A 57,671-nucleotide genomic window follows, 5' to 3' on the forward strand; every position below is an offset into this window, starting at 1 on the left:
ATAAAATGTTTTCCATTACAGGATGGAACACTATATCAGGAGAGAACAATATAGTTCCTGAAAAAGTATATGTAACATTAACGAAAGAAAATGATGATCCTCTTTATTTTGAGGCATTACAAATTAATCGTGCGGATGTTAATAACCATTTTGGACAACCAAACACAACAGATTCAGGATTTTCAAGGATTATAAATACTAAATCTCTTAAAGGTGAATATGTTGTTGGTGTCGCTCGGTTAAATAAAGGGCGTCTTGAAAAATGTCAGATACAAAAAAGAGTGCAGATAAATGATTGAAAAATCAATCAATCAAAAAATCATTCTTCCAGGTGGTGCAGGTCTTGTGGGCCAGAATCTTGTGGCACGCTTGAAATCAAAAGGGTACAACAACATTGTTGTTCTTGACAAACATCGTGCTAATCTTTCGATCCTCAAACAGGTTCAGCCAGATATTATAGCCGAATATGCAGATTTGGCTGAAGCTGGTTCATGGGAACGACATTTTCAGGATGCTGACGTTGTGGTAATGCTGCAAGCGCAGATAGGTGGTAATGAATATCAAGAATTTGTGCGCAATAATGTGGATTCCACACGATTGATCTTACATGCTATAAAATCTAACAATATTAAAAAACTGGTTCACATAAGCTCTTCTGTTGTTGAATCTTCGGCTGATGATTTCTATACAAATACAAAAAAAGACCAAGAAAAAATTGTGTTATCTAGCGGTATTTCATGTCCTATATTACGTCCTACTTTGATGTTTGGTTGGTTCGATCGGAAACATCTTGGATGGCTTTCTCGATTTATGAAAAAAACGCCAATTTTCCCCATACCTGGCCATGGTCGTTACATGCGTCAGCCACTTTATGCAGGTGATTTTTGTAATATCATCATTAGTTGCATTCAAAATGATATTTCTGATGGTATTTATAATATCTCTGGTCATGAAAAAATTGATTACATTGATATGATTCGTGAGATAAAAAAAGCCACAAATGCAAAAGCAATGGTCGCAAAAGTTCCCTATAGTATGTTTTATGCGCTTCTTCGGATCTGGGCGCTCTTTGACAAAAATCCTCCATTTACGACACAGCAATTGGCGGCATTGTCAGCAAAAGATGAATTTGAAGTTATTGATTGGCCACAAATTTTTGGTGTGCCTTATACATCTTTTACAAAAGCGATTTATGAAACTTTTAATGACCAAACCTATAGCAAAATAGTGTTGGAGTTTTAAATATGAAACAAAAAATCGCTGTCTTAGGAGCAGGTCCAATGGGATTGGCTGTAGCCTATCAATTAGCACGTGATGGCCATCACCCCATCGTTTTTGAAGCAGATGACAGAATAGGCGGCATGACAGCTGCGTTTGATTTCTCCGGTCTATCCATTGAACGTTATTATCATTTTCATTGTATTTCTGATTATGGATTTCTGCAGATGCTTAGCGAACTAAATATTGCTAACAAGATGCATTGGGTTGAAACAAAAATGGGATACTGGTATCAGGGGAAATTGCAGCCTTGGGGTAATCCTATAGCTCTTTTGAAATTTAAGGGATTGGGTATAATTGCTAAATTTCGCTACGGTCTCCATGCTTTTTTAAGTACAAAGCGTAATGGTTGGAAACCGTTAGACAATGTTAATGCCATTGACTGGATAAAAGGATGGGTTGGACAAGAAGCCTATGAAACTTTGTGGCGCAGATTATTCGATTATAAATTCTATGATTATAGTAACAATCTATCGGCAGCTTGGATATGGAGCCGTATTCGTCGCATAGGAAGATCTAGATATAATTTATTTAAGGAAAAATTGGGCTATCTTGAAGGAGGTTCAGAAACCTTACTTAAAGCAATGCAAGAATACATTGAAGCAAATGGTGGTGAAATTCGTCTTAAAACACCCGTGAGCAAAGTTGTTATTAAAGACACCAAAGTGTATGGAATTGAAGTTAACGGAAATATGGTGCCTTTTGATAAAGTAATTAGCACAATTCCTTTACCTTATGTTCCTAGAATAATGCCAGATTTACCTGCTGACATTCTAACCCAATTTAAAACAAAAAAGAATATTGCGGTTGTATGCGTTATTGTTAAATTAAAAAAAGCTCTTACTGAAAATTTTTGGCTTAATACAAATGATCCAGATATGGATATACCAGGTTTGGTTGAATACACTAACTTGCGCCCCTTGGACCATCATATCGTTTACGTTCCATTTTATATGCCTGGTGAGCATTCGAAATTTGCTGAGCCAGATCAAGCCTTTCTTGACAAAGTGCGTACTTATTTTAAAAAGATAAATCCTACACTTGAGGATAAAGATTTTATTGATTTGCGTGCAAGTCGTTATCGTTATGCGCAGCCAATTTGTGAACCAGGTTATCTGAATACGTTACCGCCAGTTGCATTGCCTGTTGAAGGATTATGGGTGGCGGATACGTCTTATTATTATCCTGAAGATCGAGGAATTTCTGAAAGTATTGCCTTTGGAAGAAATATGGCCAAAGAGGCGACTAAATGATTCAACAATTTGTATCCCGCCAGTTTTTAATTTTTTTGGTAACGGGTGGAATAGCGGCGACTGCCAATTTTTCTTCTAGAATTTTGTATAACTTATGGATGAATTTTTCTTCAGCGGTGATTCTTGCTTATATCACAGGAATGATTACTGCCTTTATACTTGCTAAAATTTTTGTGTTCAAGGAAAGTAAACAATCAACGCATAGGTCTATCCTTCTGTTTATCTTAGTAAATATGTTTGCATTAGTGCAAACATGGGTTGTAAGTATGGTTTTAGCTTATTATGTTTTTCCAGCCATGAGTGTTACATTATTTGCAAATGAAATTTCCCATGCCGTTGGTGTGATTATACCGGTTTTTACAAGTTATGTAGGGCATAAGCGCTGGTCATTCCGTTAATAAGGCCCAGTAGTAAGATCTGTGCTATTTAGTGCCACTTGGGTAAAATATAACCTTAAATTGGGAATTTTTTGATAACACTCTCATATCCAGTTTGAGCATCTGTGATAGAGAGTTTTGAGTAAACCTCTAGGGATTGTCTGCTTTCGTGACCAGAATAAGGCTGAATAAGAGCGTCATCTATGCCTTGTTTTTTGAGCCACGTGAATAAAAAATGTCTTAGTTTATGTGGAGAGATTGCTTGAGGAAGACCTGCCTCTTTTGCATAGTTCGCAAGTATTTTTCTGATTCCTCTATCTGTATACAACTTTTTGTGACTGGATTCAAAAAGATAAATCGCCCCTTTTTGAGCCATAGAATAGGCATGAATGGCAAGTATTTGATATACAGCCAGTAAACATGTAAAAATAGCACATAAGGATTTTAAAACACCCCTTGAGACCATGCGTAGCAATGGTTTCCGACGATTTTTCGCTTCTCAATTTTCAATCAAAAATTTTTAGTTTTTTGATTCGCTCAACATCCATTGGCTTGGCATCTAAATCAAGCACAAAATCCTCAAAACGCTTTATGTGACGCGTTAAATATGGGCTAAGTCGAGTCATATCTTCCATGGTAATAATGATACCATCTTTTTGTAGTCTATGAATTGTATCAGTCCAGTAAACGTGTAAAACTAGGATATTGGGAATTAAAAACGCCTCATAAGACATTGATAAACAACGATTTTAAGATTATTCGCTTGTCATCGTTATGTGTTCTATGATTTTTACTTTTTTATACAGATGCTTCAGATATTGCCCTATAATAGACGGACCGTGAAATGTTTGCCATGGTGCAGATTTGGTTCACAGAGAATTCTCCTGATTTTTTAAGGGAGAGTATCGTTTCCAGCTTTGTTGGAGTCAGGGATTTAGGCCTTCCTCCCTTTCTTCCTTTTTGATGGGCGGCATCAAGACCAGCTTTTACGCGTTCGCGGATCAGTTCTCGTTCCATTTCTGAAAATGCAGCACACATGCTAAAAAGAATCATACCCAATGGTGTCGTTGTATCAATGTTATTCTCAAGCGATACAAATTCTACGCCTTTAGCTTTAAAGTCATTAATTAATTCGACCAGTTTTATCATTCTTCTACCTAATCGATCTAGGCGTACGACGTACACAATATCACCTGGACGCAGTTTTTCAATTAGGCGATTCAGTTCAGTTCTATTATCTTTTGCTCCAGAAATTTTCTCTTTAAAAACTTCATTGCATCCAATCTCATTCAGCTTTTGGATTTGAATGTCCAGACTTTGGTCATTTTTTGAAACCCTTGCATAACCAAATTTCATCAAATATCTCCTCATGTGTGGTTTGTATATAAATAACTGTTCCTAAAACATAAAAATTTTTATATTCTGGGGAAATAGTTTTGGAACTAGTATTGGCATATTCGTTTTACTGTTTTTTTATAAAATTTGCAACAATTTTTATTCGTTCCACAATCAGGTGTTTTTGGGATACAAAATCATGACTTCTATCGATCGCACAGCATATCCAAATTTAAAGGCCACCCAGATTATTTCTCAAAAAACATTGACGGATAATTATTCGCTAAATAAACACGAGCTTGATTATATACAAGGTTCTGTACGAACTAACAAATTGCGCTTGCATTTTTCCTTACAATTTAAAACGTTCCAAAATCTTGGACTCTTCATTGATTTGGAACAAGTTCTACAAATAATTGTCAATTACATAAGAAAACAATTGGCTGCCCCGCATAATTTTCAGCTGCCATCTATAAAATCAACAACTCTCTACAGGCACCGTCAATCTATCAGACAATACTTGGGATGGACACCATGGGGATTTAAAGGTCCAAAATCTGCCAGGCGTTTTGCAATTCAATCTGCCTATAAAGCTGCTCAAACACTCAATCTTCCCGCTGATATTATTAATGTGGTCATTGAAGAGCTCAAAATAAATCGCTTTGAAATACCGGCTTTTAGCACGTTATGTCGACTGGTTCGTCATGTGCGTTCAAAAGCCAATAGGGTTCTATTCCAACAAACTTTTAATCTTCTTACTCATGAAAAATTAATACCAACCTTGGATGAACTTATGGTCGTTCCTGACGGCAAAACATATTCTCTTTATCAGGCACTAAAAGAGCCCCCCAAAAGCCCACGAATAAAAGATTTCAAAGAGCAAATTTGCCATCATTCTTGGGTAGATACCCTTGGGAATATGAGTTCCTGTCTTAAGAATATATCAAAGCAAAAATATCTACAATTTGTACAAGAGGCAAAATCATTAGATGTAAGCAATCTAACGGATATATATGATTCAAGAAGGTACACCTTAATGGCTTGCCTGATTGATTATGCGCAAAAAAAGACAAAGGATAACCTGGCAGAGGTATTTTGCAAAACAATGGCTACGGTTCATAAACGTGCCCGAATTAACCTCACTAAATTAAGAGAAAAGGCAACCGATCAAACACAGGAGATAGCCTTGTTTGCCAATAGTATTTTGGGGATGTTTAAGGATGATTCATCAGATCAAGATATGTTTTTTAAAAATGTTAGTTCCACCATAAAAGAAAATGGTGGTGTTGATGAACTAATGAAAATATGTGATCATATCATCGCTTGCCACAGCAACCAACACTATCCCCTCCTCTGGAAGTATTTTAAATCAAAGCGCGTTGCCCTCTTTGACGTTGCTGAAACGATTCAATTTGGCTCCAGCACCCAAAGAATCAACCTCATAAATGCCCTTAATTTTTTAATATCCAATCGTCAAAAACGTTCAGAAACAATCAAAGCTCCTTCAGACTTATCCTTGGATTTTATTTCAGATATCTGGCGTAAATTGATTTACGAGGGAAAATCTGAAAACAATAAATTAAAGCGTCGCTACTTTGAAATGTGTGTCTTCACCTATTTGTCATATGAGCTTACATCTGGTGATATTTTTATTGAGGGCGCGGATTCATTCTCGGACTACCGAACGTCCTTGTTGAGCGTAGGAGAATGCCAAGAGATTTTGGCAAAAGAGCAGGAATCAGCGATTCTGCCCTTTAATGGAGACGATTTCATAGAGGATCTCAAAAAAGAGTTGATTGATAAGTCCAAAGCTTTTGATGATCTCTACCCCAGCCTTTCAGACTTTATTATTGATGATAATGGGGTTGGATCCCTAAAAAAAACACCAACAGTGAAGCCAATTCCTAAAACATTGGAGCTTGTGGCACAAATCAAAAAGAACATGCCTGAACGCACTTTGTTGGACATTTTGTGTTCCACTCAGCACATTACAGGCTGGTCTTTTGAATTTGGTCCCTTATCTGGATCAGAGGCTCGTTTTGAGGAACCAATAAACCGCTACATTATAAACACTTTTTGTTATGGAACTGGCATGGGGCCAACTCAAACAGCAAAACACGTGCGTAGTGATACAGAGGTCACGCCACATATGCTATCTTGGATTAATCAACGCCACGTCACTATAAATTCCCTAAATAAAGCCAAAGACCGCGTTGTTAATTTTACAAAAGATTTCCCCATAACCAAGGCATGGGGGGATGGGAGTCGGTGCGCAGCAGATGGAACATTGCGCGATATTTACGAGGACAATATCTTAGCAGAATCTCATTTCCGTTACATGTCCAAAGGTGGCATTTGTTATAATCATGTCGCCGACACCTACGTGGCCATGTTCTCTACTTTTATGCGGTGCGGCCTATGGGAAGCCGTGGCTATTCTGGATGGACTTTTACAAAATGACTCCACCATCAAGCCGACTACCATTCACGCTGACACACAAGGCCAATCTACTGTTGTGTTTGGTCTTGCCCATCTTCTTGGAATCAAGCTCATGCCACGTATACGGAACTGGAAAAATTTGATTTTTTACAAAGCTAACCCAGATATTCTTTACAAGAATGTCGACAAGCTCTTTTCAGAGAGCATTGATTGGAAACTCATTAAAACCCATTGGCCGGACCTAATTCAGGTAGTTCTCTCTATCAAATATGGAAAAATATCTTCAGCCCTATTGCTCAAGAAACTTGGGACATACAGCCGGAAAAACAAACTTTATCAAGCATTTCAAGAACTCGGCCGAGTTATAAGAACCATATTTCTTTTGGAATACCTTTCGAACCTAAAATTACGTGAAATTATTACTGCCACAACCAACAAAGTAGAAGCATACAATGAGCTAAGCTCTTGGGTTTTCTTCGCAGGCGATGTTATCGTTTCCAGCAATGATCCCGAAGAAATGGAGAAAGCTATAAAATACAATCTGCTCATTAGCAATTGTGTTATCTTACATAACATAATTGATCTGACTGATACAATTCATAGACTACAAAAAGATGGTATCGTCATTACCATGGAGGATATGGCTCGACTTAGCCCATATTTAACGCGTCACATAAAGCGTTTTGGGGATTTTGTGCTTGATTTAGATGCCAAGCCAATGGATGCTGAGCGAATCAAAAAACTAAAAATTTTTGATTGAAAATTGAGAAGCGAAAAATCGTCGGAAACCATTGCTACGCATGGTCTCAAGGGGTGTTTTAAAATCCTTATGTGCTATTTTTACATGTTTACTGGCTGTATACCTATTTCTTTAAAACTTGATGGAAACGGAACTATTCTATCTTTTTTACCTTTTCCTTGATTGATCCTAATTTGACAGGCCTCAAAATCCACATCTGTAATTTTTATTTTTATGAATTCACTCACACGAACCCCTGTATATAGGGGTTAGGGGAGTAGTGGAACCGTAAATGGGTTCTGTCGCATCTGTGTGAGTTAAGTAAAATTAGATAAACAATCCACCTCTTTTTGATACACTACGCCATTAGAGTGCAAAAATTCTGAAAAGCTGATAACGAAGAATCATGTCCTATGACCTGACCTTTTTGAATCATACGAATATTTTCAATACCAGAGATTGTTTCTTTAGCCGAATAAAAATTCTTAAATCCTAATGTTGGTTTGGTTCGTTTTTTAACAAATCGATGATCTTGCTCTATAAGATTATTAAGATATTTGATTTGTCTAATTTCTATTTTTTCTTCTTCAGGCGCTTCTTTGTTGAATGACTCTAAAGCGGCTTTGTTGCTGGCGCTTTTATCAATATTAATCTTCTTAGGTACCTTGTTTTCTTTAAATGCTTTTTTAAAAAATGCCTTAGCAGCTACTGCGTCTCGGCGTGCCCTAAGAAGAAAATCAATTGTATTTCCTTCACTATCGACAGCTCTATAAAAATAAACCCATTTACCATTTAATTTAATATAGGTTTCATCCATTCTCCAGCTTCCATTGACTGGCTTTTTACGCTTTCTAACGCGTTTATCAATCAGAAAAACAAAGCGTTTAACCCATCTTTGTAACGTTGAATGATCAATCTTAGCGCCTCTTATAGACATCATTTCCTCGAGTTCACGATAACTTAAGGAAAATCTGCATTTCATATACACAAATAACATGATTACAGAAGGCGAGGAGCAAAATCCCTTAAAATGATACAGCAGCTTTGATGATATATTCTGCATTTATATTGACCTTTCGTTTTAGACAATTTATTCCTTTTTTACTCCTCATTCAACAGATGCGACAGAACCAAAAGTTTGCTCTATGGGAATATCTGCATGAATCTTTTTGATAAAACAGAGGGACAAAAGAAAAATAATGGATAATTTTTTCATTGGAAACACAACATTCATTTGAAATTAATGATACCGAATCGTAGAATGATGTTGCAAAAAAGTCAAATTTTAATTTTATAATTAATAAGCACTGAAAAAATCTAAACCTTCAGTAATTCTTCGATTTTCTCAATCAATACATTGCCCAGATGCTCAACATCAACAATGGTTAATGCATGCGCATATGATCGTGTTACATCGTGACCAATGCCAATCGCCACAAGTTCAACATCCGATCTATTTTCGATCCATTTCGCGCAATCGGTTAAATGACGATCTAAATAATTACCGGGATTGACAGATAAAGTTGAATCATCCACGGGGGCACCATCTGATATAACAATCAAAATGCGTCTTTGTTCTGTGCGATGGCTAAGGCGTTGATAAGCCCAAAGAAGTGCTTCTCCATCAATGTTTTCTTTAAGTAAACCTTCGCGCAACATCAAACCCAAGGAACGTCGTGCACGTCGCCAAGGTGCATCCGCTGCTTTATAAATAATATGACGTAAATCATTCAAACGGCCCGGGTAATCTTGCTTTCCTTCACGAATCCATTTTTCACGTGATCTGCCACCCTTCCAATTCACAGTTGTATAGCCAAGAATTTCAACTTTAACTTCACAACGCTCAAGTGTGCGTGCAAGGATATCTGCACACATTGCAGCAATGGCAATGGGTTTACCACGCATTGATCCTGAATTATCAATGAGTAACGTTACAATTGTATCTTTAAAAGGCGCTTCTTTTTCTTTACGGTATGCTCGCGGTGACAATGGATTCGTAATCACACGATGTAATCGTTGACTGTCCAAAAATCCTTCTTCTAAATTACAATCCCAAGATCGTGCTTGTTTGGCCAATAATCGTCGCTGCAACCGATTGGCAAGACGTGTAATACGTAAAGACAATTGATCTAATTGTTGATCAAGCAAATGCCTAAGTCGTGTTAATTCTTCTGGATAACAAAGATCTTCAGCATGAATAATTTCATCAAATTCACTTGTAAAAATTTGATATTGAAGATCTTTGTGACCTTCAAAAAAGGGATAAAAAGGATTTTCGGCACTTTGAGCTTTATCATGATGGGAAAAAATGCTCGATCGTTCAAGAATTTTACTGGGACCTGCATCACCCGATTCTTGTTTGCGTTGTGCAAATCCTTGGGCAGGCGAATAACCTGAGGATGTTTTGTTTTTATCCTGTTCTTTTTGACCTGATTTTGATTTCTTGCCGCCTTTATCTTTTTCAGAATCCTCTTCTGGATCAGTATTTGAATGCGATGTAAAATCACCTTCTAAAGGCAAAATTTTAATAAAATCTTTAACGATTTCAGCAAATTTTACTTGATCTTTAATTTCAGCTGATAATTTTTGAAAATAATTTCCATAATGCTGACGTAATTCTGTTTCCCATAATTTTACAATAGGATAGGTCTTTGCTTCTGGTTTTAAGCCCGTTACTTTTTCCCACAATAAAAGCCTAAGCGATTCAATGAGTGTTTCAGGGTTTTTAATAGGCTCTATCTGACGAATGTCAACGCTATGCGTTAATGCTTCGTGTATATTATGGGCAATGCCTTTGTAATTTTGTGCACCAATGGCTGAAACACGTAAAACTTCTAAGGCATCAAAAAGCGAGGATGCGCGATCTTCTTTTGGTCTTAATTGAAGATGTTCATCCTTATTATGGTGCTTTAACCATAAAGCTGCAGCGTCAGCTTCACCACGACTTAGGGTGATTTCGTTTAAATTTTCAGAAGTGCTTGGCGCATAAACGCGGCCTTGAAGATGACCTTGCCTGCGCATCAAATGAAAATTGTCTTTGGTGAATTCAATTTTAGCAAGATGATCCCCAGAAACAGCCCTATAAGCTGCTGATATAATTTGCTTAAATTCTTGCTGAGGATCCTCTTTTTTCGTCATTTAGCAATTATACTTTCTTGGAGCTCTTGCCCAAAACAACGTTGAAAATATTCTGCAATGATAGATTTTTCGATATCATCACAACGATTTAAAAAGCTAACTCTGAATCCATAAGCGATATCCTTAAATATTTCAGTGTTTTCAGCCCAAGTAATTACCGTTCTTGGTGACATCACCGTTGAGATATCACCTGCAATAAAACCAGTTCGGGTTAATTGCGCAACCGATACCATGGATTTAATTTTTTCACGCCCTTTGTCAGTATCGTAACTAGGTACACGTGCTAAAACGATATCCATTTCCTCTTGATGACTTAAATAATTTAGTGACACAATAATGTTCCAACGATCAAGTTGTCCTTGATTCAATTGTTGCGTCCCATGATATAGACCTGTTGTATCTCCCAAACCAATTGTATTGGCTGTTGCAAAAAGCCTAAAAGCTGGATGCGGTTTCACAACCCGGTTTTGTTCTAAAATTGTCATCTTGCCTTCAGTTTCAAGCACGCGCTGAATCACAAGCATAACGTCTGGTCGTCCAGCATCATATTCGTCAAATACAAGGGCTACTGGATTTTGCAATGACCAAGGTAAAATACCTTCTTGAAATTCCGTTACTTGCTTGCCTTCATTCAAAACGATTGTATCGCGTCCCACAAGATCAAGTCTGCTGATATGACTATCCAAATTGATGCGTACACAAGGCCAATTAAGACGTGCCGCCACTTGTTCAATATGCGTGGACTTACCTGTACCGTGATAGCCTTGAATCAGAATGCGTCGATTGAACGCAAAACCTGCTAAAATTGCCAAGGTTGTTTCTGGATCGAAGCGATAGACAGGATCAATATCGGGTACAAATTCGCTTGTTTGACTAAAAGCAGGGACACTCCAATCACAATCAAAACCAAAGCTTTGACGAACCGAGATCCGAATATCGGGTTGATCTAAAGAATGCGCTAAAATAGGGTTCATGATTGCCGCGTCTTTCCTTGTTGAACGAGATAATCGCGTAATAATGCATAAGCATTATTCACTTGTTTCAATTTTTCGATATTTTCGTCTGTTGCCCCCATTAAATCGGGGTGATATTTCTTCACAAGATCTTTATATGTTTGACGTAATTTATCAAGCGCAAAAGGAAAATGAAGATTAAGAACAATCAACGATTGTTTGATATTTTCAGGGAGCTTAATCATAATTGGATCATGATTATAATCGGAAGGATTTAATTTTCCATGCGATCCAAAAGGCCAAGTTGGTTTTTGAAGGACAGCATCTTCTTTTAAATGAGCTTCAATTTGGTTCATGTTCATACCTGCATAATAATCCCATTTAGCATTATAATCACGAATATGCGGCATACAGAACCAATAATATTGTTGTAACGTTTGTTTTGATTGAGGTGCTTTAAATTTACCAATGCCATGACAGCCTGGAAAATCACATAATTTTTCAGAATCGTTAGATTTAGGGTCATTCAAAATAAAATATTTTAAATTGACTTCGATTTTTTTTGTTTGCGCCATGGCTCATTCTCCAACTTTTATATCTTAACGTTTGTTGAAAAAATCAGCAATACTTCTGGAGACGATAAAAATCAAAAAAGCATTCTTCTTATAAAAATGTATGTACGTATGTTATTCTTTAGTTTTTTTCGTTTCTAAATGTCGTCTTAAAGGTTCTCCAAACATTGCACCGTGGAAATTCAAGCGCATTGTAAGAATACGTGTGAAGAAACACCCAATAACTGAAATGACGACTAGGTAAAAAATGAAATTTGGATCAGCGCGTTCTTCCTGCCATATCAAGAATATCGCCATAATAAAGCCCCAAATGAGTGATACTTCAGCATAAAATGCACCTTTTAATGCATAAATATAATTATCGGATCGTAAAAGATCTCTTAATATACCGCCGCCTGCTCCTGTTAATGCACCGAAAGCTGGGCCCCATATCCATAATGGATCACTTTTAGTCACGACTGCAACAACAACACCTGAAACCGTAAAAGCTGCTTGCCCTAACGCATCGAAAATAACTAAAAATCGGTCTGCCGTCGAAATGCCAATCTTTTGTTTAGGCTGAGGGCTATTGTCAGTATGATTCATAAATTTTCGGACTACGTAAGGATATATAAAATGCGTAAATAAATACCCTATAATCACAACAGATAAAATAAGGATGGCATAAATAGGATTGCTTAAAATGCCAATCGGTTTTCGATCTACTATAATATCACGTAAAATACCACCTCCAACCGATGGAAGCGCTGCAAAGATTAAAGCGCCAAATAATGTTGTTCTTTCATGATAAGCGACGATTAATCCCGAGAGTGCAAAGGCAATTGTTCCGATAATATCAATGATAAGAAACCATGGACGATCAATTGTTTGAAGCAATAAAACAGGTAATAAATAACCTTTAATAATATGGCCATATTCACCAGATTTTTTTATTTCTGTAATAGCTTTATTGAATTCTTCGACAATTTTTGGTGTTGTTGATTTTTTGCTAAAAACAAGATGAATGTCAACGCCAACACCTAAATATTGTTCTTCTATTTTATCTCTACTGCCCATACGCCAAGCAATTGTTGAAGTGACTAATCGATCAGCAAAAAACGCATCAACATTACCATTAAGTAAGTTTTCAAGACTTTCCATATCATTGGCAGTTTTAGTAATATTCTTTTGATTTTCTGGATTTTTAATAAATTCATTAATACGTGGATCTGCATAAATAAAACCATCGACGACACTTACACGAAGATTTTTTTCTTTAATGCTGTCTAAGGATTTTTGGACGTCACCAAAATTGTATTTTGAAAGTTCTCCACGTCTTACGTAAAGTGAATTTTCTTCCCGTCTATAAGGTGTTGAATAATAAGCAAATTCAGCGCGTTCTTCTGTCCAAGTGGCGCCTGCTGCGAAATCTCTCTTTCCTGTTTTTATATCATCAAGATGTTGCTTCCAACTTACTTCTTCATAAAAGACATTATAGCCAGCTTTTTTGGCTATTGCTTTAACAAGCTGAACATCAAGTCCTGTAAGGGTTTTAAAGCCTTCGCCGCCTTCAACATATTGATAAGGATCCCATGGATACCATCCATTTTTTAGTTGTGTGTCTGTACGCTGCATCGCATTAGGTTGTTCAGGGAGTGCAACGGCAACATCAGTTGCAAAAGCATCGATAAAAAATAGGTTAAATAAAAAAAGTAAATAAAAAACAATTATTTTTTTATCTGACATAAAGTCAAAGCGTTTCATGGTGTTCCCTCAAGATAACAATATTTGCTATTATAAGCATATGTCTTTTTTTTGATGATACCAAATATCAAATTGATGTTCATGCAAAATTTGATAAGATGTGAAAAATAGTGATAGAGAAACACCACGGAGAAATACCTATGTATCTAACAGAACGCGTCAAAGCTATATTATCTCATTACGAAAGTGATAATCCCGGCACAAAAACAAATTTAGCGCGATTGCTTATGCATGGCAAATTGGCAGGCACTGGACATTTAGTCATTTTACCGGTAGATCAAGGTTTTGAGCATGGTCCAGCGCGAAGCTTTGCGGCTAATCCTTTTGCCTATGATCCCTATTATCACTATCAATTAGCAATCGATGCTGGTCTTTCAGCTTATGCAGCCCCTTTAGGCATGCTTGAAGTGGGTGCTGATCGTTTTGCAGGTGCTATCCCAACCATTTTAAAAATGAATAGTGCAAATTCCCTTCATCCTAGTGAAGAAGCACAAACACAAGCCATTACAGCAAGCGTTGAAGATGCTTTAAAGCTTGGTTGTTCAGCCATTGGATTTACGATTTATCCAGGATCGCCTGCGGCTTATGGGATGATGGAAGAAATAAAAGAACTTAGCAGAGAAGCAAAAGATTGTGGTCTTGCAGTGGTTATTTGGTCTTATGCACGCGGCGATGAAATTTCAAAAGCTGGTGAAACAGCCATTGATGTTATTGCTTATGCCGCCCATATGGCAGCATTACTTGGCGCTCATATCATTAAAGTAAAACCGCCTACCGAGCATTTAGAATTGAGTGCTGCCAAAAAAGTTTACGAAAAAGAACATATTCCTATTTCAACTTTGGCAGAGCGTATTCGTCATGTTGTTAAATGTTGTTTTAATGGGAAACGTCTTGTTGTTTTTTCAGGCGGTGATGCTAAAACCGATGAACAAATACTTGAAGAAATTAGTTCTATTAAATTGGGCGGTGGTACAGGATCTATTATTGGTCGCAACTCTTTCCAAAGACCACGTGATCAAGCGCTCGCACTTTTAGATAAAGTTATATCGATTTATTTAGAAAAAAATGAATCTTTAGTTGCAGTTGAACGCGGAAATTGGTAATCTTCCCAGTCAAACGATGTAGTTAAGAAGGACAAAACATGGAAAAAATCAGCGGCGGTGAATTACGTCCCGGCATTATTGTAAATTTTAAAAACCGGTTGCTGGTTGTTGTTAAAACACAACATGTGAAGCCTGGTAAAGGTCCAGCTTATATGCAAGCGGAACTTAAAGATATTCAATCAGCCACGAAATTAAACGAACGTTTCAGAACGGATGAAAGTTTAGAACGTGTGCGTTTAGATGAAACTGAATACCAATATCTTTTTGAAGACGGCGAACATTTAACCTTTATGGATCAAGAAACTTACGAACAAGTTACTTTATCCAAAGATCTTATTGGTGATCAGGTTGATTTTCTTACAGAAGGTATGGTTGTTTCTGTTTCTTCTTATCAAGGCGCGCCCGTTGGCGTTACTTTGCCAACAACAATCATCATGGAAATTGCAGAAGCTGACCCTGTTGTTAAGGGTCAAACAGCAACTTCGTCCTATAAGCCTGCTATTTTAACCAATGGCGTTCGTGTTATGGTACCGCCGCATATTGGTTCAGGTGTGCGCATTGTCGTCAATATTGCCGATCGTGAATATGTAGAGAGAGCAAAAGATTAATCCATGTCAGTTCGCTCTCCTTTAATTAACGTTATGGTCCAAGCGGCCTATAAGGCCGGTCGTAATCTTATTCACGATTTTGGTGAAGTTCAACATTTGCAAGTGTCTTTAAAAGGACCCGGTGATTTTGTCACCGCCGCTGATAAACGCACCGAAAAAATTCTACGCCAAGAATTGCATAAAGCAAGACCAAATTATGGTTTTTTATGTGAGGAATCAGGCGAAGAAATCGGTGAAAATCCAGACGTACGTTGGATCATAGATCCGCTTGATGGCACAACGAATTTTTTACATTCCATTCCGCATTTTGCGATTTCTATTGGCCTTGAAAAAGAAGGTTTCATGATTGCAGGTGTTATCTATGACCCTGTTAAAGATGAACTTTTTTGGGCTGAAAAAGGACGTGGTGCTTATGTCAATGACAGACGTATGCGTGTATCATCTCGTAAAAAACTGGATATTTCATTGATTGCAACGGGTATTCCTTTTGGGGCCCATGGTAATGCTGATGAATTTTCAGATCATGTTAAAAAAATTGCGCCTCAAGTTGCTGGTATCAGACGCATGGGGGCTGCATCACTTGATCTTGCTTATGTTGCTGCAGGTCGATATGAGGGCTTCTGGGAAACGCATTTATATCCTTGGGATGTTGCAGCCGGCATGTTGATGATTGTTGAAGCAGGTGGCAAAATTACGCAATGTGATGGTCAGCCTTATAAATTGGGCGATTATTCTATTTTAGCGTCAAATATGGGGATTCATGAACCATTGGTTGAGATGTTTGCGTAAAACACGTAGTAAATTACTGAACGTATATTAACGTTCAGTAAGCCCAATTTAAATTTATTATATTTTAATGATGGATATTTATAGAATGAATAAAAGATTTTTTACTTTTTCATTAATTACAATTTTTTTAATAAATACTCCTATTTTTGCAGAGACAAAATGTTTCGTTGCCAAAGAAAAAACCAAAATTTTAGAACAGGTTGGTGATTGCGCACAACCTCATTCTCCATGTTCAACATTTAAAATTCCTTTGGCACTTATGGCATATGATGCCGGGATTTTAATTGATGAGACAAATCCCAAATGGGATTATAACGTTAAGCATGAACCATTATTGCCTGTACTAGTTGATATTTGGAAACAAAAACATGATCCCCTATTGTGGATGAAAAATTCATCCATTCCTTATTCTATGGATATAACAACGCGATTGGGACTTGAGAAATTTAAGACCTATGTTGATGCACTTAATTATGGCAATAAAGACATCATAGGCGATAAAGATAAAAATAACGGTCTTACCAATGCGTGGCTTTCAAGTAGTTTACAAATTTCAGGACGCGAACAAATCACATTTTTAGAAAAATTAATTGATAATAAACTTCCAGTCAGTGATAAAGCGCATGAAATGACAAAAAAAATTCTTTTTGTTGAAGATCTTCCAAATAATTGGAAACTTTTTGGCAAAACAGGTTCTGGTCGACTTCAAAACAAGGATGGATCACGTATTGAAGACCGACCTGTTGGATGGTTTATTGGTTGGCTTGAAAAAGAAAATCGCAACATTGTTTTTGCACATTACATTGAAGATGATCAAAAATTCAGTACACCTGTTGGTGTACGCGCTAAAGATAGTGCGAAAGATAAAATATTGAAATTGATTGATACTGAAAAAAAATAAAAGCCAAGAAATAATCTTCTTGGCTTTTAACTATTTGATTTTAACCTTCAGTATCAACTAAAGATTGTATGTAACGTTCATTACGATAAAAAACACCTTTTTGGATTAATTGCATAATCTGCTGATGAATAGATTTATAGGCTTCAAAATCTTCTTTAATCTCTTTAATCAAAGATCTAGCTGCTATAAGCTGCTCATTTATTTTTTCAGTGTAAAAACAAAATCATTAAATTAATTGATGTAAATAATAATAAAAAATTATGAACATTTAACAAAAAATTAATTATGTTATAATTATAATAGAGAATATAAGCTTTTTAAAAATCAAGGGGGATCATCATGTCACGCAAAACTTATAAATTCGTATTTCTTGCCTCAATCATAGCGATTTCATCTGTTTCATTTTCTAGCTTTGCAGCAGAAACACCTTTAAGAGAAAGTTTAGCTGATAGTAAATCAGGATTAATAGCAGGTCCTGCCAATCCAAACGTACAAAATGCGGGTGAAAGCGAAGCCGCTTACAAAGCAATGATTCGTAATACAGACATTAAGATTGCTTCGATGGAAAAAGCTTTGGAAGAAGGGATGAAAACTAAAAAAGCTGAAATTGCCGATAAAACGAAAGAGATTGACTTACTTAACAAAATGCAAAAATCTTTAAAAGATCCAAAAACAAAAGAAGATTATAAAAGAAAACTCATGGCGGCTATGGCAGAAGAAAGAAGCCTTCAAAGTGCGTATGATAAATATGTAGCGATGGAACAGCAAAAAATTGCTTTATCGAAAGAAGTCAATGAAAGCGTCAAAGCAAAACATAGTGCTAAATAATTATCTAAAAATAAGCCTTGAAATAAGATTCATGTAATTTTATTTGGGGCTTATTATATCAAAAATGTAGGTTAGATTAGATGAATGTCAAGAAGTATAAATATTTTTTATATGCCTGTTTACACATAATTATTTTACGATTATATTCTGGATATTATAAAAATATTAGAAAGTATTAATATGAAAAAGACCATAGATTTTTTTATTACAACCATGGGATTGTATATTGCAATCTTAATAAAACCTTCATGTGCAGTGGAAGTAACATTTGGCTTTGAGGAGCCTGTTGCAAATTATATACAGAAAACAAAAAGTAAAACTTCTTGGTTTTACACTATTGAAACAGAATATCCTAATGGAGCAAAACAGGAGGTTGAAATTGAAAACAGTACGGCTTTAGGTAAGACAAGACAAAGATTACAAGAATATGATCTAACATTATCTGACAATTCTTTCAAAATAAAATTATTTTATGGGCAAGTACGCGCAAACATATTTTATGAACATGCTTTTAGTTTTTCAGTACCCAAAGATAAAGTTAAAAAAGGTATAACAAAAATTCGTATTTTCTTTAACTTAGATATGTCGGAAGAAAATAACCATCGTGCTGAAATTGCTAAGGTTGACTATGTTTGCGTATTGGATGTGTAAGATGTTAGTGTTAATCTGCTAAGTACAATTGCTGATAAGTAATAACGCTAAAAATTTTTTGGGCTCAGTCTAGGACATTTATCCGAAAATGGTAAATGTCCTTTTCGTATCCACCTTATATCCTGAACAATCTTTACAAATGCAATTTTGTGCTTATATGAATCTATACAGGAACAATAGAAACAAATAGAGATTAAAATGACAAAAGAAAATTTTCAGTTTCAAGCAGAAGTCAGCCGATTGCTCGACCTCGTAACACATTCCCTTTATAGCGAAAAAGATATTTTTTTAAGGGAATTAATTTCAAATTCCTCTGATGCTAGTGACAAAATGCGTTATATCGGTTTGACCGATGCGCAGAAACTTGAAAATGATACACAATTCAAAATTAAAATAATTCTTAATAAAGATGATAAAACGCTTACCATTTCTGATAATGGTATTGGGATGTCCAGGCAAGATCTTATCGATCATTTAGGGACAATTGCACAATCAGGTACGGCTAAATTTTTAGAAACACTCAATGAATCTAAAAATGCTGTCCAGCTTATTGGTCAATTCGGTGTTGGTTTTTACTCAGCTTTTATTGTTGCTAGTGAAGTTCACGTTCATTCAAGAAAAGCAGGTGTTGACAAAGCCTATGAATGGGTGTCAGATGGAAAAGGCGCTTACACGATTGAAGAAAAACAAAAAACAAATCGTGGGACAGATGTTGTATTAAAGCTTAAAGAAGGTGAAGAGGGTTATCTTGAGTTTCATTACCTTCAAGAAATCATTAAAAAATATTCAGATCATATTGCTATCCCTATCGTCCTTATGAGCGATAAAGGCGAAGAACAGCTTAATAAAGCGTCAGCGCTTTGGACAAGGTCGAAAGCTGACATTACGACAGAAGAATATAAAGAATTTTATCATCATATTTCACATCTTTATGACGAACCTTGGGATCGTTTACATTTCAAAGCTGAAGGTATGATCGAATATGCGGCGCTCCTTTATATTCCATCCGAACGTCCTATGGATTTATTCCATCCTGATCGTAAACATCGCGTTAAATTATTTGTGAAACGTGTTTTTATCACCGATGATTGCGATGAGCTTATCCCAAGTTATTTGCGCTTCTTAAAAGGTGTTATCGATTCAGACGATTTACCTTTGAATATTAGCCGTGAAATGCTTCAAAAAAATCCCGTTCTTGCTAAAATTCGTCAAAATGTAACTAAAAAAGTATTGGATGAACTTCAGAAAAAATCTGAAAATCTTGAAGATTATACAAAATTTTGGACAAGCTTTGGTGCAGTTTTAAAAGAAGGTCTTTATGAAGACTTTTCTCATCGTGAGCAACTTTTAAGATTAGCACGTTTTCATTCGTCAAATAGTACCGATCTTATTTCATTAGAGGATTATGTCGCGTCTATGAAAGAGGGTCAAAACGAGATTTATTATTTGATTGGTGATAATCTTGATAATCTTAAGAAAAGTCCGCATCTTGAAGGCTTTATGTCCCAAGGTATTAATGTGTTGTTGTTGATTGATCCAATCGATGATTTCTGGATTCCTTCTATTGGTTTCTTCAAGGATAAAAAGCTACAATCCATCACAAAAGCAAATTTAGAGAAAAATCTTTTTGATACACAAAAAGATGAAACAAAACCTGAAAATGAAAAAGGTTTAGAATCTCTTAAAATAAAATTGCAGCTTGCATTACAAGGTAAAGTGAAGGAAGTCCGCTTTAGTCACCGCCTTAAGGAAAGTATTTCGTGTCTTGTTGCCGACGATAATGACATGGATATAAGATTAGAACGTTTGTTGCGCCAACATAAGCAGCAAGTGAATGAAGCGCAAAAGATTCTAGAAGTCAATGCGCAACATCCTATTGTTCAAAACCTTATAACAATCGTCGATCAAGGCGATAAGCAAATTCTTATAGACGAATTAGCGCATATTTTTTATGCTCAAGCTGTTATAACGGATGGCGATCAATTGTCTGACCCTAAGGATTATGTTTCACGCGTTAATAAACTTTTAGAGCGTGCTATAGGTTGTTAATACTTTTTTAACGATTATTATTTACAATGGTCAGTATAGACCTCTAACAAAGGAGTACTGACCATGCGTGTTATCTTGTCATTGAGTTTCATTTTATTAGTAGTGCTGAGCGTTGTTAACGCCAAATTTCTTGTCGCTGCATCAAAAGATCCAATAGAAATCAAAAAAGAAGTTCTTTCTTTAGAAAAAGATAAGCAAGCATCAAAAAAAGATGATGCTGAAAAAGATGAAGATCAAAAAAAAGGACAAGATTTTGGGTCACCCGGAAATTTATCTGAACAAGCAGCAGCAAGTATGGCTTCTGTAACGGCGGGTACTTTTGTTATGTCGGATGGTGTTACGCAAACATATTCGTCAAAATAACGTATGATGTGAATTTAGCTATAATATATTTTTTATTGATCTTGAATGATATTGGCGGAGGAGGCGGGATTCGAACCCGCGAGACGCTCACACGTCCACACGATTTCCAATCGTGCGCCTTAAGCCACTCGGCCACCCCTCCGTATAAGATGGAATAGGCAAAGAATACCTAATTCTTATCATTAAGACAAGTCAGTTTTCATTTTTTATGATCCAATTGTAAAATAAACGATGTTGTCATAGTGATGTATGCAATTTGATAAAAGAGTTATATCCTAATTTTTCAGATTTTTTTTCAGAATGTGCTGAATACAAAACATATGATATAGATGCGTGGAAATTTTATGAGTTCTTTAGAAAAGAATTCCATAATTTAGACTTACGCCCACTCATTGATGCTAACAATTTTTACGCATTAAGATTGAGCGATATATTAGCTGATAAAGTTAATCCATAAGATTAAGGGCTGTTAACATTTCACTAAGAACCTATACCTTGCAATGTAACATGTTGAAAAACAAATGAATTCGTCATTGCGAAAATACCTGAGTGCTTGCACGAAGGTGTTTGTGGCAATCCACACTTGAATCTTATGATAAATATAAAGTATGGATTGCCACAAACAGCCTTGCGTAAACGCTCGGCTATTTTCGCAATGACGAAGTCGTTGAATTTTATCTCTCCACACTCACACTCAAGCCATCCTCTGCCACATCGACATTCACAATCGATTGATCGGGAATGTTGCCTTTTAAGATTTGCTCAGCCAATGGGTTTTGAAGATAGTTTTGGATAACGCGTTTTAAGGGTCGTGCGCCATAATGCGGATCATAGCCTCGGTTCGCCAGCCATGTATAGGCTTCATCACTCAAACTCAAATCAATATGTCGATCTTTAAGACGTTTGATCAATAAATCAATTTGAATTTTAACGATCTGCGTCATATTGTTCCGGGTTAAACGATGGAACATTAAAATTTCGTCGAGTCTATTGAGGAATTCTGGTCTAAAAGCTCCTCGGACCACTTCCATGACATTGTCACGTGTTTGAGCACCAATGCTCTCGCTTTCTTCTTGCACCAAAAAGTCACTGCCCAGATTTGACGTTAATATAATCAATGTGTTTCTAAAATCAACTTTACGCCCTTGGCTATCGGTGAGTTTTCCGTCATCGAGTACTTGCAGCAGAATATTGAACACATCCTTATGTGCCTTTTCGACCTCGTCAAAAAGAATGACTTGATAGGGTCTGCGACGTACAGCTTCCGTCAGTGTGCCGCCTTCTTCATAGCCAACATAACCGGGAGGCGCACCAATTAAGCGCGACACAGCATGTTTTTCCATATATTCGGACATATCAATCCGAATCATGGCGGCTTCATCATCAAATAGAAAGTGTGCAATGGCTTTTGATAATTCTGTCTTGCCGACACCCGTTGGTCCTAAAAACAAGAACGAACCCATCGGTCGATTGGGGTCCTGAAGACCTGCGCGCGCGCGACGAATTGCATTGCTGACTGAAGTGACTGCTTCTTCTTGGCCAATAACGCGTTTGGATAAATACTCTTCCATTTGGATTAATTTTTCACGTTCAGATTCCATCATCTTTTCAACGGGGATGCCGGTCCAACGCGAAACGATCGCTGCAATATCGTTTTCATTGACGACTTCATTCAGTGAAGACGTGCTTTGCGCTTGTTTGATACGTTGCTCAAGTCCTGGGATCACGCCATACATCAATTCACCAGCACGTGCAAGATTGCCTTGGCGTTGTGCAATATCTAATTCTGATGTGGCTTGATCAAGTTTTTCTTTTAAGTTTCGACTTTGATTGAGTGTTTTTTTCGCTTCGTCCCAAATTTCTGTTAATTTTTGGGATTCGCTTTCAAGCTCTTTTAATTCACCCTCAATTTTGAGCAATCGATCTTTTGAAACTTGATCATTTTCTTTTTTCAATGCTTCTTGTTCAATTTTCAACTGAATGATTTTACGATCCAGGCTATCAATGTCTTCTGGTTTCGAATCCACTTTCATGCGGATACGACTCGCTGCTTCATCCACCAAATCAATCGCTTTATCCGGTAAAAAACGATCTGTTATGTAGCGATCGGATAAAGTAGCTGCAGCAACAATAGCTGCATCCGAAATACGAATCCCGTGATGCAGTTCGTATTTTGGCTTAATGCCACGTAGGATCGAAATCGTTTCATCCACATTGGGTTGCGACACATAAACGGATTGAAAGCGACGTGCTAAAGCGGCATCTTTTTCAATATGTTTGCGATATTCATCAAGGGTTGTGGCGCCTATACAATGGAGTTCACCACGTGCTAAAGATGGCTTTAGCATATTGGCGGCATCCATAGCACCTTCGCCGGCGCCGGCGCCTACAAGCGTATGTAATTCATCGATAAATAAAATGACTTGGCCAGCGAGCGTATTCACTTCAGTGAGCACTGCTTTAAGGCGTTCTTCAAATTCACCGCGGAATTTTGCACCTGCAATAAGGGCACCTAAATCCAAGACAAGTAACTTTTTATCGCGCAACGAATCCGGCACATCATTGTTGATAATACGTAAGGCGAGACCTTCAACAATAGCCGTTTTACCGACACCTGGTTCACCAATAAGCACGGGATTATTTTTTGTTCTGCGGGATAACACTTGAATCGTGCGTCTTATTTCTTCTTCACGACCAATAACAGGATCAAGTTTACCATCACGTGCTGCTTGCGTTAAATCGCGTGTGAATTTTTTGAGTGCTTGATAAGATGATTCAGCATTGGCATTTTCGGCATTATGTCCTTGGCGTAAGGATTCAATCGATTTATTTAATTTTTGGGCTGTAAGTCCCGCATTGCTTAAAATTTTATGACTTGGTGTATTGGGTGTTATTGTGAGTGCTAATAAAAAACGTTCAGCTGTTACATATTTATCTTTCGCTTTTTTAGCCAATTCTTCGGCAGCTACAATAACGCGAGATAAATCCGGCGACACATAAACTTGCGCATTGCTGCCTTGCACTTCAGGCATTTTTTTAAGTTCAATTTCAATGTCGCTTTTAATGCGCGGATAATCAGCGCCCGTTGATGTAATAAGATCTTCCGCCAAATGATCTTCATCATCGATGAAGGATTTAAGAAAATGCTCTGGCGTAAATTGCTGATGATTGCGCTTAATGGCTAAAGATTGGGCGTTTTGAAGTAAATTTCGTGACTTATCGCTGAATGATTCAAATTGCATTTTATGCTCCTTTGGGAACTATGAAACCTGAACTCGGAAATTAAAAAACACTTAACAAAAATACAAGCGTTTGAATTAAAAAGAGAAACAAAGAACCTCGTCGTTGCGAGCAGCGAAGCTGCGCGGCAATCCAGTTAAAAAATCAACACTTAGATTGTGTTAGACGTTTTTTCTGGATTGCTTCTTCACCCCATTTAATTTGGGGTTCATCGCAACGACGGAACTATTAGGTTTTCTGTAACTCTAGCTGCCTAGTTCGAGTTACCAATCAATTATATATTAAAGATAAGCCACAAGGATTTTTTAGCAAGGGGGAGGGTGATATTTTTTGGTTGAAAAAAGAGGGGAGTTTTACCTCCCCCCTAAATTATAAGTCTGTACCACTTTTATTGATTTTTGATCAAAAACTTTTAACATAAATCATCATCTGTTACTTCGATTTTGTTAAATTTTTTGTCTTTAATTTCGACAGATTCTTTTTCTTCGTCATTTTCATCATCTTTTTTCATACTCTTTTTTTTATTTTCTTCTTTTTCACGTTCATAATCTTGATAAGCAAGATCAACATTAAATGAATCGACTTGGTCTTTGTCTAGATGATAATAATATCCAGCAAGATGTGTTACATATTTATCGACAATATCCTTTAGAACACGAACACCAGGTAAATTGTTATTTAAAACAATTTTTTCTAGAATTTCAGTATCTTCCGGCGTTATTTGACGTTCCATACGGTAATTATAAAGGCCTTCATTAAAACTATTGACTGCTATAATATCTTGTTTATCCTTGGGAACATCTGTAAAATTTATAATGCGTATTCTATCAAGGATGGCTTCATCTTCGGGTAGTTTATTGCCTGCCATAATAATAATGGTAGATGACATATCAATATCCAAGCCTTGGATTTTACCAGATCCATAAAATTCTTGTTCTTTTTCGCAAACGCTTACGAAGAAATCTCTGAACGCATCTTTATGTTTATAGGACTCTTTCAAGCAACAATCAAATTCATCGATAAACAAGATATTGTTTTTATAGTTATTTTTTTTATGTGTAAATAAATTCAGCATTAATTCTGGTTCATCTGGTCCAATAAATTGAGAAATCATATCCTTTGCTTTAGAAGAAGATGGCTTGAAATACGTCATTGAAAGCTCTAATATTTTAGCAATTTCTTGCGCTAAATGGGTCTTTCCTGTGCCTGGAGGTCCATAAAAACAAATAATAGTTTTTTTAGGTTTGCGTGAATTAGAAGCAAGGACGATTTCTTTGATTACTTTTTTGATGCTATCTTTAGTATCTTCGCGATATGTTTCAAGAAGTGCATCAAGTTTTGGTTTAATGGTTTCATACGCCAATCTTTTAACCTCTACAGGTAATTGATTTATAAGCTTCATTCTTTTAACGAACTCTTCTCCTTGTTGCACAGTTTCGGCGCCGAATTTAGCCAAAAAAGTATAATGATTGAAAGCTTGATAAAATTTACTTTTTGTATTTTCTGTAATTTGGTTGTTCGCAAATCGTTCATCTATTCTTTTTTTGTATTTTAATATTTTAGCAAAATCACTTGATTGCCACGATATTGGTAGAAATTTTTGTTTGAAGGTTGAGAGTCCAGTTTGAATCTGTGTGCTGAAAAGATTGGCAGCTAAAAAAGAACCACCTAATCCCTGAAATCCTGTGCTTATAGCCTCAGCAATCGAAAATCCAATTTCAGGATCGCTACTATACCATTGATATCCCAAAAATAAAGTTGCGGGTATCACATATGGAAGTACAGGCATGATTTTATTGCCAATTTTTTTTGCTGTTGTCGTAACAGGCTTCATAAAATTTTCTAATTCACGACAATCACCACGTTCGATGTGTCCAGGTGGTAATAGAAATTCACTTTCGAGATTAAAGGGAGCTGTATCCATATAGTTTGACATGTCAATTTCAATGTGATTCTTTTTGTTATCTTCAGCTTCCTGTTTTTCCGAATTTATTGAGTTATGATGTCTCTTCATCGCATTTACAGGCTGATGAACGTTTATATATAAATTAAAGGAAAGAAAAAAAATAAATATTTTCTTCATATTAAATCTCCATAAAATTAAATAATGACCACAATTTTTATAAAAAAATTTTGCTTTAAACTTTAAAACAAATTTAATGTGATATAAAATATTCTTATAATTTATACTGTTATTCAATTTTATAAAAAATGTAATTAACAAAAATATATATATTTTGTTTTATAAAGTCAATAAATATAAATTATTTTTATTACTTAATTCAAAAAAACATATATTATGTGTTTAATAAAAACATAAATAATCGTCGATAAAAATTTTTAATAAGATTTTCATATGTAGACAAGCAATATAATATCAATTATAGGGTTAATATCAAAATTTTATTATTTTAGGGCTTGATAATATTCGTATCCCCTTTACGCTGGATATAATATTGTTTTTTGGAGAAAGTCAGATGCATCGAATTTTAGCGTTTTTTGTTCTCGCATTAAGTACAAACCAATGTTTTTCAAATCTTGAAGATTATGTTGAGCGAGAGTTTGACCGAAATAGAGAGCAATACGGATGTATCAAAGATCTTGATTTTGGATATAAAGAATCAACTCGTTTTATGAAACTTAGTGAGATTGGTCTTAATCTTATAGTAGAAAAACAAGATGCATTAAACAGTCTTGAATCCTTAAATCTTAGTGGAAATAATATATCTGAAATTGTAGTGCATGATTTTATAGAAAAATTAGTTAGTTTGACGCCAAATCTCAAAAAAATAAATTTATCATTTAATCGTATTGGATTTATGGGGGCGTCAATCATCGGTAATGTGTGCCATCAATGGAAGCAACTTGAAGATTTACATTTACGTGAAGCAAAAATTGATTCAATGGGGTTGCACGCTCTTTTCATTAAATTATCTAAACACCCAAATCTGAAACATCTTGATATTGCTTCAAATGCATTTTTTAATGAAGAATCAGCGTATAAATTGGGACATCGGTTTGCAGCTTTTAAAAATCTTAACTCGATTTCTTTCGAAGATTTGGGTTTAACAGATATGTTGATGGATGCATTTTTATTAGGCATGGATCATTACAAAATGTCAGGACCTACAGAATGTGTTATGCCGTTAAAATCAGTCAATTTTGGAAACAATATTAAGTCGTTGAATAGCATATTAAAGTTTATGAGTAGGTTAGATCATACTTATCAGTTTGTTTTTTATTGTCAAAAAAAGAAATATACAATGAATAAAGAAAATCATACCATTAAAAGCAAAGAAAAATATTTACTTAAAATTTATCAACAAAAAAATGATGAAAGTAAAAAAATGGTAAAACAGAAGCCAATAATTAATCTTAAATCTAATTTATGATTTTCAAAAATTAGGATGTGAAAAAAATTATTAATCCAATAAGTAAGAAAATCAAATTTTCTTGACAGGAAAGTATTTGTTCTATACAAATTTTTTAATTGTTTAAAATAAAACAACATAATATACCCATGTAGATATGCTTAAATATCTTTATTAAAAGAGATTTAAAATGGAAAATTTTTGCGTTGCACCTTTTTTAGAAGGCTGCGGATCAAGTGCTGGACTCATCATTGCCATTGGTGCGCAAAATGCTTTTGTGCTGAAGCAGGGTATTCTTAAAAATCATGTTTTTGTGACCGCTTTTATATGTGCTGCTATTGATGCATTGCTCATTGCATTAGGTGTAGGCGGTTTTGCTAAATTATTAACATCAAACGTTTATCTTCTTGAATCAGCACGTTGGGGTGGTGTTATTTTTCTGGGTTATTATGGTTTCAGGTCATTCAAATCGTCGTTTTCTGGACAAGCACTTAAAATAATGAGCGATGAAAATAGACCAAGTTTAAAAATAACAATTTTAACTGTTTTAGCCCTCAGTCTTTTAAATCCGCATGTCTATCTTGATACTGTTGTTTTGCTGGGAAGTATTGGGGCACAATTTCCTGAAACAGAACGCTTTTTCTTCGCAATGGGTGCTATGTCCATTTCGTTTATTTGGTTCTTTAGTCTTTGTTACGGATCGCGCTATTTAGCGCCTCTTTTTCAAAAACCCTTATCTTGGAAAATATTAGATTTCTTTATTGGATGCGTCATGTGGCTTATTGCACTTTTCCTAATATTCTGGAATCAAACACCAAATTGTAATTTGTGAATATTATTACATTAACAAGATGAAATGTTAAAATTCTTCAGTCGTTAATTCTGTTACAAAACCAGATAATCCTGTTTGACGTCTTCGTTTTAAACGTTCTGATTTTAGAATAGAGAGTGCATTATTGATGCTTTGCTCTAAATCCTCGTTCACAATAACGTAATCATATTCAGCCCAGTGGCTCATTTCGCTTTTAGCGCTTGCCATGCGCAAATCAATAATTTTGTCGCTATCTTGTGCGCGTCTTTTAAGGCGTTCATGTAAAGCTTGAATGGTGGGCGGTAAAATGAATATGCTGACAAGATCTTGAGGATTGATCTGACATAATTGCTGTGTCCCTTGCCAATCTATATCAAATAAAACATCTTGACCCTGATGAAGGGCGCGCATTACAGGTCCTTTGGGCGTGCCATAATAATTTCCAAACACTTGAGCATGTTCTAAAAATTCACCATGCTGAAGCATTTCCTGAAATCTAGGCACGGTAACGAAATGATAATCAACATCATTAATTTCATTTTCACGTTTGGGGCGTGTGGTTGCAGAAATAGAAAGTGATAAATTAGGGTCTCGTGTGAGCAAACCATGTGCAATAGAGCTTTTACCAGCGCCAGACGGAGAAGACAAAATGAACATCATGCCACGACGTTTGAGTTTGTTGTGCTCAATATCATGAATCTGAGTCATTTCTTCATCCTGAAACTTAAGTTTACGCATTTTTAACCACACATTTATAAATTATACATATCATACACCATTTTTTTATTTTTTTTGAAGCAAAAAAGTTTAAAATCGTAAATAGGAAAGAAAATCGCACAATAAAGAAAAAAATAAAAATGGAACAAGTTAAAAAAAAATCACCCTTTTTCGATCAAAAATCATGGAAAACTTTTTTTCTTTCTATTGTTGAAAAAGTACAAAATTTTTTTAAACCCGTTAATAAAGATATTATTCAGCTTAAAGTTGATTATGGTATGATGCCAACACCTGATAATTCCTATATACGATACGCAAAATATTATTACCCCATTAAAAATTATCACAAAGGGACAATACTAACATTAACAGGTAGACGAGAATTTATAGAAGAATACAAAGAAGTTAATTTAGATTTTTTAAATAGATCATATAAAATTTTTACATTTGATTGGCGTGGTCAAGGTGGTTCTAAACGCACTTTAAGTGATTCAGAAAAAGGTCATATTGATGATTATAGCACTTATATTAAAGACCTTACCCAATTTATAAATCAAATCGTTTTACCTGATCTTGAAACCCCTTTATATATTTTTGCGCATTCTATGGGTGGCAATATAGCTTTACGCTATGTTTTGGAGCAATTAATTACACCTGTAAAAGGTATTATTCTTTCAGCGCCCATGGTTGACATAAGAACGGCGCCCTATCACCCTAAAGTCGCGCGCGCGCTTTCTAAAGCCATGATGCTAACAGGATATAGAGAAAAATATATTTTTGGTGATAAATTGAATGGCCCAGAATTTGAACCATTTGAAGAAAATCCTTTTACACATGATGCCGACCAGTTTTCGAAAAGACGCAAAATTCAAATGAAACATGATCAATATCTTGTGCGTGGCTACACTTTTGGATGGCTTGAAGCCACTTTTAAATCAATTGCAGCTCTTCATAAATTATTAGAAAATAAAAAAATTGATATGCCAATGTTGCTTTTAAGTCCTGAAAATGATCCTGTTATAAAAAATGAAGCATATAAAGATATTCTTAAAACATTTACCAATGGCCAAATAAAAATATATCCCAATACAAGACATTGTCTTTTAGATGAATCTACAGAAACACGTAAAAATATTTGGACAGATATAGATGCGTTTTTACATGTTGTTAATCCTATCAAAAATTAAATACTATATTTGTAATGTTTATTTAAAAATACCAATAGACGTTTTATTGACTTTTATATGTTGTATGGGTAGCATTGCTGACTTAGTTTATAAATAGACATATTATTAGGATTATTAAATGAAAAAAATATCATTGCTTACTGCTATTTTTACTTTTTATTTACAGTCACTTAATGCAGTTACGATCGTTTCAAAAGATGGAAAAGATCACAATATTACTTTTGATAATAATGTATGTATTACATTGCCCTATTTTTTGGATATTCAACCAACGCAAGATGAAAAAGGAATTATAATTTCCGACAAAGAAAATCTTGATTCTATCGATTATCAAGGGATGACTAGATTTAGAGATATATTTGGCGTTCAATATAATCTTATAAATATGCCTAAATATAATAAATTTTTTATAATACCTGAAAGTATTGAGATAAAAAAAGAAAACAATTCGTTGATTGTTGAAGAAAAAAAAGAAAATAATAATGAAATTGGTCTTGATTTAGAGGATCTTGCGGATATTGAAAAATATAGCGATTACATTTTTAATACTAATGAAGATAATGAAGTTAATAATTCATCAAATATTCAAGAAGAATCTAGTGCTATAGACACGTCAACCGATTCTAGCGTTTTATTAGAAAATTATTTTACTAATTTTAGAAATGCAAAAGAAAACAGCGATGAAATGGCATTTATTTTCCTTAAATATACATTAAAAGAAAATCAAAATCCAATAATTCAGCATATAGCTGAACTGCATTTAGGGGAAATGTATTTTAATAATTTAATACCAGAGTCAGAGTCTTGTAATAGATTTCAAATAACCTGCGATTTGCTAACGAAAGCCTCACAAAAATCGAATTTTCCTGAGGCGCAACATATAGCAAAAATGACTTTAGGTAGAATGTATTTAGAAGGGCTGGTGCCTGGAGAAGAAATATCCATTCAACGTCAAAAAGCTTTCTTTCTTTTGTTTGAAGCGGCCTCAAACACATCTAATTTGGAAGCACAACAAATAAGTGAGGTTTTTTTAGGAAGAATGTATTTTGAAAATCTTATATTTGCAACATATGCAGAGCATCGTTTTGAAAATGCGTTATTATATTTTTCATCTGCAAGTAAAAAAACATTTAGTTTAGCAGCACAACAAATAGCTGAAGTATTTTTAGGTCGAATATATATTGATGCTCTTGTTCCTACTGAACCTTCTCAAAACCGATTTGAAATAGCATTTAATTATTTTAATAGTGCTTATAAGAAATCTTTTGACCTTGAGGCAAAGCATTTGGCTGAAGCAATGTTAGGCAGGTTGCATTCTTTACCTTGTAAACATCCACAAAATAATTATTCTGCTCCTGTAAAAGCTGTTCAATTGTTATTAAGTGCATATTCAAACCAATATTCTTCTGTAGCGCAACATATTGCTGAAACTTTTTTGGGTATCATTAACCTTAATGAAGCAGCTTTTTTTGCTAATATGCGCGTTTCACAGGAAGAAGCTTTTCGCCTTTTAACAAATGCAAGCAATAAAACATTTGATAAGGAGTCACAGAAGCTTGCTAAAACATTTTTAGGTGGGATGTATCTTAAAGCTATGGGACCTGCAGGAAATGATCCGAATAGATTACAAAGAGCAAAGATGTTGTTGAGTGAACAAGCTGAAGATATGAGTGATGTCAATAAAAGAAACAATGCAAAAGCAAATTTAGAGCGAATGATTAGGCAAGAACAATCTAAAAATCAGTAATAATATGAAAAATCTGCTCGTGTTGACAGTATCAAATGATACTATCACTCGCATCAGGAAAAATAATTTAGTAAAAATTGATGATACACTTCTTTAAGGTGATAAATATCTTCAATTGATGCGCATTCATCAATTTGATGAATTGTTTTATTCACCAATCCAAATTCAATAACGGGGCAATGCATATGCATAAAGCGCGCATCGGACGTGCCGCCTGTTGTTGAATAAGTAGGACGATGCCCTAAAACTTGATGACAGGATTCTTGTAAAATTTGGGCTATGGTTTCGCTTTGCGTATAAAAAGCTTCGCCACTGGATTGCCATTGAAATTTATCATCAGGATCGTTCGTAAGTCCCTGAATGTGCTTTTTTAAACTCTCCGCATTATGAAGTGGGTTAAATCGTATATTAAATTGAGCTTCAATTTTAGCAGGAATAACATTATAGGCTTTGTTATTCACATCAATAGATGTTATTTCAAGATTTGTAGGTTGAAAATGCTCGGTACCTTGATCCCACTCAATTTTGGATAATGTATCTAAAAACCCGATCATTTCAGGAATCGGATTATGGGCGAGTTTTGGATAGGCGACATGACCTTGCTTACCACAAAAAGTGACTTTGCCATTTAGGCTACCACGTCTGCCAATTTTTAATGATTCCCCAAGAAAAGTCGGACAAGATGGTTCGCCTACTAAACAAGCATCAAATTTTTCGCCTCGTTTGATTAAATGATCCAAAACTTTTTTGGTGCCATTAATTGCAGGTCCTTCTTCATCACAGGTTAAGATAAGACTGATGGATCCCGTGCAGTTTTTGGATTTGATGAAAGAATGAAGGCTTGCAATGAAAGAAGCAACACAGCCTTTCATGTCGGCCACACCTCGCCCATAAAGCAAACCATTCGAGATATGGGGGTCGAATGGCGGATAAGTCCAAAGAGTACTATCTCCAGGCGGCACAACGTCTAAATGCCCTAAGAAACAAAGATGAGGTGCATTTGTACCAAATTTTGCAAAAAGATTATCGACATCTGGTGTGCCTTTTTGACTGAAGACAAAACGCTCACAAACAAATCCTAATGATTCAAGATGATGCTGACATAGATCCAACGTGCCAGCTTCAAAAGGCGTGATAGAAGGCAATGCGATTAGATCTTGTGCAAGTTTAACGGGATCAAGCATGGAACCCTCTTAATTACGTAATAATTCATTAATGCTTGTTTTAGATCTCGTTTGTGCGTCAACACGTTTTACAATCACGGCGCAATAAAGACTGGGGGCAGGTGACCCATCTTGCATAGGTTTAGAAGGTAATGTACCAGGCACCACAACGGAATAAGAAGGTACGCGGCCCATGAAAATCTCGCCTGTTTGACGATCAATAATTTTAGTCGACGCCCCTAAATAAACGCCCATAGAAAGAACTGAGCCTTCTTCAACAATGACGCCTTCGGCAACTTCAGAGCGCGCGCCTATAAAGCAATTATCTTCAATAATCACGGGATTCGCTTGAATGGGTTCAAGAACGCCACCAATACCAGCGCCGCCTGAGATATGACAATTTTTACCAATTTGAGCACATGAACCAATCGTCGCCCAAGTGTCCACAAGTGTCCCTTCATCAATATAGGCACCAATATTCACAAAACTTGGCATCAGCACGACGTTGGGGCCTATAAAGGCGCCATGACGTGCAATTGATCCGGGAACAGCACGTAATTTTGCGGATTCAAAATCTTGGCTGGTCCAATGTTGAAATTTGGTGGAAACTTTATCAAACCATGGCGCATCATCAGGGCCATTTTTTATTAAACGATTAGGATTCAAGCGAAAAGAAAGCAAAATAGCTTTTTTAATCCATTGATGCGTGATCCACTGGCCGTCTTTTTTTTCACAAACGCGTAAAGTGCCTGCATCAAGACGATCAATAATATGATCGATTTCTTGCTTAAGGGAAATATGCTCGGATGTAAGTTGCGTTCTGTTTTCCCAAGCAAGGTCGATAGATGAATTGCTCATGAAGAATTACTCCATATAAGTGTTATGTAACCACTCTGCAATATCATCGGCGATATGGTCAATATAATCTTTTTTGCAATCGGGTAAAAAGCTTTCAGGATTATTGCGCACTAACACTGTCATCATGCCAAGATCCGATGCCGGTTTTAAATTCATCGGGACATCTTCAAACATAATAGAATTTGCAGGATTAATATTATATTTTACAAGAAAGTTACTATAGGTTTCTGGCAAAGGTTTGGGAATATAATTGGCAGCCCCAATATCATAGATATGGTCGAAATGTTCTAAAATGCCTAATTTTTCAAGCATTGTTTCTGCGTGTAATTGTGGCGCATTGGTAAAAATAATTTTACGCCCTTTCAGTTTGGAAAGCGCTTTATGAAGCTTAATGTCAGGTAATACATGAGATAAGTTAAGACCACGCATTGTTTCAAATAGATCTTTAGGTTGTAAATTATGCTTCATTTTAAGGCCACGCATAATTGAGCCATAATCTTTATGCAATTCACGATAAAGGTGGATAGATTCTTCATGGGTTATTTTTAATAAATCAGCCATATAGACAACGACTTTTTCGCGCGCTTGTTCGATAATGCCAAGCGATGCTGGGTAAAGCGTGTTATCAAGATCGAAAACCCAGTTTTCAATGTTGTTTGAAGCAATCATTTTTGTATCTCGGTTATAAGTTTCGCAATAGCGCCGCGAAGAAGGTCAACGCCTTCTTTAGTGCTAGAGCTTGTGATTATTATTTGTGGAAAACACGCCACGAAATTTTTGGCTTCTTCCATCGTCTTTTCAGCGATTTCTTGCAGTTCTTGCGTTTTAACCTTATCCGATTTCGTCATCACTATTTGGTAGGATTGCGCAGAATCATCTAACAATTTCATGACTTCTTTGTCTGTTGGTTTTATACCATGACGCGCATCAATAAGTATATAAACACGTCGTAATTGTGCGCGACCACGCAAATAGATTTTGGTGAAATGTTGCCAACTTGCCACTTCTTTTTTAGCGGCTTTAGCATATCCATAACCAGGTAAATCGACTAACGTTATTCTTTCGCCTAAATCAAAGAAATTGAGCTCTTTGGTACGTCCTGGTGTATTTGACGTACGTGCTAATAAAGCGCGATTGGTCAAGGCGTTGATAAGGCTTGATTTTCCAACATTGGATCTGCCAGCAAACGCAATTTCAGGCAAGGTCGTCAGGGGCAAACCTTTTTCAGAGACAACGCCTTTAAAAAAAGTTGATTCTTGTGTAAAAAGCCAACGCCCGAGTTCTAAAATTTCGGGCGTTAAAGCAAAAATATCGTCATTATTTTCCATTTTTAGGCGCTTTTAAATGACTTAGGGTTTCCTTTGTCAATTTAGGTTTGTATTTTTTCATAATGGCCCATTGTTGTAGAATCGATAACATATTGCCCCAAGTCCAATAAATCACGAGACCCGATGGGAAATTAGCACAAACAAACGTAAAGATGAGCGGCAAGAATGCCATGATTTTTGCTTGTGTCGCATCCGTTGGTTGTGGGTTCAATTTTTGTTGTAAGAACATTGTGATACCCATCACGATCGGCCATGCGCCAAGTGTAAAGAAAGGTTCAAACGGCAATAAACCAAAAAGATTGATGATTGACGTTGGATCAGGCATTGAAAGATCATGAATCCATCCAAAGAAAGGTGCGTGGCGCATTTCAATCGATATATAAAGCACTTTATAAAGCGCGAAAAAGACAGGTATCTGGATAAGAATAGGCAAACACCCGGCCATTGGATTAATTTTTTCGCGTTTGTAGAGCGCCATCAATTCTTGGTTCATTTTCATGCGATCGGTGCCATAACGCTCTTTAAGACGTGTTATTTCTGGATTTAAATAACGCATTTTCGAAAAAGTCTTATAGGAATTATTCGCCAATGGAAATAAAGCCAAACGCACAAGAATGGTGAGACCCAAAATACAAAGACCGAAATTGCCGATGAGACCATGAAGGAAATCAAGTAAATAAAACAAAGGTTTTGTTAAGAAATAAAGCCAACCGAAATCAATTGCTAAATCAAAACGTTCGATATTATGCGTATCGGCATAACCCGCTAAAATTTTAAGCTTTTTAGCGCCTGAAAACAAAAATGTTTTGTGTTCGATAGATTGATTAGGTGCCAAATTATAATCTGGTCCTAAATAATCTGTTTGATATTTATCCTGATTATTTAAAACAGTGTGGTTAATGGTTGATTTGTATGTTTTGTCATTTTCGGGTGCTAATGCCACAAGCCAATATTTATCCGTAATACCCATCCAGCCGCCTTTGGTGTCAAAGTCGACCTTACTTTTTTTCAAGGCATCTTTATAATCTGTTTCTTTATATTTACCTTCGTAAACGCCTAAAAATCCTTCATGTAAAATAGCAGCGCCTTCAAGTGTCGGTGTGCCTGTACGCGAAATAAGACCATAAGGATATAAAATGTGATTTTGGGTCGTATTATTGATCACTTTTTGTGTAATGGTGAAAAGATATTGATCATCAACGCTAATCAATCTTTCAAAACGCAACCCTTGGCCATTATCCCAAGAAAGCGTAATGGGTTGATTTGGCACTAATGTTTCGCTTGTTGACGTCCAAATCGTGTCACTTGTAGGCAACGACGTTAATGTATGATTACCTGCTACCCAACCAAAATCAGCATAATATGGTTTTTCAGCGCCTTGTGGAGAGAATAAAGAAATGAGCGGACTATCATCAGTATTAACCACTTTATAATCTTTAAGAATTATATCATCAATAAAACCGCCTTTCAAATTGATCGAGCCCTTCATATGAGGTGTGTCGATTGTCACGCGTTTGGATAGCTTTAGCGCTTCTTCACGTGATACAATTTGCTGCACTTGTGGTAATGTTGGTGTAGAAACACCTGGCGTTGCGCCTGTTGGGTTGGTAGGTGATACAATGCCTGATTGAGCAGCTTCTTGTGCTTTTTTTTCAGCAAGCATTCGATGTTCTTGCTTAATGCGTTCTTGACGTGGTGCTTCGTAAATATAGTGAAAACCTACAAGAATACCAACTGAAAGAATGAGTGCAATAATTAAATTCTTTTGATCCGCCATTTTATACTCGTTTATTTCGTTCATTATGTTCGGGAACCGGATCATATCCATGATCCCCCCAAGGGTGACATTTCATCAGGCGTTTTGACATTAACAAAAAGCCACGTATTGGTCCATGTTTTTCGATCGCCTGAATTGCATAGCGTGTACATGTCGGATGAAAACGACAGCAAGGTCTATAGAAAGGCGAAATGAGGATTTGATAGAGCTTTAATAAAAAAATAAGGAATGATTTTAGTAAAGTTCCAAGCATGTTTTCTGTATCTTTTTTAATAGAAATATAAGCACTACTTAACAGTTTTTTTTATTTTTTCAAGGGAGGTCTCAACTTCTTTTTTAAGAAGGTCAGAATTTTGATCAATCAAAGAATGCCTTGCAATAAAAACATAATCACAAAAAGGTAAGGCTAAAGTCGGAAAAAGCTCACGAATCAAAGGTCTTAAGCGTCGTTTAACACGATTTCTTATAACCGCATTGCCTATTTTTTTGGTAACAGTTAAACCATAGCGTAAAGATTCAAGATCATGTGAAATTGCGTCTGGAAAGGGTTTATATTGAAGAATGAATGATTTAGATTTGATGCTTTTGCCACTTGTGGTCAAACGCTTAAAATCAGTTCTTTTCTTAAGGGTAGTTATCAACACATCAAGGCTTCATAAAAAATACAACTATCCAATCCTATGGCCAAATTCGTCGTCAGCTTTGCGCTTCCAGTGCTCATGTACTTAAGTACATTCCGCGCCGGTTCTCATGACTCCTCTTCAGCTAAGACATTAAGATCCTCAGGATCTTAATTATCAAGCTTCTGGAGTACTCATTCCATAGACTTTGCCTCATAATCTTGGCAGTTGGATAGAAGTTACATTTAAGGTTTTTTTGGGTGTTACTAGGAATGTACAAGCGCTTAATTTTAAGCGCTCTCAACACAGATAGCATAATCCTAATGGGTATTAGGAAACACTTATTGCGATTTTAAATTAAGCATGGCTCAAATTATGAGTCAAAATATAGGAAGCCAGAGAACTGGAACGGAATGTACTTAAGTACATGAGTACCAGAAGAGGAGGGCTGACAACTATTTTGACCATAAGATGGGCTAAGCGTTAAAATCTATGCAGAAAGTTTTCTGCGACCCTGTGCACGACGGCGATTAATAACGTTGCGACCACCTGGTGTTGCCATTCTAGCGCGAAAACCATGGCGGCGTTTACGAACGATAACGCTCGGTTGATATGTTCTTTTCATCTATAGTCTCCGTAAGCTTTAAAAGCCAAGAATCTTGAATCTATCCTTATATCTTCTTTGAGTTACTTTGTCAAATTTATTCTTCACGAAAGGCTGTTATTTAGACAAAAACTCACTTTAATTTTTTTTAAATTAGGGCTATTGATATTTCATAATAATTTTATGAAATTAACTGGAGCATATGGAAATTAATGGTTTGGATAGTAAAAAAATATTTACCACCCGTCATTGAGTGGGGCCCAAATTTAGGGGCCCTGCGGCAATTTAAAAACTTTAATTAAAAGTAAAATTTACATTTAACATTAGAAGTCTAAACATAAAACAAGGGGCTAAACCATGATGAGTTCACCGTGATTTTAACCCCTTCAATATTAACGCTTTAAATTTTCAAAAAATTCTCTGACCTTTTCAAGTCTTCGTCCTTCAAGAAACGCTCTTTCGTTGTGTTTAGGAATATCAATATCAAGTTTATTGCCTGCAATATCAAACTTTACTTTTGAACCCTTATGTTTAGTGGTCATAATAGAGTCACCAGGCTTCATATAACGTTGCGCAAGTTTCACAAACTCATCCCAGCGAACTTTTTTACGAGATTTTTTATTCATAATATTGCCTAAGATCACAGATTCTTTATCTTTAAGTTTTATTTTTGAAGATAAAGATTCATTTTTAGGAACATCTTTATTTTTTTCCTTTTTATTAATGTGTTTGTTGTTTTTTAATTCAACATGTATTTTCTTTTCAATTGTATCTGATGATAACAGTATCGTTGGCGCTTGATCTTCTTCTGAAGAACTCTCATCTGCCTCACTTGAAACAGGATCTGTTGTTAGGTCTTCTAATGCCTCTTCGTCAAGTTCATTTTGTTGTAATGTTTTCAGGTTGTTGAAGGCATCAAACAGAGGCAATACAAAATTAACTTCTTGCATCCAATTAATATTTATATTGTTTGCGCGTTGAAATAATTCAGTAACTTCAACTTGATATTGTTCAAAATCTAAAAATAAAAACATAAATATTTTTAGTGCGATAGCTTGCGTATTGTTTTGTTCAATAGATCTATCTAAATAATTTAAGATTAAATCTTTGTCTTGAGAAAGATTATGAATACCTTGAATGTGAAACAATGCTAAATTAAGCTGTGCTTTTGCATTATTGTGGGTATTGGCTGAACATTCACACCACTTGATGCATTCAGCAGAATAGGCATATCCTATTTCTGTTAAATAAGAATAGGCAATCCCCAAATCAATGGCAGCATCAACTTCACCCGCATCATAAGCGCGCATTGAAAGATCGATAATTCTAAAAAGAACATCTTTGTTTAAATCGTATTTAATGGCAGTATAAAGTAATATATGCCCCAAATTGTAGAGAGCGTCAGTGTAATTAGGCTCAATTTCAAGGCATTTTTCAAAATAAGAAATTGCTTTCCGCGTATGTTCAGGTGATTGTTCAATACCACATAAACCATCTTTATAAATTACGCCAACTTGATTAAGAATATGTTGATTGTTTGAAAATTTATGTGTAAATGCATCTAATGCATCTTCAGATAAATGATCATTCATTTTGTGTTTTGTTATCAAGCTGATGTATCTAATCGCTGAGGATTCTTGATTTATATTTGGTCTTTCATGCCCCATTTTTAATGCTTCTATATATTGATCTGTAAAACGATGATCTTCAGCGATTAAATATATCTGTTCATTTAAAGCAAGGAAGTAATTAAGTGCATCATCAGTGATATTTTTTAATGCTGCTTTTTTTAAAAAATTAAGTGCATTTGTAATTTCATTAATATGTTTTTGTGTTTCTTTTTTTTGAAAGATATTAAATTTGTTGAATTTAGTATAACTCATATACCCAGAATTATAACAAGCCAACAGATCGCCATTATGCGCCGCTTTTGTATACCAAAAATGGGCATTTTTAATATTTTTAGGATAATGCTCTGAAGCTAATTCTTTAAAATTAAAATCATATAATGCTGCCATAAAGTTTTGTGCTATATAATTTTCTTCATGTGCAAGAAAATGAACAATATCTAAGATGCTGTTATTAAGATAAGAAGGAAGATCAAATTGATACTTTGTTGCATCATTTCGTATTTCATTGACTGCATTCTTAATTAAATTGCTCGCAACAGAATCAATAAATAATTCTGAATTGCTTCTTCTTCCATAAAGATAGGACCTAAGAAACCATTGAGCCCATTCTGAAAATGCATTTTTTTTATAAAAGAAATCAGCAAGTTTTTCTTCCCCTACACCTTCTTCTGAATTCTCTATAATAAAAGCTTTTAATTTAATGAAATGGTGATTGGGGTCAAGTTTTTTAAGCTCTAAAAACCCATCGCGATCGTATAATTGTGCTGCTTGAAGATAATAATCCAGTGGCTTTTTAAGAGCTTGTTTTTTGATTAATTTTACTTTTTGGCCAGATGGTTTTTTATCTTCAATTTCAGCAATTTTACCTAGCAATATCATTGCGTGTGAATTGTTTTTTTCTGATAGTGCCTGGAGAGCAACGATAGGTTTCTTTTTGTTTTGATTGTTTGCATAAGCTATATATTGTTGAGAAGCTTTTAAATATCCAGAACTTAGATGAGTGTTAAATTCTTCTATAGTGGGGGACGTTTTAAAATCAACATCGATATTTTTTTGTTGTAAATATTTTAAATAATCATAAGCTAGCATATTACCATTTTGATGGCATTCCAAAAAAAGGGATGCTGATTCGTTATATCTTTCAGCTTCAAAAAGTTCTAAAGCTTCATGAAAGCCAGCAAAACAATTTGCAATTATTAAATAAAAAGAAATGACAAAGGATAGAATTATTTTTTTCATAGATAAACCTAACATGTTTAATAAATTATTAAATATTTTTATCATATGAAATTATTTATGTCAATTAAATTGACTTTTTAAGTAAAGTAAAAAATTTTATGAATCTTGAATCTGTCCTTATGTTTTCTTTGAGTTACTTTGTCAAATTTATTCCTTTGAAAAGCATCTTCTGCTTTTATGGATAAAGCGATTTTGGTTTACCACCGGTTTCAGGACTGAAGAATTTAAAGTCGTTAGGATTTAATTTAACGCCATGTTCTTGGCTTAAAAGGTTTACGATGGTGTCGGTGCCGTGCGCATCTGTAAGACGCCAACCTTTTAATTTTAAATTCGATTGCTCAAAATTAAGTTCAACAGTACCGCTGCCGGGATCTTTTTTCTGAACGATGCGTATTTTTATGTCTTTGTCATCTTTAATAAGGTTTGTCACGATATAATCATCGTTAAATCTAATTGTTTCATGCGCTAAAAAAGCAGCTGGTGTTGATTTTAAATCAATAGGCGTCTTTTGATCAACTTCATTATCGTAATACATTATATTGTTTCCAACACCCAAAATCATAATTTTTTGGGGTGGGGCGTAATCAAATCGAAATTTCACAGATTCGCCTTTAATGCGTGACAACAAAAAAAGACCTTTGGTTTCTGATTTTTGACCTTGGGCCGTCACAGAAATTTGTCTGAATTCTGTCTTAAGTGTATTAATATTATTGAGTGATTGTTCAATTTTTGACAGAAGAATTTTATCTTCTTCTTTCAAGGTAATCGCATGCGGCTGTAATTGTTCAGCATTAAGAACAAAATTGATGGATAAAAAAGATAGACACACAGAAAATATTTTTCTCAATTTTAAATCCTCATTTTAGAAAACGCCGTATTATAACGCTTATTATGAATTAAACAAAATTAAATTTTATTTTGAAATATATATGGGGCGATTAAACAATAGGGCTGTGTTTAAAATATATATGAATGTGTGTATTTAAATTCATCCATTTTAAAATTTTTTGATAATATGTATATATAAAGTAAAAAATTATAAACATAATATTTTTTTATGTATATACAAGTATTAATATTGTTTTTTTAATTAAAAACAACGAATAAAATATAATTTTACGTATGTTGAAAGAAGGTAGTTTGTTGTATTTTTTTGGAAAAAATGATTCTTTTGTGTAAGTATTAGCAGCTTTAATATTGCAAGGCAGCTTTTTTTAAAGTTTTTTATTGACAGTTCGTTTATGGCAGCATATATTACTATTATTATATATTATATTTCTTATAAATTTTTATACAAAGGATTCGTTATGAAAAACATAAAAAAAATACTTATTTCTACAGTATTTTCTACTATTATCTTAATAAACGCAAATGCAGCTACTAATTATGATATTTTAACACCTGATACATATGGAAATATTGTTTGGTCCAATAAAATTGATGTCTTGAATGATGGTACGCACATTGTATCAATTAATAATAATAATAAAATTGATCCTGGTGTTGATGCAGTTACAGATATTGTATCTTTGAAACAAGAAAATGTAGGCGATGTTTTTTATCTTCCTATTCCTCAGATTGAAGGGAATATGGCAAGTGAGTTTAAAAATCACCTAGTTAAAATATCTTTGCAAAAAACATCTAACGAAAATTGTTCTGTTCGAATAATAGATGGACATAACAATGAAATTCAAAAAATAATGCGTGGTAGTGTTTCTGTGGGCGATGATATATTAAATGGGAACCAGGAAGTCGTTTTTGGGTTTATATATAATGATCAACAAAATGTTCGTTTAGAATTTAGGATTGATTCAGCAGAAAAGACCTCTCTTTCTTTTTCTAAAATGATGCTGTCTATTGATACTATAAAAGATAATATTTTGGCTCAAATTTTCTTAAATGGAGGCGTACAAGTTGGAGGAGAATTACGTAAAGGTATTGAAGATACGCGTAAGGCACATGATTTTGATTCTGATGAGCTTGAGGAAGATGAAGATGACGGTTATTGGAGTGAAGATTCAGATGAAGAGAATGAGTCAAATGATCGACCATCTGTAATTCCTGCTAGCTTGTTTATACCAGTGCCATATACGGCTTCATCATCATCAGCTGCGCCTCTATCTGTTGTTCCCTCTCCTATGCGTAGGCCGTTGCCAGCTATACCCTCACCAGCTACGCACACTCACACACCAGCAACCTCAGTAGCTAATGCACCCGTCGCAAGTAATGCACCTGTTGTTGATCCAGTATTGAATAATGTTAATCTAGCAAGTAGACGTTCAGTATTTGAGCAACAAACAAATGTTAGTAACACACCTAAACTACGAATTGATCAAGCACATAAAGCAGATGAAGCTAAATTTACTCAGTTTGAAGGTGGGATAAATCCTCATATAGCGTCAATAAATGCTATTCATGGTACTATGAATGTTTTAAAAAGAGATTTTGATAACAAAGGGATAGAAATCAATCAACAAAATATACCTCAGGTAGAAGAACTAGTTCGACTTTCTAATCTTTTAAATCGTGATAATATTAATCCTAAACCGTTAACACTCATTAATGATTCTAAAAGAGCAATGGAAAAACTTAATGAGCTGATTCTTCAATTAGAAGTGCTTGAAAGAGCTATTCAACCGAAAAGACGTATTGTAGAAGAACATGTTGAAAAAATTGAAGATAAGAAACTTCTAATCGAGGATGAGGGTGCTAAACCAGGTAAAATACCGAGTTTAGAACAAAAATATGTGAAGTTGCGTTTGATTATTCGTAATGCTTTGATTAAGGCAGCTGAGTCAATTAATGGAGTGGATGATGCTTTACTTGAAATAGCGCGTATTAAAGCTGATGTTTTAACTTCTAAAGGCAGATTGCATCAAGCGCAACGATATGTTAACAGTTTGTTTTTCGCGCCTTTGCCAGCTTATGCAGGACCAGATCCAGCTTATAGACCACAACCAGTTCAGCCTGTAATTGTTCAGCCTGTTATTAGCGCTCAAATTGCACCTGAGTTGAATGTGTTGCCCGCAGATTTTGATGCGCTTAGGTATATTGGTCTGTATTCAGATTTACAAGATGCTTCTAAAAATATGAATCTAGAGCAGAAAATAAATTGGGCAAAAAATCATTATTTAAATAAAAGCATAAGTGAAAAAAGAAGGTATAAAGCCGTTGAGGTGTTGCCTGTTAGAGTTGTAAATGTGTTGCCAGAAGATTTTAATCCTCACGCATATCTTCGTTGGTATAAAGACTTGTTTGATCACGCTCAAACGCTGCATTCAGAGGATGCTAAAATAACATTTGCTCAAAATCATTATTTAAATCGTGGAAAAAACGAAAATAGAACTTATAAACCAGTGCTGCCAGCAGATTTTGATGCGCTTAGGTATATTGGTCTGTATTTAGATTTACAAGATGCTTCTAAAAATATGAATCTAGAGCAGAAAATAAATTGGGCAAAAAACCATTATTTAACTGATGGAAAAAGAGAAGGAAGAAGGTATTTATAAGGCGTTTTTTTAAGAGTAATAAAATTAGTGACGACTAATCTTATTTTTGTTGCATCTGTTGAAATTAGGAGTTGAAACACTTTTCTTTCACCAGATGCAACAGAAATATCATTTAAAGAAGTTAAAAAATTACAACATTTGATTCTGCGATCTCAAACAATAACACTTTTATTTATTATAAAGTGTGGTATCTGCATGAAATGATAATAATTATGCTAAAGCTTATTTTATTGAATTGTCAGAATTATAAGTCAATTTCCCTAAAAGTTTTAAAAAAATTTCTTCATCTTGCGCAAGAATCGCAAAAAAATCTTGATCTGTTTTTTCAATAAGGGGAATAGCTTGGCTTAAGCGTTCCTTTCCTTCTTGGGTAAGCCTATGAAATTTACTTCTTTCATTATTTGAACTGATACGCTCTACAAGTTTTTTTGTTTGAAGTCCGCCTAAAATTTGTGAAATTGTATTTGGATCTAATCCAGCATGGCGGCCAACATCAGCTTGGCTCGCTTTTTGATCGCCTTTGCTTAACCAATCAATGGATGCCAAAACAACGAATTGAGGATGTGTAAGTTTTGTGGGTTTTAAAGCCAATTCAATTAATTTGCGCCAGGTTGTACTTGTGCGCCATAATAAATATCCAGGGCTTGTTTCTGGTGTTTTATAAAGATTCCATTGATTTAAACTAGAAGGCGGTATCATCCATTAACACTCCCATTGCATGAGCAATAATTGAAAAGTCGTTAAATGGTACAGTAAAACATCCCTTTCGAAAAGGAAATCCCCAATATTTCTTATCGTGAATAAACGAAAGTTCTTCAATCAATGGTAAGATGGACGTATCTTTTGCTTGATGAAACTTAACGTTGCGGCGCCAGGGTATAAAATTAGTGTTCATTTGAAATTGATAGGGCTCCCCCGCTGAAATCTGTCCAATTGCTGTAAAATGACGATAGGGTTCATTTTCACCAAAACGTAATTTTGATGAATAATAAACAATCCAATCGCCTTCTTTCATAAGGCTTAATGGTCCTTTTTTGCCATGACACACTTGAATAATGTTGCTTTGTATAGCATTTTTCACGTGATCGTGGCTTGCAACACCTACCCAATATTTCTTCATTACTAACTGTCCACCTTACGGGCAAATTCGTCGTCAGTTTTGCGCTTCCGGTACTCATGTACTTTAGTACACTCCGTGCCGGTTCTCTATCTTCCTAGACTTTGCCTCATAATCTGGATAGTTAGAAACGAAGAATCTTGAAAATTAACAAGTTTCTTCATTAGGCCAAAAAACACGCAACCGATGTCCATCAGGATCTAATGCTACGAAAGTTCTACCAAAACTCATATTCGTTGGATGTTGCAATATTTGGATATTTTGATCGCACCATTTTTGATAAATTTCTGCACCATTTTTATGCGTGAATGCGATTTCACTTGCACCGGTTTGAGCAAAAACTTTTGGCTCTGCACTGTGACGTGACCAAAGTCCCAATTGAATATTATTGGGAAGTGAAAATAAAACAAAAGTTTCAGATTCTTCAATTGGTTCAAGCCCTAAAAGAGACGCATAAAAATTTTTGCTTATGGCAGGAGATTCAACAAACAAAAGTACAAAATCAAGAGAAAGATTAGACATTTTTATTCCTTTAGCGTTAGAAAGATACGTATATGTATAATACGCATACGTATTTAATGCAACTTATTTTTATATCCGTTTTCTTGCAATTTACAATTAATATGTCTAAAGTGGCTCGGATGCATAAATTATTTTAAAATGTGGGTAGAAAGACAAGTGGTGAGCAAGCGGAATGTATTTTTTTATACATGAGCATTGTGAATCCCGAAGTCTGACGCCCTCCACAGTTTAAAAGAAGAAAAGCATATCAAAAGGTGTATCTTCAATGAGGGTAGAAAATGACCAAATCAATATTAAAAAATTCAATTTTATTTTGTTTTGAACCTTCCATAGGTCAAAACGGTCTTTCAGAAAAAACTTTTAATACGACACTTGATTATGGTGAAAAATTTTTAAAAAAATGGCAAAATCAAAAAGATTTTCCTCTTTTTCGGTCTACGCACGAAGATCTACTTTCAAATGATTTACAACATGCTCAGGAAAAATTATCTAAATTTGACGAAATTTTAGTTTTAGGAACGGGCGGTTCAAGTTTAGGTGGCCAAACGCTTCAAGCTTTGTCAAAGAACGATAAACCAAATCTTATTTTTTTAGATAATATTGATCCTTTTACAATTGAAAAGGCATATCAAAGAAATTGGTCAAAAACGGGTATTATCGTCATTTCAAAATCTGGTGAAACGGCAGAAACCTTGTTACAGTTTTTGATTGCTTTAAAATCAATGCGTAAAGATTTAAGCGATCTTAAAATTGCAGATCATTTGGTTGTTTTGACGGAGCCTAAACCAAGTTCTTTATCAAAGCTCGCCGATTATTTTAATTGCCCTATTTTATCGCACGATCAAAATATTGGTGGTCGTTATGCCGTTTTGTCAAATGTTGGACTTTTACCTGCATTACTTATGGGGCTCGATGTTAGTCAATTGCAAAAAGGGGCGCAAGACACCCTTGATGATTTCATGAAGGCTGATCACCTTCACGACATTCCTTCATTGACGGGAGCGGCGCTTCACTTTGCATTTCTTGAGAAGGGCATCAATCAAACGGTTTTTATGCCTTACATTGATCGTTGTGAAAGACTAAGCGCGTGGCATAGCCAATTGTGGGCTGAAAGCCTTGGCAAAAATAATAAAGGATTAACGCCTATTAGATCTATTGGTGCCGTTGATCAACATAGCCAATTACAACTTTTTCTTGATGGACCTAAAAATAAATTTTTCACGCTTCTTTGTGCTGAACAAAAAGGATTGGGTGTAAAACCCGATCAAAATCTTGGGTTTACAGAAAATCTTAAATCTCTTTCAAAGCATTCATTGGGTAATTTAATGGAAGCTGAACAAAAAGCAACATACGAAACGCTCGCTCAAAATGGATGTCCTGTACGCCTTATTTCTTTTGACTCTTATAATGAGGAAGTTTTGGGATCTTTGCTTATGCATTTTATGCTTGAAACTATTTTGATGGCAGAATATCTGGACGTTAATGCTTTTGATCAACCTGCTGTTGAACAAGGTAAAATTTTGGCACAACATTATTTGAAACAAAACGAAAATATTGCAGCATGAATATACGACTTCTTCCCCAAAATCTTATTAACCAAATAGCTGCGGGTGAAGTTGTCGAGCGCCCCGCTTCTGCCGTTAAAGAACTTGTTGAAAATGCGATTGATGCAAATGCAACCTACATTGTGGTTGATATCATTGATGGTGGTAAAGATTTAATTGTTGTGACCGATAATGGCAAAGGCATGTCAAAGGATGATTTATCTTTGGCTGTTGAGCGACATGCAACGTCAAAATTGCCCAAAGGGGATCTTATGGCAATTGCGACCATGGGGTTTAGGGGTGAAGCATTACCTTCATTAGGCGCTATTAGCAGATTGTCACTTACATCACGCACTGAAAATGAAACGCACGCTTGGAAAATAACGATTGAGGGGGGTGACAGATCAGAGCCCCAACCAGCATCGCACGCAATCGGTACACGTGTTGAAATTAAAGATTTGTTTTTTGCAACACCAGCACGTCTTAAATTTTTAAAAACAACCACAACTGAATCCAACCATATTGCGGAAATAATGGAGCGTTTGGCGCTAGCTAATCCTACTATTCATTTCACCTTACGCGATACCAAAAGAACAATTTTTGATTTTCCTAAGACGGATAATGTTCTGGAGCGACTTACTCAAATTTACGGTAAGGAATTTAAAGAAAATACAGTTTTTGTTATTGGTGAACGTGACGACTATAAAATTGAAGGTTATGTAGGATTGCCAACCTATAGCCGCAATTCAGGCATTATGCAGCAATTTTTTGTTAACAAACGGTCTATTAAAGATAAAATATTGTCTCATGCTTTAAGGCTTTCATATCATGATTTGTTGGCCAGAGATCGTTTTCCTGTTGCGTTTTTATATTTAACCATTCCAAACCGAGAGGTGGATGTGAACGTCCATCCCGCTAAAAGCGAAGTGCGTTTCTTGGATTCGGGTCTTGTGCGTGGTCTTATGATTTCATCAATCAAAGCGGCGCTTCATCAACAAGGTCATCAATCAGCGCCTATTATAACGGATTTTGCGCTTTCTAAATTTAAACAAGAGCCTACGACTTTAAAGCAAGAATCCTCTAAAATTCCAGAACGACAACATGTTGGTAGTAGTTTTTTTTCAACACCTAAAAACGAAATGCCCAAAACATCTGTTCAGGAATCTTTTAAGTTAAATAGTTTTCGTGCAGCACCATCATTTGTAACTAAAAATAATATATATGAAGCAACTATAAACCAAGATGAAGCTGAAATTGTTCAATTTAAACCCGAAAATTTGTCAGAAAATTTTGTTGAGCATGTTTCATTTGAAATAAATGACGACATGAAACTCGGGCGTCCATTAGCGCAATTACACCAAAATTATATTTTATGCCAAACAAGTAATGGTTTTTTGTTGGTAGATCAACATGCAGCGCATGAACGCATTAAATATGAACAGTTAAAAAATAATTTATTATCCCAAAAATTACCACGTCAAGCTTTGCTGATTCCTGAAATTATTGAAGTATCTTCTCAAGAAAAAGCATTATTGCTGAATGCAGCAGAACATCTAGAATCTTTAGGTTTAAAAATTGAACCTTTTGGTGATGACGCAATTATCTTACGCGAAACACCAGCAATTTTAGGCGAGATTAATGCTCAAAAATTAATTTTTGATATCATAGATGAGCTTAAAACACTTGAAGAGCCACTCCATCTTAAAGAAAAAATATTGGATATATTATCAACTTATGCCTGTCATCATTCAGTGCGCGCAGGACAAAAATTGTCTATTTCTGAAATGAATCATTTATTGCGGGATATGGAAAATACGCTTTTTTCAGGTCAATGTAATCATGGTAGGCCAACTTATATTGAGCTTACCTTGAATGACATAGAGAAATTATTCGGTAGACGATAGAGCTTATTGGTATTGATCGAAATTAAATTTAAAATTTAATTATTATAGTAAATTCTAATAAAAATCGTACTTATTTTTGCGACAATAGGTAAACCAAAATAAGTATGTCGTCATTGCGAACCCCCGAAGGGGGTGTGGCAATCTAAAATTTACAAAGAGATTGCCGCGGGGCCCCTTTTTAAATTTGGGCCCCTCGCAATGACGAGTTGGGAACTGGGGGTCAACAACAAAGTTAAAATCTAATTACTCTATTAGTACGATTATTTTTAGAAAGCAATATAGCACTCTTTAATACTATTGCGGCAAACAGTAAAAGGTAATTTTATTTAATTTTTATTACATTCTGAATCTGTAGATCTAAAGAATAGGCAATGTATTTAAATTTTGAAGAGCTTAAAAAAAAGAAATAAAGCTGAAAGCAACCTGCTTTGAATACAATCCATTGTATAAATATTTTCTTTGTTTTGATGTTGTAATATGTTATCTAATTCGTCAAAATTCCTAGAATTATCGTTTTTCTATCTGTTTGTTTGTTTAAAATAAAGCGAATATTTATTAAAATATATTGAATTTTTATTTGAAGTAAAGTACAGTAATTTTTTTAGTATAAATGGATTAATGAAATGAAAAAAATTTTACTATCTTTGTGTTGTTTAAGCTTGCCTATTAATTCAGCATTTTCAATGAATAGCGACTCTAACATAATTATTGTAGATCAATCAAAAATTGATAGAAAAAATCGTCAAATTATGGGTGCAATTAAATCAGCAATCAAAAATAGTTCTGATGAAATACATCAAGAATTATTTGATTTAACGGCACCTTTTTTTCGACATCAAGAATGGTCTGTGTTTTCTCTTCTTGAAATTTTTAGATACATAGCGTCAATAAAAGACCATTCAAATTTTAAAGAAAATATTTTGTTAGCACACAATATACTAGAAAATAAAAATAAAGACATTACCCCGGCTGAATATACTAAAACATACGAATTAATTTCAACAATGAATGAATCTTCATTGGATATTGTGTTTTATTGTTTGAATAATATTTTTTTAAAAAATATAAAATTAGAAAAACTGATTCGTCTTATTAAAGAAGAAAAAAATGCAAAATTAGAAAATTTAAATAAATGGGAAAAAATTATTTCCTTTATATCAAATAGAGATACATCGGATGAGAATTATACAAAATTTCTTCGATTTATTTTAATTAATGGTGAAAAAGGTCCATCAGAAAATTGTATGGCATATTGGGATCTTTTATTTCAATTAGATAATACGGAATCTTCATATTCAGTTGATCCATTTATTGTATATGCCATCAATGCAGGGGAGCTGAGTTATGAATGCGCTTATCCTCTTTTAAAGAAAATTCTTGAAAAATATCCATACCGTAATTTTGAATCACGTCAATCTGTGGCTACTTATATTCTTCATAGGGCTGAATCATCTATGTTTAGAGATCGATTTAATTATGTTTGCGATAATTTTGGATCCCAAGATTTTGATTTTGTTCATTATATGAATTATATCAATCATGTTTATGATTTGAACGAAAATGCTTTTGATGCGTTGAATACAATTGTATGCTCCATCAAGTCTATTTATCCTGAATGTATTGATTTGCCGGGTAATAAATTCAAAAAATTTATTGATTTCATGTTGTTGCAGACAGAAGATAAGCGCAATTCAATTTTTGAAAATATAAACATTCAATGGGTAGAGGCTGAATCTAAAACGCCCAGATATTTTATCGAACTTATGGACTCAATCATTGCATCTGATGTGCTTGAAAAAGAACACTTAGCGATTATAGAAAAAGAGCGTCAAGAACGTTTAGAACAGGAAATGTTGGCGCTTTCAGAAAAAGAAAAACTGGAGCGATTAGAAAGAGAACGTCAAGAACGTTTAGAAAAAGAACGTTTGGATAAGTTAGAAAAAAAACGATTAGATCGTTTGGAAAAAGAATCTTTTAATCGTTTGGACGCAGATCAATTAAATAATCTTGAAATAGAATTATTACAAAAATTATATAATCAAGATAATATTAGCCTTAAGGAACTTATTGATAATCGTCGAAAATTAATCAATATAAATCAAAGACGATTTGATTTTTTATCTTTTGATGAACAGCAAGCGTTTTTGGATGATTTTAGAGCTAAACGTTTAGCCATTCTCATGCAACATCCCATAAACGATGAGGAGGCTGATTGCTTAAGTGAATTAAACGCGTTAGATGAAATGTTTTTTCAACAAATACAGCTTTTAAAATCAATCGAAGACGTTAAAAAAGCATTAGAAGATCACAAGCAAACGCGATTAAATATTCATCTTTCTGTAGCTAGAACTGATGAAGAATCAGCGTTAATTGCCGATGATGAAGAAAAAGAAGCTGAATTAATTGATGATGATGTCATGCATGTAACCAATCAAATTATGAGTCAAGATGATGAAAATAATTTAATTATTAACGAAGAAAAAAAAGAAGAAAGCAATTTAATTGATGAAGATGATTTTAGAGCATATTTGAAGACAAAATTATCTATTTTTATTTTAGGAAATTTAGAAGCTAATAATTTAGAAAAACTATCGCGTGAAGCTTTTCTAATTGAATTTGATGCAAAGGGGTTTGATCAATTTTTTGTTGAGCATTGTTTAGCAGAATGGGATGATATAAAGAAGTTTGAATGTTCTCGTGGCATTATTGTAAAACGTCAAAAAAGTCGTTTATTAAATAAATTGAAAAGCTTAATAATGGTGGATATAGATTTAACGTATGAGGCATTTTTAAAGACACTACCATTGGATGTTGATCTGCAGATGACTCAAGACATATGGGACGAGATAGCAGAAGATAGTCGTCAGGAAGAAATTGTATGGCAAAATCTTCAGAAGCTCACGATACAAGAGCGGAAAGAAAATGATCAAAAGTGGCTTGAAGAATTGCGCGCGAAACGATTAGCTTATTACAATCAGCTTCTTTTTCAAAAGAAGAAATAACACGATTAAGTGAGATGGGTTGAAAATGTTGCAATTCATCTCATTGCAAACGCGAGTTCGGAATTAAAATTATTAAAAATCAATAGGTTCGTCGTTGCGAGCGGCAAAGCCGCGTGGCAATCCAGTTTTAAAATCAATGTACAGTATTTGAAGGACTATTTTCTGGATTGCTTCTTTGCCCCATTTAATTTGGGGCTCATCGCAACGACGGAAAGTTTAGGTTTTCTGAAGAATGAATTATCGAGTTCGCGTTATAACTTTAAAGATTATCTTCATCATATTGATCGTTAGGTTTGTGAAAGTTTCTAGCATTTGCTTGAAAGGGGTCATCGTAAGGATCAAAATCATCATATTGATCGCGATAATGATCGAAATGTTGATCTTCCTCGTTATATTCTCTGAAAGTGCTTGAAGTTGATCCATAGGGATTTTGGCTTTCATACGATTTTTTTTCGTGCCTACTTTTTGACCGATGAAGACGGCGATCATCTTCATTGTCTTCATCATCAGAATGCCTGAATATATTTAGACGACTAGCTTGCCTTGTGAGATAATGCTGCATGCGTTTTTTATGTGAAGCTTCTTTTTCTTTTGCTTCATCACATTTAGATTTAGCTATATGTGTTGCTTCAACGCGTTTATCTTTGGTAAGTTCTAAATAACGGCGGACAAAAAGATCATCAGCACCATGTGTAAAGAGACGTTGTAAAAACTTTTCATGTAAGGCGTCTTCTTCTTTTTGAGACATTTTTTTAGGAATTTGAATTGATTTTTGACTGGGGTTTTTTAGTTGAGAAGAATTTAAATTGGCAGGCTTTTTACTTGTGCTTAAATTGGTTGATGTCATTGGCGGAGGGGGTGGACCTAGTTCTTCAATTTCGGATTCATACTTCAATTGTTGGTCATTGTCTGAAGATAAAATAGTGAGTTCAATAACAGGGCTTTCATCAATATTTGCAGATTTGTTTTGAATTTCATCTTCTTCATTCGTTGTTGTTGGCTCAAATAATTTTTCATCTTGCTCTATTAAATCATCAGGGGGTGTTTTAATTACACTTTCACTTTTCAACTTAGGTAGAGATTCATCTTGTGGTTCTTCAACCTCTTCATCATCCATTGTAATGATTTTTGCTTGATCTTTATCAATCTCTATATCATCAAACGCATTATTAATTTGATCTAAATCTTCTTTGTGTTGAAATTTATCGCTACACCATTTGTAAATTTCAGGAATTTTAAGGCCACCAAGCCAGGTTAAAAAACCGCCCGCACCACCGATACCTAATCCTATATAAGTCCAATAATAGGCGCCAAACGATTGCATTAAAATATCGCCTAAGGCATACCCTGCTACAAGGCCTGCTGCTTCTGCTGCACATAAGGCGCCAAATTCTTTAGCTGTAAAACTTAAAAAACTAGCTGTTTTATCTTCCTTTTGTGTATTTGTTGGTTTTGTTGATTGGCCAGGTTCTAGTAAAGAACGTCCAATCCAATAGGCTTCAACTTGTCTATCATCAGGCACTTCGTCTTCAATGTCGTCAGAAAAAAGACCACTTATGGCTTTTTGGGCTGTTTGATCACCGGGCACCATAAATCCTTCTTCATTAGGATGATCGTGGGCCTCGAAAAATATTTGCGCATAAGGGTGATGTGCATCATATCCCACGACCATTTTATACCCTATGGCAATCATATACATTAGTTTTTCAGCTTCTTTAGTATAACCTTGAAAATGAAGTTTTTTAATTGCAAAATTATCGAGATTTAGTACGATCTTAAATATCTTTTGTGCTTTTTTAATATTTTCTTCATCAAGATGAAGTGTATATTCGTCTATTGCTACATGGTTCATTTCTATTTCAACAAAATCTTCGTTATGAAAAGGCATGTTTGGCATTGATTGCGCATGTGGCTTTGTATCTAAAGAATCGTCGTCAATTACATTCTCATGTTGTTTTTTATGGTCAATATTATCTTCTTCAATAGGCGTTGGATTATGTCCCCAGGGATTAAAAGTGCTTAAGCGATGGAGCAGTGCTTTAGACCATCGTTTTAATCTTCCTTCCTCATGTGTTGTCTCTTTTCTTGGTGAGCGTTTTTGTAATTCATCATTCTTTGTCGTAATGCGTTCATGTTTTGTGATTTTTCGGTAAAGGGTTACAAATTTTTGATCATCTTCGCTTGTACCGTAAAGATGTATTAAGAATTTATCGTCTAGTTTCTTTTTTTCTTTAGGAGGTAATGTTTGGTATTTTGATAATTTTTCAAAGCTTGAACTTTCTTGAATGTTCAATGTTTGTACAGTATCAATGCTTGAATTTTCAGCAGAAGGTTGTTTGCTATTTTTTGATTTTTTTGATCTGCCCTCTTCCATGGCAACAATGTCTTCAAATTCGTCATCGTCCTCAGCTTCTTTCAGTTTATTTAAATTCTTTTTACTGCGACGTCTTTCTTTATATTTTTGATACATATTGTAAAGTTGTGAACTTGCAAACCAAGTAAGTGCGCCGCCTGCAGCGCCTATGCCAAGACCTATATATATCCAGTAGCTTTGATTTAGCATTTGCTGAAGTGCTTGCCCTGCTGCAAAACCACCTGCAATGCCTGTTGCTTCAAAAGCGAGTAATGATCCAAGCTCTTTTGCTGAAAAAGTTACCCATGCGCCTTTTTGACGATCCTCCAGTAATTTTTTACCATCTTGTGCAAGTGCTGTTTTTTGTGCAGAACGTGCGAACCAAAAGGCTTGCATGCTCCAATCATCAGGTACATCATCTTCAATGCCATCTGTATAAAGGCCGCTAATCGCAACCATTGATTTTGGATCACCTTCAACAGAAAATCCGCTATCGCCAGGATGTCTATGGGCATCAAAAAACAATTGTGCAAGGGGGTGGTTGGGATTATAGCCCAACACCATTTTGTACCCTATTGAATTCATGTATAAAAGTTCTTCAGCTTCTTCGATAAATCCTTTAAAATATAAATCTTTCACTGCAAATAAATCTAATAATAATGACATTTTGAAAATTTTTTCAGCTTTTTCTTCGGGTGTTTCATCTGGATTAATTTCAAGCGCTGCTAAATGTTTATTGGTTTCTTCATCTTTTGAATTTGCCGCATAAACTGAAAAATTAATATCTATTAAAAGTAAAATTATTAAACTGAAATGGAATAATTTCTTAATAAACATTAACACCACCTATAAATTTTTTTATAATTTAGTCTAACATTCTTATTTTTTTTGAAAATATTTTTTTTATGGCAGTATTACTTATAAAATATAAAATTTATTTAAAAAATATTTGATTTCAGCGGAGAAATAGAATTGAAGATAAAATTTTTAATTAGAAAAGCTAATTTGCTTTTACCTTTAGCAACTCTTTCCATTCAGTTGTATAATGTGGTGATTTTAGTAAGGATTTCGACTGCCAAAGACGTTTTGTGCCAATGCTTGCGCTTGTAACGGTTTCTTTGCCATGTTTGCGATTGATTTTATCCATTAATTTCATGATATCGTCTGATTTTGGTTGAGTGGGTGTTTCAAGAAAATTAACTTGTGTTGTATCTATTGGACAAAAATCATACAGCATAATGCCCGCTTTTTTATAAGCAGTCCCAGGTTTAAAGATGGATTTTAAGGCTGTTTGAGCAGCACCAATCAGCGCAAAACAATCATTTGTTGCACGCTCAAGCGGCAACAGAATTGTGTCATGCCGGTAGGATTTTCCAGGCCCAGATTTCATTTGTAAAAATAAAGATCCTTTCCGCGCCATGCGTTTGTCTTCGCGTAGTTTTTCAGAGGCACGATGTGCATAAAGCGCAACAGCTTCGCTTAATTCTTGGAAATGGGTGATGCGATAACCAAAAGATCGCGAGACAACAATGGATTTTCGAGGATTTACAAGATCATCAAGGGGAATACAATCGATGCCTTGAAGCTCCATAAGAATGCGTTGTCCCATAATACCCATTTGTTTTTGAATCCATGAGGAAGACGTATTCACAAAATCGTAAGCGCTCCATATCCCATTGCGTTCTAGCAATTTTGTTGATTGCCGGCCTATTCCCCAGATATCTCCAATTTTTATTTGTTGAAGCAGATGGTTTGAATCTGGCAAAGAAGGGATGAATGCAACATTTTTATAATCAGGATTTTTTTTGGCGAGCAAACTCCCCAATTTTGCAAGCGTTTTGGTTTGTCCAATGCCAACAGAAATAGGGATGCCCGTATATTGTGTAATGCGTTTTTTTAATTTTTGCCCTTCTTCTTGAGCTTGTTCATAATTAAGTCCTTTGAAACTTATAAAGGCTTCGTCAATTGAATAAATTTCAATCTCGGTGGAGGCTTCTTGCAGAATTGACATAACGCGTGAAGACATATCCGCATAAAGGGGGAAATTAGAGGATTTTGTGATGATGTTATGACGCGTAATGAGTTCTTTGAGTTCAAAAACAGGTTGTCCCATTTGAACGCCCAAGGCTTTTGTTTCATTCGAGCGCGCAATCACGCAGCCATCATTGCCGGATAATACAATAACAGGTTTGTTATGTAATCTTGGATCAAAGACACGTTCGCAGGATACATAAAAATTATTGCAATCAATAAGGGCTATTAAATTTTGGGCATTATTATTAAAGGAAATATTCACGCAACAAACTTC

At 35.0% G+C, this 57,671-nt stretch carries 48 protein-coding genes, 1 tRNA gene and 2 pseudogenes (1 of these 51 running past the window's edge); 22 read left to right on the plus strand and 29 right to left on the minus strand.

Going from position 1 to position 57,671, the window contains the following annotated elements:
- The 4 genes from Q8L85_02645 to Q8L85_02660 all read left to right on the plus strand — a co-directional run.
- Positions 1–299, plus strand: a 299-nt coding sequence (locus Q8L85_02645) for a hypothetical protein (GenBank protein MDP1723582.1), incomplete at its 5' end; no start/stop codon positions are given.
- Complete coding sequence (locus tag Q8L85_02650; protein ID MDP1723583.1) at positions 292–1,242, plus strand: NAD-dependent epimerase/dehydratase family protein; 951 nt, start codon at positions 292–294, stop codon at positions 1,240–1,242. The genes Q8L85_02645 and Q8L85_02650, both read left to right, overlap by 8 nt.
- Positions 1,243–1,244: 2 nt before the next feature.
- Positions 1,245–2,531, plus strand: coding sequence for an NAD(P)/FAD-dependent oxidoreductase (locus Q8L85_02655; GenBank protein MDP1723584.1), 1,287 nt, complete (start codon positions 1,245–1,247; stop codon positions 2,529–2,531).
- Positions 2,528–2,929 carry a GtrA family protein gene (locus Q8L85_02660; protein ID MDP1723585.1) on the plus strand — a complete coding sequence of 134 codons (402 nt, stop codon included), beginning with the start codon at positions 2,528–2,530 and terminating at the stop codon, positions 2,927–2,929. Before Q8L85_02655 ends, Q8L85_02660 begins: the two co-directional genes overlap by 4 nt.
- 55 nt (positions 2,930–2,984) lie before the next feature.
- Here Q8L85_02660 and Q8L85_02665 read toward each other — a convergent pair.
- Together Q8L85_02665 and Q8L85_02670 are read right to left on the minus strand one after the other, a co-directional pair.
- Positions 2,985–3,311: pseudogene (locus Q8L85_02665) on the minus strand (tyrosine-type recombinase/integrase).
- 395 nt (positions 3,312–3,706) lie between these two features.
- Positions 3,707–4,264, minus strand: coding sequence for a recombinase family protein (locus Q8L85_02670; protein ID MDP1723586.1), 558 nt, complete (start codon positions 4,262–4,264; stop codon positions 3,707–3,709).
- A gap of 178 nt (positions 4,265–4,442) precedes the next feature.
- Between Q8L85_02670 and Q8L85_02675 the strand changes: the two genes are divergently transcribed.
- Positions 4,443–7,442, plus strand: a complete 3,000-nt coding sequence (locus tag Q8L85_02675; GenBank protein MDP1723587.1) for a Tn3 family transposase — start codon at positions 4,443–4,445, stop codon at positions 7,440–7,442.
- Positions 7,443–7,549: 107 nt separating this feature from the next.
- Here the strand turns inward: Q8L85_02675 and Q8L85_02680 are convergent.
- From Q8L85_02680 to Q8L85_02705, 6 genes and pseudogenes are all read right to left on the minus strand, one after another.
- A pseudogene (locus tag Q8L85_02680) lies at positions 7,550–7,687 on the minus strand (tyrosine-type recombinase/integrase).
- 92 nt (positions 7,688–7,779) lie between these two features.
- A complete protein-coding gene (locus Q8L85_02685) occupies positions 7,780–8,484 on the minus strand; it encodes an IS6 family transposase (GenBank protein MDP1723588.1) in 705 nt (234 codons plus the stop codon).
- Between the two features lie 254 nt (positions 8,485–8,738).
- On the minus strand, positions 8,739–10,559 hold the full coding sequence (locus Q8L85_02690) for a cobaltochelatase subunit CobT (GenBank protein ID MDP1723589.1): 1,821 nt from the start codon (positions 10,557–10,559) through the stop codon (positions 8,739–8,741).
- Positions 10,556–11,533 carry an AAA family ATPase gene (locus Q8L85_02695; protein ID MDP1723590.1) on the minus strand — a complete coding sequence of 326 codons (978 nt, stop codon included), beginning with the start codon at positions 11,531–11,533 and terminating at the stop codon, positions 10,556–10,558. Before Q8L85_02695 ends, Q8L85_02690 begins: the two co-directional genes overlap by 4 nt.
- Entirely contained in the window at positions 11,530–12,087 is a 558-nt protein-coding gene (locus Q8L85_02700; protein MDP1723591.1) for a J domain-containing protein, read from the minus strand. Before Q8L85_02700 ends, Q8L85_02695 begins: the two co-directional genes overlap by 4 nt.
- Before the next feature lie 111 nt (positions 12,088–12,198).
- Positions 12,199–13,827: a transporter substrate-binding domain-containing protein gene (locus tag Q8L85_02705; GenBank protein ID MDP1723592.1), complete on the minus strand. Its 1,629-nt coding sequence runs from the start codon at positions 13,825–13,827 to the stop codon at positions 12,199–12,201.
- 140 nt (positions 13,828–13,967) lie between these two features.
- Here Q8L85_02705 and Q8L85_02710 point away from each other — a divergent pair, with 140 nt between their 5' ends.
- The 4 genes from Q8L85_02710 to blaOXA all read left to right on the plus strand — a co-directional run bounded on the left by Q8L85_02710 (position 13,968) and on the right by blaOXA (position 17,228).
- The gene (locus Q8L85_02710) at positions 13,968–14,930 is read left to right on the plus strand and encodes a class I fructose-bisphosphate aldolase (protein MDP1723593.1); all 963 of its coding nucleotides are present in this window, start codon (positions 13,968–13,970) and stop codon (positions 14,928–14,930) included.
- 38 nt (positions 14,931–14,968) lie between these two features.
- Complete coding sequence (efp, locus tag Q8L85_02715) at positions 14,969–15,538, plus strand: elongation factor P (protein MDP1723594.1); 570 nt, start codon at positions 14,969–14,971, stop codon at positions 15,536–15,538.
- A 3-nt stretch (positions 15,539–15,541) separates the two neighbouring features.
- On the plus strand, positions 15,542–16,327 hold the full coding sequence (locus Q8L85_02720; protein MDP1723595.1) for an inositol monophosphatase family protein: 786 nt from the start codon (positions 15,542–15,544) through the stop codon (positions 16,325–16,327).
- A gap of 85 nt (positions 16,328–16,412) precedes the next feature.
- Positions 16,413–17,228, plus strand: a complete 816-nt coding sequence (gene blaOXA / locus Q8L85_02725) for a class D beta-lactamase (protein ID MDP1723596.1) — start codon at positions 16,413–16,415, stop codon at positions 17,226–17,228.
- A 40-nt stretch (positions 17,229–17,268) separates the two neighbouring features.
- On the opposite strand, the gene Q8L85_02730 is transcribed toward blaOXA, so the two are convergent.
- Entirely contained in the window at positions 17,269–17,400 is a 132-nt protein-coding gene (locus tag Q8L85_02730) for a hypothetical protein (GenBank protein ID MDP1723597.1), read from the minus strand.
- A 167-nt stretch (positions 17,401–17,567) separates the two neighbouring features.
- Between Q8L85_02730 and Q8L85_02735 the strand changes: the two genes are divergently transcribed.
- From Q8L85_02735 to Q8L85_02750, 4 genes are all read left to right on the plus strand, one after another.
- Positions 17,568–18,056 carry a hypothetical protein gene (locus Q8L85_02735; GenBank protein MDP1723598.1) on the plus strand — a complete coding sequence of 163 codons (489 nt, stop codon included), beginning with the start codon at positions 17,568–17,570 and terminating at the stop codon, positions 18,054–18,056.
- A 180-nt stretch (positions 18,057–18,236) separates the two neighbouring features.
- Positions 18,237–18,707: a hypothetical protein gene (locus tag Q8L85_02740; protein MDP1723599.1), complete on the plus strand. Its 471-nt coding sequence runs from the start codon at positions 18,237–18,239 to the stop codon at positions 18,705–18,707.
- A 198-nt stretch (positions 18,708–18,905) separates the two neighbouring features.
- Positions 18,906–20,756 carry a molecular chaperone HtpG gene (gene htpG / locus Q8L85_02745; protein MDP1723600.1) on the plus strand — a complete coding sequence of 617 codons (1,851 nt, stop codon included), beginning with the start codon at positions 18,906–18,908 and terminating at the stop codon, positions 20,754–20,756.
- Positions 20,757–20,819: 63 nt separating this feature from the next.
- Positions 20,820–21,119, plus strand: coding sequence for a hypothetical protein (locus Q8L85_02750; protein ID MDP1723601.1), 300 nt, complete (start codon positions 20,820–20,822; stop codon positions 21,117–21,119).
- 52 nt (positions 21,120–21,171) lie between these two features.
- On the opposite strand, the gene Q8L85_02755 is transcribed toward Q8L85_02750, so the two are convergent.
- Positions 21,172–21,261, minus strand: a tRNA-Ser gene (locus Q8L85_02755).
- A gap of 114 nt (positions 21,262–21,375) precedes the next feature.
- Here Q8L85_02755 and Q8L85_02760 point away from each other — a divergent pair.
- A complete protein-coding gene (locus tag Q8L85_02760; GenBank protein ID MDP1723602.1) occupies positions 21,376–21,576 on the plus strand; it encodes a hypothetical protein in 201 nt (66 codons plus the stop codon).
- A gap of 217 nt (positions 21,577–21,793) precedes the next feature.
- Here the strand turns inward: Q8L85_02760 and clpB are convergent, their stop codons facing one another.
- Positions 21,794–24,361, minus strand: a complete 2,568-nt coding sequence (gene clpB, locus Q8L85_02765; GenBank protein ID MDP1723603.1) for an ATP-dependent chaperone ClpB — start codon at positions 24,359–24,361, stop codon at positions 21,794–21,796.
- 410 nt (positions 24,362–24,771) lie between these two features.
- Positions 24,772–26,442, minus strand: a complete 1,671-nt coding sequence (locus Q8L85_02770; protein MDP1723604.1) for an AAA family ATPase — start codon at positions 26,440–26,442, stop codon at positions 24,772–24,774.
- Between the two features lie 394 nt (positions 26,443–26,836).
- Here Q8L85_02770 and Q8L85_02775 point away from each other — a divergent pair, with 394 nt between their 5' ends.
- Together Q8L85_02775 and Q8L85_02780 are read left to right on the plus strand one after the other, a co-directional pair.
- On the plus strand, positions 26,837–27,751 hold the full coding sequence (locus tag Q8L85_02775) for a hypothetical protein (protein ID MDP1723605.1): 915 nt from the start codon (positions 26,837–26,839) through the stop codon (positions 27,749–27,751).
- A 169-nt stretch (positions 27,752–27,920) separates the two neighbouring features.
- Positions 27,921–28,562: a LysE/ArgO family amino acid transporter gene (locus Q8L85_02780; protein ID MDP1723606.1), complete on the plus strand. Its 642-nt coding sequence runs from the start codon at positions 27,921–27,923 to the stop codon at positions 28,560–28,562.
- A gap of 27 nt (positions 28,563–28,589) precedes the next feature.
- Here the strand turns inward: Q8L85_02780 and gmk are convergent, their stop codons facing one another.
- On the minus strand, positions 28,590–29,279 hold the full coding sequence (gene gmk / locus Q8L85_02785; protein ID MDP1723607.1) for a guanylate kinase: 690 nt from the start codon (positions 29,277–29,279) through the stop codon (positions 28,590–28,592).
- 119 nt (positions 29,280–29,398) lie between these two features.
- On the opposite strand from gmk, the gene Q8L85_02790 reads away from it, so the two are divergent.
- Together Q8L85_02790 and Q8L85_02795 are read left to right on the plus strand one after the other, a co-directional pair.
- On the plus strand, positions 29,399–30,445 hold the full coding sequence (locus Q8L85_02790) for an alpha/beta hydrolase (protein ID MDP1723608.1): 1,047 nt from the start codon (positions 29,399–29,401) through the stop codon (positions 30,443–30,445).
- 118 nt (positions 30,446–30,563) lie between these two features.
- Entirely contained in the window at positions 30,564–32,192 is a 1,629-nt protein-coding gene (locus tag Q8L85_02795) for a hypothetical protein (protein MDP1723609.1), read from the plus strand.
- Positions 32,193–32,245: 53 nt separating this feature from the next.
- Here the strand turns inward: Q8L85_02795 and dapE are convergent, their stop codons facing one another.
- The 10 genes from dapE to Q8L85_02845 form a co-directional block, all read right to left on the minus strand.
- Positions 32,246–33,376, minus strand: coding sequence for a succinyl-diaminopimelate desuccinylase (dapE, locus tag Q8L85_02800; protein MDP1723610.1), 1,131 nt, complete (start codon positions 33,374–33,376; stop codon positions 32,246–32,248).
- Between the two features lie 9 nt (positions 33,377–33,385).
- Positions 33,386–34,213: a 2,3,4,5-tetrahydropyridine-2,6-dicarboxylate N-succinyltransferase gene (gene dapD / locus Q8L85_02805; protein ID MDP1723611.1), complete on the minus strand. Its 828-nt coding sequence runs from the start codon at positions 34,211–34,213 to the stop codon at positions 33,386–33,388.
- A gap of 6 nt (positions 34,214–34,219) precedes the next feature.
- Positions 34,220–34,882: a pyrimidine 5'-nucleotidase gene (locus tag Q8L85_02810; GenBank protein ID MDP1723612.1), complete on the minus strand. Its 663-nt coding sequence runs from the start codon at positions 34,880–34,882 to the stop codon at positions 34,220–34,222.
- Entirely contained in the window at positions 34,879–35,541 is a 663-nt protein-coding gene (yihA, locus tag Q8L85_02815) for a ribosome biogenesis GTP-binding protein YihA/YsxC (protein ID MDP1723613.1), read from the minus strand. Before yihA ends, Q8L85_02810 begins: the two co-directional genes overlap by 4 nt.
- Positions 35,531–37,369 (minus strand): membrane protein insertase YidC, encoded by a 1,839-nt coding sequence (yidC, locus tag Q8L85_02820; protein MDP1723614.1) that lies wholly within the window; start codon positions 37,367–37,369, stop codon positions 35,531–35,533. Before yidC ends, yihA begins: the two co-directional genes overlap by 11 nt.
- Positions 37,320–37,571: a membrane protein insertion efficiency factor YidD gene (gene yidD / locus Q8L85_02825; protein ID MDP1723615.1), complete on the minus strand. Its 252-nt coding sequence runs from the start codon at positions 37,569–37,571 to the stop codon at positions 37,320–37,322. The genes yidC and yidD overlap by 50 nt, the downstream gene beginning before the upstream one ends.
- A gap of 34 nt (positions 37,572–37,605) precedes the next feature.
- A complete protein-coding gene (gene rnpA / locus Q8L85_02830; protein MDP1723616.1) occupies positions 37,606–37,962 on the minus strand; it encodes a ribonuclease P protein component in 357 nt (118 codons plus the stop codon).
- A 466-nt stretch (positions 37,963–38,428) separates the two neighbouring features.
- Positions 38,429–38,563: a 50S ribosomal protein L34 gene (gene rpmH / locus Q8L85_02835; protein MDP1723617.1), complete on the minus strand. Its 135-nt coding sequence runs from the start codon at positions 38,561–38,563 to the stop codon at positions 38,429–38,431.
- Between the two features lie 371 nt (positions 38,564–38,934).
- Positions 38,935–41,412, minus strand: coding sequence for a hypothetical protein (locus tag Q8L85_02840; GenBank protein ID MDP1723618.1), 2,478 nt, complete (start codon positions 41,410–41,412; stop codon positions 38,935–38,937).
- 175 nt (positions 41,413–41,587) lie between these two features.
- A complete protein-coding gene (locus tag Q8L85_02845) occupies positions 41,588–42,259 on the minus strand; it encodes an outer-membrane lipoprotein carrier protein LolA (GenBank protein MDP1723619.1) in 672 nt (223 codons plus the stop codon).
- A 460-nt stretch (positions 42,260–42,719) separates the two neighbouring features.
- Here Q8L85_02845 and Q8L85_02850 point away from each other — a divergent pair, with 460 nt between their 5' ends.
- Positions 42,720–44,921: a hypothetical protein gene (locus Q8L85_02850; GenBank protein MDP1723620.1), complete on the plus strand. Its 2,202-nt coding sequence runs from the start codon at positions 42,720–42,722 to the stop codon at positions 44,919–44,921.
- Positions 44,922–45,143: 222 nt separating this feature from the next.
- Here the strand turns inward: Q8L85_02850 and Q8L85_02855 are convergent, their stop codons facing one another.
- From Q8L85_02855 to Q8L85_02865, 3 genes are all read right to left on the minus strand, one after another.
- Positions 45,144–45,620, minus strand: coding sequence for a MarR family winged helix-turn-helix transcriptional regulator (locus Q8L85_02855; protein ID MDP1723621.1), 477 nt, complete (start codon positions 45,618–45,620; stop codon positions 45,144–45,146).
- Positions 45,604–46,041: an EVE domain-containing protein gene (locus tag Q8L85_02860; protein ID MDP1723622.1), complete on the minus strand. Its 438-nt coding sequence runs from the start codon at positions 46,039–46,041 to the stop codon at positions 45,604–45,606. The genes Q8L85_02855 and Q8L85_02860 overlap by 17 nt, the downstream gene beginning before the upstream one ends.
- A gap of 144 nt (positions 46,042–46,185) precedes the next feature.
- On the minus strand, positions 46,186–46,560 hold the full coding sequence (locus tag Q8L85_02865) for a VOC family protein (GenBank protein MDP1723623.1): 375 nt from the start codon (positions 46,558–46,560) through the stop codon (positions 46,186–46,188).
- A 278-nt stretch (positions 46,561–46,838) separates the two neighbouring features.
- Between Q8L85_02865 and Q8L85_02870 the strand changes: the two genes are divergently transcribed.
- The 3 genes from Q8L85_02870 (at position 46,839) to Q8L85_02880 (ending at position 53,010) form a co-directional block, all read left to right on the plus strand.
- A complete protein-coding gene (locus Q8L85_02870; protein MDP1723624.1) occupies positions 46,839–48,125 on the plus strand; it encodes a glucose-6-phosphate isomerase in 1,287 nt (428 codons plus the stop codon).
- Positions 48,122–50,008: a DNA mismatch repair endonuclease MutL gene (gene mutL, locus Q8L85_02875; protein MDP1723625.1), complete on the plus strand. Its 1,887-nt coding sequence runs from the start codon at positions 48,122–48,124 to the stop codon at positions 50,006–50,008. The genes Q8L85_02870 and mutL overlap by 4 nt, the downstream gene beginning before the upstream one ends.
- A 623-nt stretch (positions 50,009–50,631) precedes the next feature.
- Complete coding sequence (locus Q8L85_02880; GenBank protein MDP1723626.1) at positions 50,632–53,010, plus strand: hypothetical protein; 2,379 nt, start codon at positions 50,632–50,634, stop codon at positions 53,008–53,010.
- Positions 53,011–53,269: 259 nt separating this feature from the next.
- On the opposite strand, the gene Q8L85_02885 is transcribed toward Q8L85_02880, so the two are convergent.
- From Q8L85_02885 to Q8L85_02895, 3 genes are all read right to left on the minus strand, one after another.
- A complete protein-coding gene (locus Q8L85_02885; protein ID MDP1723627.1) occupies positions 53,270–56,200 on the minus strand; it encodes a hypothetical protein in 2,931 nt (976 codons plus the stop codon).
- 163 nt (positions 56,201–56,363) lie between these two features.
- Positions 56,364–57,659: a Y-family DNA polymerase gene (locus Q8L85_02890; protein ID MDP1723628.1), complete on the minus strand. Its 1,296-nt coding sequence runs from the start codon at positions 57,657–57,659 to the stop codon at positions 56,364–56,366.
- On the minus strand, positions 57,643–57,671 hold the 3' portion of the coding sequence (locus Q8L85_02895; GenBank protein ID MDP1723629.1) for a YggT family protein. It continues 250 nt past the right edge of the window; 29 of the gene's 279 nt are visible here — the last part of the coding sequence; the start codon falls outside the window, past its right edge; the stop codon is at positions 57,643–57,645. The genes Q8L85_02890 and Q8L85_02895 overlap by 17 nt, the downstream gene beginning before the upstream one ends.

Source organism: Alphaproteobacteria bacterium (assembly GCA_030680745.1).
Lineage (GTDB): Bacteria > Pseudomonadota > Alphaproteobacteria > JAUXUR01 > JAUXUR01 > JAUXUR01.

Excerpts from the sequence above, each read along its gene's own strand:
- Q8L85_02650 (MDP1723583.1), top strand. The coding sequence starts at position 292 with ATGATTGAAAAATCAATCAATCAAAAAATCATTCTTCCAGGTGGTGCA.
- Q8L85_02655 (MDP1723584.1), top strand. The coding sequence starts at position 1,245 with ATGAAACAAAAAATCGCTGTCTTAGGAGCAGGTCCAATGGGATTGGCT.
- Q8L85_02660 (MDP1723585.1), top strand. The coding sequence starts at position 2,528 with ATGATTCAACAATTTGTATCCCGCCAGTTTTTAATTTTTTTGGTAACG.
- Q8L85_02670 (MDP1723586.1), bottom strand. The coding sequence starts at position 4,264 with ATGAAATTTGGTTATGCAAGGGTTTCAAAAAATGACCAAAGTCTGGAC.
- Q8L85_02675 (MDP1723587.1), top strand. The coding sequence starts at position 4,443 with ATGACTTCTATCGATCGCACAGCATATCCAAATTTAAAGGCCACCCAG.
- Q8L85_02685 (MDP1723588.1), bottom strand. The coding sequence starts at position 8,484 with ATGCAGAATATATCATCAAAGCTGCTGTATCATTTTAAGGGATTTTGC.
- Q8L85_02690 (MDP1723589.1), bottom strand. The coding sequence starts at position 10,559 with ATGACGAAAAAAGAGGATCCTCAGCAAGAATTTAAGCAAATTATATCA.
- Q8L85_02695 (MDP1723590.1), bottom strand. The coding sequence starts at position 11,533 with ATGAACCCTATTTTAGCGCATTCTTTAGATCAACCCGATATTCGGATC.
- Q8L85_02700 (MDP1723591.1), bottom strand. The coding sequence starts at position 12,087 with ATGGCGCAAACAAAAAAAATCGAAGTCAATTTAAAATATTTTATTTTG.
- Q8L85_02705 (MDP1723592.1), bottom strand. The coding sequence starts at position 13,827 with ATGAAACGCTTTGACTTTATGTCAGATAAAAAAATAATTGTTTTTTAT.
- Q8L85_02710 (MDP1723593.1), top strand. The coding sequence starts at position 13,968 with ATGTATCTAACAGAACGCGTCAAAGCTATATTATCTCATTACGAAAGT.
- efp (MDP1723594.1), top strand. The coding sequence starts at position 14,969 with ATGGAAAAAATCAGCGGCGGTGAATTACGTCCCGGCATTATTGTAAAT.
- Q8L85_02720 (MDP1723595.1), top strand. The coding sequence starts at position 15,542 with ATGTCAGTTCGCTCTCCTTTAATTAACGTTATGGTCCAAGCGGCCTAT.
- blaOXA (MDP1723596.1), top strand. The coding sequence starts at position 16,413 with ATGAATAAAAGATTTTTTACTTTTTCATTAATTACAATTTTTTTAATA.
- Q8L85_02735 (MDP1723598.1), top strand. The coding sequence starts at position 17,568 with ATGTCACGCAAAACTTATAAATTCGTATTTCTTGCCTCAATCATAGCG.
- Q8L85_02740 (MDP1723599.1), top strand. The coding sequence starts at position 18,237 with ATGAAAAAGACCATAGATTTTTTTATTACAACCATGGGATTGTATATT.
- htpG (MDP1723600.1), top strand. The coding sequence starts at position 18,906 with ATGACAAAAGAAAATTTTCAGTTTCAAGCAGAAGTCAGCCGATTGCTC.
- Q8L85_02750 (MDP1723601.1), top strand. The coding sequence starts at position 20,820 with ATGCGTGTTATCTTGTCATTGAGTTTCATTTTATTAGTAGTGCTGAGC.
- clpB (MDP1723603.1), bottom strand. The coding sequence starts at position 24,361 with ATGCAATTTGAATCATTCAGCGATAAGTCACGAAATTTACTTCAAAAC.
- Q8L85_02770 (MDP1723604.1), bottom strand. The coding sequence starts at position 26,442 with ATGAAGAAAATATTTATTTTTTTTCTTTCCTTTAATTTATATATAAAC.
- Q8L85_02775 (MDP1723605.1), top strand. The coding sequence starts at position 26,837 with ATGCATCGAATTTTAGCGTTTTTTGTTCTCGCATTAAGTACAAACCAA.
- Q8L85_02780 (MDP1723606.1), top strand. The coding sequence starts at position 27,921 with ATGGAAAATTTTTGCGTTGCACCTTTTTTAGAAGGCTGCGGATCAAGT.
- gmk (MDP1723607.1), bottom strand. The coding sequence starts at position 29,279 with ATGCGTAAACTTAAGTTTCAGGATGAAGAAATGACTCAGATTCATGAT.
- Q8L85_02790 (MDP1723608.1), top strand. The coding sequence starts at position 29,399 with ATGGAACAAGTTAAAAAAAAATCACCCTTTTTCGATCAAAAATCATGG.
- Q8L85_02795 (MDP1723609.1), top strand. The coding sequence starts at position 30,564 with ATGAAAAAAATATCATTGCTTACTGCTATTTTTACTTTTTATTTACAG.
- dapE (MDP1723610.1), bottom strand. The coding sequence starts at position 33,376 with ATGCTTGATCCCGTTAAACTTGCACAAGATCTAATCGCATTGCCTTCT.
- dapD (MDP1723611.1), bottom strand. The coding sequence starts at position 34,213 with ATGAGCAATTCATCTATCGACCTTGCTTGGGAAAACAGAACGCAACTT.
- Q8L85_02810 (MDP1723612.1), bottom strand. The coding sequence starts at position 34,882 with ATGATTGCTTCAAACAACATTGAAAACTGGGTTTTCGATCTTGATAAC.
- yihA (MDP1723613.1), bottom strand. The coding sequence starts at position 35,541 with ATGGAAAATAATGACGATATTTTTGCTTTAACGCCCGAAATTTTAGAA.
- yidC (MDP1723614.1), bottom strand. The coding sequence starts at position 37,369 with ATGGATATGATCCGGTTCCCGAACATAATGAACGAAATAAACGAGTAT.
- yidD (MDP1723615.1), bottom strand. The coding sequence starts at position 37,571 with ATGCTTGGAACTTTACTAAAATCATTCCTTATTTTTTTATTAAAGCTC.
- rpmH (MDP1723617.1), bottom strand. The coding sequence starts at position 38,563 with ATGAAAAGAACATATCAACCGAGCGTTATCGTTCGTAAACGCCGCCAT.
- Q8L85_02840 (MDP1723618.1), bottom strand. The coding sequence starts at position 41,412 with ATGAAAAAAATAATTCTATCCTTTGTCATTTCTTTTTATTTAATAATT.
- Q8L85_02850 (MDP1723620.1), top strand. The coding sequence starts at position 42,720 with ATGAAAAACATAAAAAAAATACTTATTTCTACAGTATTTTCTACTATT.
- Q8L85_02855 (MDP1723621.1), bottom strand. The coding sequence starts at position 45,620 with ATGATACCGCCTTCTAGTTTAAATCAATGGAATCTTTATAAAACACCA.
- Q8L85_02860 (MDP1723622.1), bottom strand. The coding sequence starts at position 46,041 with ATGAAGAAATATTGGGTAGGTGTTGCAAGCCACGATCACGTGAAAAAT.
- Q8L85_02865 (MDP1723623.1), bottom strand. The coding sequence starts at position 46,560 with ATGTCTAATCTTTCTCTTGATTTTGTACTTTTGTTTGTTGAATCTCCT.
- Q8L85_02870 (MDP1723624.1), top strand. The coding sequence starts at position 46,839 with ATGACCAAATCAATATTAAAAAATTCAATTTTATTTTGTTTTGAACCT.
- mutL (MDP1723625.1), top strand. The coding sequence starts at position 48,122 with ATGAATATACGACTTCTTCCCCAAAATCTTATTAACCAAATAGCTGCG.
- Q8L85_02880 (MDP1723626.1), top strand. The coding sequence starts at position 50,632 with ATGAAAAAAATTTTACTATCTTTGTGTTGTTTAAGCTTGCCTATTAAT.
- Q8L85_02885 (MDP1723627.1), bottom strand. The coding sequence starts at position 56,200 with ATGTTTATTAAGAAATTATTCCATTTCAGTTTAATAATTTTACTTTTA.